This window comes from Streptomyces sp. NPDC127119 (genome assembly GCF_042677425.1).
Lineage (GTDB): Bacteria > Actinomycetota > Actinomycetes > Streptomycetales > Streptomycetaceae > Streptomyces.
This window is the reverse complement of the sequence record NZ_JBHXTO010000074.1, coordinates 1-46049: the sequence shown is the minus strand read 5'-3', so window position 1 is coordinate 46049 and position 46049 is coordinate 1. Positions and strand designations below refer to the sequence as shown.

Below are 46049 nucleotides of genomic sequence, written 5' to 3'. Positions count from 1 at the left end.
GGCTGAGATGTCCGCCGGTCCGGGGACATCTCAGCCCGTCCGGCGTTTGAGGACCGGGGGTTCGGGGGCAGCGCCCCCGAGTCGGTGACGGGAACGGGTAGGGGCGGCGGGGGCGAGGAAAGGCCCGCCGGGGCAGCCGCCCGTCAGTCGTCGGAGCCGTCGTCGTCCGAGTTGTCGTCCGACGACGTGTCCGCGGTGACCGCCGCGGACTTCAGGTCGACCTTCCAGTCCTTCTCGGCGCCGTTCGAGGCGGTCGTCTCCACGTCCCACGCGGACGTACGGGAGTCGTCGTCGAGCTCGACGGCCGTGACCGTGCCCTTCGCGGCGGCGGCCCGCGCGGCCTCCACGGCGGTGACGGACGACCCCTTCAGCGCGGCCCGCGCCTGCGCCGTGTCGTCGGCGTCCTCCTGCTCGGTGTGCGAGCCGAGCACCTTGCCCGTGCCCGGGTCGATCCGGACGCTGTGCCAGGCGCCGCCCGAGGACAGCACGTCCACGTCCCACACCAGGCTGCTGCCCTCGTCGTCCAGTTCGGCCGAGACGGCCGTACCCTGCACGCTCTTGAGCGCCGTCGTGATCGCGTCGGCCGCCGAGACCTTCGCCGCCTTCGCGTCGGCGGCGTCGTCGGCCCGGTCGGCCTTGTCGTCGTCACGGTCGTTGCGGTCGTCGTCGGCGGAGTCGTCCCGGTCGTCCCGGTCGTTGCGGTCGTCGTCCGTGGCCCGCACGCTGGACTGCTTGCCCGGCGCGTTGCCGTCACCCGTGACGGCGAGGGCCGTCGCCGTACCGCCTCCGACGAGAGCGGCGACGGCGACGCTGGCGATGACGATGTTGCGCTTCATGGGGATTCCTCCGGAATCTACTGGTCTGGTGCGTTTCGACGTGTCCCAATCTGGCCGACCGACGCTGAAGCGAACCTGAAGCACCCTGAAGGCTTCTTCAGGTTCGGTTTGCGACTCTTTACGCATGCGCCTGTTGATCGTGGAGGATGAGAAGCGGCTCGCCCTGTCGCTCGCCAAGGGCCTGACGGCCGAGGGGTACGCCGTCGACGTGGTCCACGACGGCCTGGAGGGGCTGCACATGGCCGGCGAGGGCTCGTACGACCTCGTCATCCTCGACATCATGCTGCCCGGCATGAACGGCTACCGGGTGTGCGGCGCCCTGCGCTCCGCCGGGCACGACGTGCCGATCCTGATGCTCACCGCCAAGGACGGCGAGTACGACGAGGCGGAGGGCCTGGACACCGGCGCCGACGACTACCTCACCAAGCCGTTCTCGTACGTCGTCCTGGTCGCCCGGGTGAAGGCGCTGCTGCGCCGGCGCGGGCCCTCGGGCGGGGCGTCGCCCGTGCACGTGCTCGGCGATCTCAAGGTCGACACCGCCGCCCGGCGCGTCCACCTCGGTGAGGACGAGATCGCCCTCACCACCAAGGAGTTCTCGGTCCTCGAACAACTCGTCGTGCGGGCGGGCGAGGTGGTGTCCAAGGCGGAGATCCTCGAACACGTCTGGGACTTCGCGTACGACGGGGACCCGAACATCGTCGAGGTCTACATCAGCACGCTGCGCCGCAAGCTGGGGGCCGCGCTGATCCGGACCGTACGCGGCGCCGGTTACCGCCTGGAGTCGAGGTGAGACGCGTCCTCGGGTCCGTACGGGCCAGGGCCACCCTCGCCGCGAGCGTCGTGGTGGCCGTCGCGCTCGCCGCGGCCGGCGCCGCCGTCCTGCTGTCGCTGTGGACCAATCTGAGCGAACAGGCCGGTACGGAGGCGGAACGCGCCGCCCAGAAGGTCGCCACCGACATCGCGTCCGGGCAGTCCTACGGCGACCTCTCGCTGGACAGCGACGACCAGCCGGTCCAGGTCGTGGACGGGACGGGGAGACTCGTCGCCGTCACCGAGGACCTGGAGCGGATCAGCGGGACGGGCGTCGACCGGGTCAAGCCGCAGGCCCCCGGAGCCGTCAGCGGCGACGACGACGATGACGGCGGCAGCGACGACGATCCGCACGAGGCCGGCGAACTCGGCGAGGCCTCCTTCAGCGACGGCTCCGCGACCATCGACGGCGACACGGCGGACTACCGGTTCGCCGCCGTGCCGGTGGAGGCGGACGGCAAGGGCACGGTCACCGTCCACGCCGGCGCGCCGCTGACTGCCGAACAGGAGGCCGTGAGCACGGCGCTGACCGTCATGCTCATCGGCTTCCCGCTGCTGCTGGCCGTGGTGGCCCTGGTGACCTGGCTGGTCACCCGGCGGGCGCTGCGCCCCGTCGAGGACATCCGCGGCGAGATGGCCGCGATCACGGCCTCCGAGGACCTCACCCGGCGGGTTCCCGTGCCGGACACGCACGACGAGGTCGCCCGGCTCGCCCGGACGACCAACGAGACGCTCGCCGCCCTGGAGCAGTCCGTGGAACGGCAGCGCCGGTTCGTCGCCGACGCCTCGCACGAACTGCGCAGCCCCATCGCCTCACTGCGCACCCAGCTCGAAGTGGGCGCCGCGCACCCGGAGCTGCTCGACGTGGGAGGGGCCGTCGAGGACACCGTACGGCTGCAGCGGCTCGCCGCCGACCTGCTGCTGCTCGCCCGGCTGGACGCGGGGGAGCGGCCGGCGGACGCGCGGTTCGATCTGGTCGCCCTCGTCCGTACGGAGGCCGGACAGCGGACCGGTGACCGGGTCGCGGTGTCCGTGGCCGCGGACACCGCGGACTCCTTGGAGGTGAGCGGGTCCCGCGGGCAGCTGGCGCGGGTGCTCGGCAATCTGCTGGACAACGCCCAGCGGCACACCCGGTCGTCGGTCTCCGTGAGCGTGCGGCGGGTGGGGGAGTGGGTGCTTCTTGAGGTCGCCGACGACGGTGAGGGGGTGCCTGCCGGTGAGCGTGAGCGGGTCTTCGAGCGGTTCGTGCGGCTCGACGAGGCCCGTGCGCGGGATGACGGTGGGGCCGGGCTGGGGCTTGCCATCGCTCGGGATGTGGCCGTGCGGCACGGTGGTTCGCTCACCGTGCGGGAGGCGCCGGCAGGCGGAGCTCTGTTCGAGCTCCGGCTGCCGTGGCCTGAGCGGCCTGCGGGAGGCCGGTGATCAGCCTGCGGGCCGGTGGGGGCTGGTCGCGCCGTTCCCCGCGCCCCTAAAAGCCAAAGACTGCGCCGTTCCCCGCGCCCCTCAAGGGCAAAAGATTGCGCCGTTCCCCGCGCCCCTATCGGGCCCCCTGGTGGGGCGGCCCGGTTACGGGCGGCCTCGTTGGCTTCTCAGGTGTTCGGCGATGGGGGTCAGGGATTTGTGGAGTTCTTCCAGGGCCTCCGGCGAGAGGAGGTCGATGAAGTGGCGGCGTACGGAACCCACGTGATGGGGCGCGACCTTCCGCATCGTCTCCAGGCCGTGGTCGGTGAGCACCGCGAACAGCCCGCGGCGGTCGGACTCGCAGTTCTCGCGCCGGACCAGGTCCGCGTTCTCCATGCGGGTGATCTGGTGCGAGAGGCGGCTCTTGGACTGGAGGGTGGCGGACGCGAGGTCGCTCATCCGCATCCGTACGCCCTCGGACTCCGAGAGGTTCACCAGGATCTCGTAGTCGTTCATCGTCAGGCCGAACGGCTGGAGGTCCCTTTCGAGCTGGTACGTCAACAGCCTGTTGACCTCCAGGTGGGTGCGCCATGCGCACTGCTCCGCATCGGTCAGCCAGCGGGTGGCCGTCTCGGTCTCCATGAATCAAGTCTACCTAAAAGGTTGAAAGGCGAACTAGTGAGGGTGGTGTGACGACGTGCACACGTTCGACGTCACACTCTGCAGACTACCGCTCACAGCCCGAAGCGACGCTGGAGGTCCCCCAGCTGTCCGGGAAGGCGCGGTGCGCCGCCCGGCTGTCCCTGGTGACCTGGCCCCCCGCCGCCGCCGGGCACTCCCGGCTCGTTCGGCAGCGCCCCCGCGGCCTGCTCCGCCATCAGCGCCTCGCTGGACTGCAGCAGCACCGTGCCGGCCCCCACGAACTCGAACTGATGCTCCTCGCCGGAGGCCCCGCCGATGCCCGTCATCGCACGTAGACCGCCCATCAGGCCCGTCATGTACCCGTGGTCGTAGTGATGGCAGGGCGAGGGGCAGTCGGCCCAGCCGACGAGGGCCTGCGGGTCGACCCGGATCGGAGGTTCCATGAACACCACCGGGCCGTTCGAGGCGGCGACGAACTTGCCCGTTCCGATGAGCGTCAGGAAGCCCGGCACGATCGACTGCTTCAGCGCGAGACTTGGCTGAAAAGCGAGGAGGTTGCCCGAGCGAATGGTCAGGTTGCCCTCCTCCAGGTCGAAGGAATTCACATCGAAGGCCCGGTCGGCGAGCAGCATCTTGCCCGAGCCGGACGCCACCACCCAGTCGCTCGCGTGCAACGGCGAATGAAAAGACGTTCGCACGAGGCGGTCGAGGCGGCCGTGCCCGATGCCGTTGAACTCCATCGAGCCGTAGTAGGCGATCATCTTGCCCTTCTGCAGGAACCACTCGCTCCCTTTGAGCTCCACGCAGAAGGTGTACGCGTTCACGTTGTCGTCGACCGGCAGGGTCGCCGGGTCGTGGATCACGGGGCCCGTGCCCGGGTAGGTGGTCACAGCTTCTCCTCCGACGCCTGCACGTACACCGCGCCACTGCCGCTCAGCTCCAGCTGGAAGGCCTCGCCCGAACCGCGGCCGATCAGATCGCGCAGACCGAGCGCGCTGGACAGTTTGTTGCGGACGTCCCCGTGATGGGCGACGTACGCCTGCGGGTCGACGTGCACCGGGCGCTGTGGGGTGATGGGAACCTCGATGACCCCGCCGTGCGCCATGACGGCCACCGAGCCGTGGCCCTTGAGGGTCGTGGTGAACAGGCCCTGCCCCGTCACCTGGCCGCGCACCATGCCCATGACGCCGCCCTGTGAACCCATGAACATCGTGCCCTGCTGGAGGGTGCCGTCGAAGGCCAGCAGCCGGTCCGCCTCCACGTACAGGGTGTCGCCTTCGAGGGTGATCACCTGGATGTGGTGGCCGCCGTGCCCGAACAGGACCGTGCCGGAGCCCTCCACGGTCATCAGGGGCGCCGCCTCGCCGGCCGCCCGGCGGCCGATCATCGACATCACACCGCCCTGGCCGCTCTGCAGGTTCGGGGTGAAGGAGACCTCGCCCTTGTAGGCGAGCATCGCGCCGCGCTGGCTGTACAGCTTCTGGCCCGGTGCGACGGTGGCCTCGATCATCTTCGAGTTGATCTCACGGAAGGGCATGTCACACGTCTCCCGCGATCGAGTTGCGCTCACTGGGCTGGACGTAGACGACGCCGTCACCCTCGAAGCGGATCTGGAAGGCCTCGCCGCCGCCCTCGCCCATGAACGTGCGGAACGTCACGCCGGACTGGAACGACTGCCGCAGATTGCCCTGATGGGCGATGTACGCGCCCGGGTCGACGGTCAGTGGGTACTGCGAACTGACCCGCAGCACCACCGCCGGGCCGTCGGACATGATCGCCGCCTGGCCGTGGCCCTCGATCGTCGTCGTGAAGAGCCCGTTGCCCTGCGAGGCGCCCCGCAGGCCCGTGAAGGACGTGCCCGTACGCAGGCCCGAGTCGGTCGCCAGGAGATTGCTCGACTCGACGAAGAGTTTGTCGCCCTGGAGGCTCACCAGGTTGATCTCGCTGGCCCGGTCGGCGAACCAGCACGTGCCCTGGCCCTTCACCTCCATGAGGGTCATCTGCTCGCCGGTGATCCGGCGCGTCACCATGCCGCGGATGCCTTCGCCGCCGCCGCTGAGTTTCTTGAAGGCCATCTGACCGTCGTACGCGACCATGGAGCCGTTCTTCGCCTTCACGGCGTCGCCGGTCATGTCGACGGCCAGCACCTTGCTGCCTTGCAGTCGGAACATCGCCACGAAGTGAAGGTAGCGGGCGGGCCGTCTCCGCCGACAGGTCCCACGGGTGGAGAACGACCCGGACCGTTCCCCTAGGGGCCTCGTCCCGGGACCCCTGAGGCGGTCCGCCGGCACTCCAATGCCACAATGGGCGGGCGCTTGTGCTCTCATTCACAAACATCGAAGGTGACCCGTGGACATCAAGACCGCCTCCGCCCTCCGCCGCCTCCGCCTGGTCTCCGGCCCGGAAGCCGTCTCGTTCCTGCTGCTGCTCGTCTGCTCGGTACTGAAGCGGACCACGGACTTCAACGCGGTGCCGGTGATGGGCATGATCCACGGCGTCCTCTTCGTGCTGTACGTGATCTTCTGGGCCGACGCGTGGAACCGGGCGAAGTGGGGGCTGAAGACCGCGGCGCTCTACTTCGTGCTGTCCGTACTGCCGACGGGCGGCTTCTTCGCCGAGCGCAAGCTCAAGGGTGAGGCCGAGGCCGCGGTCATCAAGTCCCGCGCGCGCAACGAGGGGATCGTGGGCGCATGATCGTCGCCTTTTCCGTGACGCCGCTCGGGGTCGGCGAGGACGTGGGGGAGTACGTGGCGGACGCGGTACGGGTCGTTCGTGAGTCGGGGCTGCCGAACCGGACGGACGCGATGTTCACGTCGCTGGAAGGGGAGTGGGACGAGGTGATGGACGTCGTCCGGCGGGCGGTCGCCGCGGTGGAGGCGCGGGCGCCTCGGGTGTCGCTGGTCCTGAAGGCGGACATCCGGCCGGGCGTGACGGACGGACTCACGTCCAAGGTGTCCACGGTGGAACACCACTTGTCGAAGTGACACGGCTGTTGTGATCCCGGCGGCGGTGGTGCACGGCACCGCGGATCCACTCCCGGCTGCGGCCCGGTGGGGGTTGCCCGCGCAGTTCCCCGCGCCCCTGAAAGGTGCGTGGCTCCGCGGGTTCATTCCCGGGTGCGGCCCCGGTGGGGGCCGTTCGCGCAGTTCCCCGCGCCCCTGGAGGGTGCGTGCCGCGGCTGCTTTGATCCCGACTGCGGCCCGGTGGGGGTTGCTCGCGCAGTTCCCCGCGCCCCTGAGAGGTGCGTGGCTCCGCGGGTTCATTCCCGGGTGCGGCCCCGGTGGGGGCCGTTCGCGCAGTTCCCCGCGCCCCTTAAAAGCAGGGCGCCGGCGCTGGCCCAATCTTTTAGGGGCGCGAGGAACTGCGCGGCCAGCCACACACGACCCGCACCCGACCACCGCTTTTAGGGGCGCGGGGAACGGCGCGCTCAGCCACGTGCGACCGGCACCCGACCGCCGTCTTCAGGGGCGCGGGGAACTGCGCGAACGGTGCCCGCCGGGGCCGCGCCAGGTGGTTTTCAGGGGCGCGGGGAACGGCGCGCTCAGCCACGTACGACCGGCACCCGGCCGCCGTCTTCAGGGGCGCGGGGAACTGCGCGGGCAGCCGCACGTGACCCGCGCCCGGCGACGTAGCCCCCGTCGAACCGTCGGAGACAACACCCACCTGGACCCCCTCCGTTCGACACGCCGACGTAATGCCACTTTTGTGTGGGTATCGGCTTGTTCGATCACTGGGCACTGGAGGGCGCTGTGCGGCCGGAGGGCTACGACTACGACACCCACAGCAGGTTGGCCGGACCGCTCACGGAGCCGTCCGGCTCGGCCTACCGGGTGCAGTACACCAAGCTCCTGTCGAGCGAGCCGCACCGAATACGAGCCGTCCTGCTCATGACGCTCGCCCCGGTGCTCACAGGACTCCTGCTGGTCTATCTCGTGTGGCCCACCCACTGGGTGGAGCGCGAGGGCGGAGCCCGCTGGCTGGTCGGCCTCGACATCACGATGCTCGTGGCGATCGGCCTGATCGAGCTCTTCATGGTCGTCAACGTCGTGTCGATCGCGCACGCGACGATGGTGGCCAGGGATCCCGTTCCCGTCACCCCCGCGAAGGGCACCCGGGTCGCCTTCCTGACCACGTTCGTCCCCGGCAAGGAACCGCTGTCGATGGTCCGCGCCACCCTCGAAGGGGCCGTCAGGGTCACCCACACGGGCCCGGTCGACGTCTGGCTCCTGGACGAGGGGGACGACGGGCAGGCCAAGGCGCTCTGCGAGGAGCTGGGCGTCCGGCACTTCACCCGGCACGGCGTCCCGGAGTGGAACAGGGCGAAGGGCGTCCACAAGACCCGTACCAAGCACGGCAACTACAACGCGTGGATCGCGATGCACGGCGGCGAGTACGACTTCTTCGCCTCCGTCGACACGGACCACGTCCCGCTTCCGGAGTTCCTGGAACGGATGATGGGCTACTTCCGCGACCCGGACGTCGCCTTCGTCGTCGGCCCGCAGGTGTACGGCAACTACACCACCCCCGTCACCAAGGCGGCCGAGTCCCAGCAGTTCCTCTTCCACGCCCTGATCCAGCGCGCCGGCAACCGCTACCGCGCACCCATGTTCGTCGGCACGAACAACGTCGTACGGATCGCGGCCGTCAAGCAGGTCGGCGGCCTGTACGACTCGATCACCGAGGACATGGCCACCGGTTTCGAGATGCACCGGCACAAGAACCCGAGGACCGGTCACCACTGGCAGTCCGTCTACACCCCTGACGTGCTGGCCGTCGGTGAGGGCCCCGCGTCCTGGACCGACTTCTTCACCCAGCAGATGCGCTGGTCGCGCGGCACCTACGAGACGCTGTTCAAGCAGTACTGGAAGGCACCTTTCACGATGCCACCGGGACGGCTCTTCTCGTACACGCTGATGCTCGTCTACTACCCGATGACGGCCGTCAACTGGCTGCTGGGCATCCTCAGCTGCGTCCTGTTCCTGTGCTTCGGGGCGTCCGGCACGCAGGTCTCGGCCTCCATGTGGCTGATGCTCTACAGCGACGCCGCCGCACTCCAGGTCGGGCTGTATCTGTGGAACCGGCGGCACAACGTCTCCCCGCACGAACCGGAGGGCTCGGGCGGTCTGGCGGGCATGGCGATGTCGGCCCTCTCCGCGCCCATCTACCTGAAGTCCCTGGGCGCGGCCCTGATCCGCCGTCCCAGCCGGTTCGTCATCACCCCCAAGGGCGGCGACACCAGCCCCGACCGCGTCGCGACCTTCCGTATCCATCTCTTCTGGGCGGCGGTCCTGACGTCGTCCCTGGTCGCGTCGTTCGTGCTCGACCACACCCACGCGGCCATGCGCACCTGGGCGGTCCTGGCGCTGGCCATCTCCCTCTCCCCGGTGGCGGTGTGGACCGCGACCCGGGCCAGGGCCCGCAGGGCGGAGCGCCGCCTCGTGCCCTCCGTGCGGATCGGCGAAGCGGCCGAGCCCGCCCCGGCCCTCGCGGGCAGCGCCGCCGGAACGGTCTCCAGCAGTACGACAGGAGGTAGCTAGGCCATGGCCCACCGGCCCTTGAAGAAGGCGTCCGTGAAGAGCGTGTCACTGAAGACGACGCTCTCGAAGAAGACCCAGAAGCGGCTGCTCGGCGTCGGCGGCGTCGCGCTGCTCGCCGGACTCAACGCGCCGGCCGCCATCGGCTTCGCCTCGGAGCAGTACTACGAGTACAAGATCGCTCAGCCCGGCTACCAGGCGAAGTACGGCTCCTGGAAGCAGCTCGACATCCCGAAGGAGTTCCGCACCAACGCCATCCACGCGGCGCTCCTGCACACCGGCAAGGTGCTGATCGTCGCGGGTTCCGGCAACGAGCAGAAGAAGTTCGACAAGGGGTCCTTCGACACGATCCTGTGGGACCCGAAGGCCGACACCTTCAAGAAGATCGCCACTCCGGCCGACTTCTTCTGTGCCGGACACGCCCAACTGCCCAGCGGCCGGATGCTCGTGGCCGGTGGCACGGCCCGCTACGAACTGCTCGACGGGGAGGTCGAGCGGGCCGGCGGCGGTATGCGGGTGAAGAACGAGAACCCGGACAAGACGATCGCCCTCAAGAAGGGCACCCGTTTCCGCTCGCCGTCCGGCGTCGAGTACATCAGCCGTTTCGACGTCACCGTGCCCAAGGCCAAGCGCACCCAGGAGATCACCTACAACAGGGCCGGTGTCATGCAGCCCTGGAAGACGAAGGTCAAGGCGAGCGAGGCCCGGGTCTTCGTCGAGGCCACCGAGGACGGCCCGGCGCCGGTCACGGACAAGCGCGCCCAGTACGAGATCCTCGGTCTCAAGGGCAAGGACGCCGACAACACGTACGGCCTCTCCGAGAAGATCACCATGGAGAAGCAGGACTTCCAGGGGATCAAGGCCGCCTACGAGTTCGACCCGACGGCGGAGAAGTACGTGCCCGTCGAGCCGATGGACAAGGCCCGCTGGTACCCGACGCTCGTCGGACTCCAGGACGGGAAGGTGCTCGCGGTCTCCGGACTCGACGACGTCGGCGTGATCGACCCCGGTGACAACGAGATCTACGACCCGAGGACGAAGAAGTGGACCCCGGGACCCCACCGCTACTTCCCCACCTACCCGGCCCTCTTCCTCACCAAGGGCGGCAAGCTCTTCTACCCGGCCTCGAACGCCGGTTACGGGCCCGCCGAACTCGGCCGCGACGCGGGCCTGTGGGACCTGAAGACCAACAAGTTCCAGAAGGTGCCCGGACTGAGCGACGCGGACGAGACGGAGACCTCGACCTCGCTCCTGCTGCCGCCCGCCCAGGACCAGAAGGTGATGATCCTCGGCGGCGGAGGGGTCGGCGAGTCCAAGAAGTCGACCTCGCGCACGGCCGTCGTCGACCTCAAGAAGGAGAACCCCGCCTTCGAGGACGGCCCCGACCTGCCGCAGGGCACCCGCTATCTGAACAGCGTGATCATGCCGGACGACTCGGTGTTCACGTCCAACGGCGCCAAGGACTACCGCGGGCGCGGCGCCAGCAACATCCACAAGGCGCAGTTCTACGACCCGAAGTCCAACTCGTTCCGCACGGCCGCCTCGCCGAAGGTCGGCCGCAACTACCACTCCGAGGCGCTTCTGCTGCCCGACGGCCGGATCGCCACCTTCGGCTCCGACCCGCTCTTCGACGACCAGCAGAACACCAAGCTCGGCCACTTCGAGCAGCGCATGGAGATCTTCACCCCGCCCGCCCTGCACAAGAACGGCAAGGGCCGCCCCGTCCTCGGCGACGGACCGCAGGAGGTGGACGGCGAGGGCCGCGCCACCTTCGCGACCCGGCACCCGGAGAAGGTCGTGAACGCCCGGCTGATGCGGCCCAGCGCGGTCACGCACACCACGGACGTCGAGCAGCGGTCCATCGCGCTGGAGCTCACCAGGTCGAAGGACTCGGTGACCGTGGCCGTACCGAAGGACCGGACGCTGGTGCCGCCCGGCTGGTACATGCTGTTCGTGTCGGACGCGGACGGGACGCCGTCCGAGGCGAAGTGGGTGCAGGTGAAGTGACGTACCGAAGGGCGGCCCGCGGCGTCCGGGCGACCTACTGGGGCTTGGAGTTGCGGGCCAGGCCCAGCGCGTAGTCCGCCCACCACTGGCCGGCCGCGGGGCCTCCGCGGCACTGTCCGTCCGACTCGCCGGGGCGCTTGATCCACAGGTACGCGTCCACGACCGGGTCGCCGGTGTCGGTGGTGGGCGGGGTGCCGAGCGCCCGGCCCGGCGGGTTGCACCAGGCCTGCGCACGGTCGCCGCGCAGCGGGCCGTTGCCGTTGCGGCTGGTGTCCACCACGAAGTGCTTGCCGCCGAGGGCCTCCGAGAGACGGCGGCCGTACTCCTTGGTGATCGTGTCCGTCTGGAAGTTGGAGACGTTCAGGGCGAAGCCGTCGGCGTTCGCGACCCCGGCCCGGCCGAGGGGTTCGACGAGTTTCTGCGGCTCCTCGATCCAGTCCGGGTTGCCCGCGTCCAGGTACACCTTCGTGTTCGGCTGGGCCTTCAGCCGCACGATCGCCTCGGAGAGCAACCGCTCGCGCTGCGCGTGGTACTCGCCCGGTGTGCAGCCGTCCACGATGTGCGCGACCGCGTCGGGCTCCAGGACGACCAGCGCGGGGCTGTCGGCCAGGGCCCCCGCGAACCGGTCGATCCAGTCCCGGTAGGCCGCCGCGTCCTGCGCCCCGCCCGCCGAGTGCTGACCGCAGTCGCGGTGCGGGATGTCGTACGCGACGAACACGGGTGTACGGCCGTCGCTGGCCGCCGCCGCGGTCGCCTCCCTGATCCTCGGCTCGGGGTGGTCGCCGGCCGGCCACAGTGCCGCGGGCCGGTCCGCGATGCGCTTGAGCAGCTTCGCGTCGTTCCCCCGGCCCTGCCGCTCCCACGCACGGGCCTGCCGTGCGGCGGGGCTCTGCGGGTCGACCCAGAACGCGGAGCCCGCGGCGGGGTTCGCGGCGCGGGTCTCCTGGACGGCGGCGGCCGGGCCGCCCTCGGACGGGGACGAGCAGCCCGTCACGAGTCCCAGCGCGGCGGTCGCGGCGGACGCGACGAGCACGGCGCGCGCCGCGCGGGTACGGGTTCGGGTACGGGTCGGCCGGTACATCCTGCCCCCTTGGGCGAAGGTGACCGTCAGTGACGGTTTTCCGGCCATCGTGACATAACGGGCCTATCGCTCAGGGGTGCGACACTGCGCGGCAGCTACGCCGGGAGGCCGCCACGGCTCGGGGCTGTGACAGTGCGGGGCCGCGAGTCCCCGGCCCCTGTCGGCCCGTCAGGCGCCGCCCGAGGCCAGCGCGATGCCGAGCGGTGTCCTCTCGTACAGCACCTGGTGCCCGTACCGGTGCGCGACGAGCAGGCCCGCGTCCCGCAGCGTCGACAGATGCGCGGAGACGGACGAGGGCGCGAGGCCGAGGCGGTGTGCGAGGGCCGTGGTGGCGGCGGGTTCCGCGAGCGCGGCCAGCACGGCGGCCCGGCCCCGGCCCAGCAGCCGTACGAGGGCTTCGGGCGTGCGGTCGGACGGCTCGGCCCACAGGCCCCCGATGCCGCGCGCCGGATAGACCAGAGCGGGCTGCCAGGGCGGGTCGAAGCCGCTCACCACGTCCGGCCAGGTGAAGACGCTGGGCATCAGCACCAGCCCCTGGCCGCCCAGTTCGCGTACGTGCTCGCCCCGCGAGTCGACCGTGAGCCTGCCCGCGTCCCAGGCGACCCGCCGGTCCAGCTCGGGCAGCAGCCCGGCGAGGCCCACCTCGGCGAGGCGGCGGGAGTGGAAGGCGATGTCGGCCTCCAGGAGGGCCCTGAGCCTCGGCCAGGCGGGTTCCACGAGGGCGTGCCAGGCCGCCTCCGTCGTGTCCGCCAGCTCCCGTACCGCACGGGCCGGGTCGGCGAGCATCGCCCGGCCGGCCGGGGACTCGGTGGCGCCCGGGGTGTCCGCGAGGGAGATCGCGAGTTCGGTCCGCGCCAGCTCGGGGTCCGTGGCGCGCACGGCGGCGATCTCCTCCTCGAACGTGGCCGCCGGTCCGATCGGAGGGGGCATCAGACAGTCCGGGCTGTTCCCGCGCTGCGGCATCAGCAGCCACAGCGGCTCCAGGTCCAGCTCGGCGGCGGCCGAACGGATGCGGCGCAGCCAGGCGGGGTGGTAGCCCTGCCGCTCCGGGCGCCGCAGGGTGCGTACCGCCTCGTGCGTCTCCCACAGGGGCGACAGCGCGAACCGGCAGTTGAGGAAGTCGTCCTCCCCGAAGTGGAGGTGGTACGGCATCACGCCTCCCGGAGGTTCGACTCGAAGATTCAGCCCCACTACTCAGAACCAAGCTTCAGCCCGAAGACTCGTTGCGAAGATTCGGCCTGGGCCGAAACTCTAGGCTGCCCGGCACGGTCACGCGACGCTGCATCCCATGCCAGAAGAAACACAGACCGCGACGGCGGCCCCCGAACCCTCCGTCGACACGCGGGGGAGCGGGTACGGCCGGGCCTTCGCCGTCCGGGAGTTCAGGGCCGTCTTCGCCGCGCACGCCCTGTCCCTGCTGGGCGTCGTCGTCAGCGAGATCGCCCTGACCGTCCTCGTCTACGAGCTGACGGGGTCGCCACTGCTCAGCGCGCTGGCCTTCGCGCTGGGCTTCCTGCCCTACCTCGTGGGCGGGACGCTGCTGTCCGGGGTGGCCGACCGGTTCCCCGCCCGCCGGGTGCTCGTCGTGTGCGACCTCGTGTGCGCCGGATGCGCGGCGCTGATGGCCCTGCCGGCCACCCCCGTCCTCGCGCTGCTCGCCCTGCGGTGCGCCATCGCCGCCGTCTCACCGGTGTTCAGCGGCACCCGGATGGCCACGCTGGCGGAGATCCTCGGGGACGGCGACCTGTTCGTGCTGGGCCGCTCCCTGCTGCGGATCGTGTCGCAGAGCGCCGTGCTCGTGGGCTTCGGCCTGGGCGGTGTCCTGCTGACGTTCGTGTCCCCGCGCGGGGCCCTGGGCATCACGTTCGGCACCTTCCTCGCCTCCGCGCTGCTGCTGCGCGTCGGCACCCGGCGCAGGCCCGCGCGGACCGGCGCCGGACCGCTGATGCGGTACTCGCTCGCGGGCACCCGGCAGGTCCTGGCCGACCGCCGCATCCGGGCGCTGCTCCTGCTGCTCTGGGTGCCGCCGATGTTCGTCGTCGCGCCGGAGGCACTGGCCGCCGCCTACGCCGACGAGATCGGGGTGGGCACGGCCTGGATCGGCCTGCTGATGTGCGCGATGCCGATCGGCACGATCGCGGGGGAGCTGTACGCGGGCTCCGCCCTCTCCCCGGCGACCCGCTCCCGGATCGTGCTGCCCCTCGCGGGCTGCGGCCTGCTGCCGCTCCTCGCCTACCCCTTCCATCCGGACCTCGGCTGGATCCTGCTCGCGCTGCTGGTCGCCGGGTCGACGGGCGCGTACACGCTGGGGCTCGACCGCTGGTTCGTGGACGCCGTGCCGGAGGAACTGCGCGGCCGGGCGATGACCGTGCACACGGCCGGACTCATGACCATCCAGGGCGTGGGCATGGCGCTGGCCGGGGCGGCGGCCGAGTTCTGGCCGGTCAGCACGGTGGTGGGCGGGGTCGGCGTGCTCGGGACGGTGTGCTGCCTGCTCCTGGCGGCGGAGGTGCGGCGCACGGGGAGAGCGGGGGGCGAGGCCGCCCGGAAGGGGTGAAGGCGAAGAGCGGGGAAGAACGGTGCGGAAGCGGGTGAATACCGAAAGGCGAGACGGGGCTGACCGCGATATGACCGGCCGGTAGGGTTTTGCCGTGCCGAAGCCGCTCAGCCTTGCCTTCGATCCCATCGCCCGAGCCGACGAACTCTGGAAACAGCGCTGGGGGTCCGTGCCGTCCATGGGCGCGATCACCTCGATCATGCGCGCGCACCAGATCCTCCTCGCCGAGGTCGACGCGGTCGTCAAGCCGTACGGACTGACGTTCGCCCGCTACGAGGCGCTGGTGCTGCTCACCTTCTCCAAAGCGGGTGAACTGCCGATGTCCAAGATCGGCGAGCGGCTGATGGTCCACCCGACGTCCGTGACGAACACGGTGGACCGGCTCGTACGGTCCGGGCTCGTCGACAAACGGCCCAACCCCAACGACGGCCGCGGCACCCTCGCCTCCATCACCGACAAGGGCCGCGAGGTCTGCGACGCGGCCACCCGCGATCTGATGGCGATGGACTTCGGGCTCGGCGCGTACGACGCCGAGGAGTGCCGGGAGATCTTCGCGATGCTGCGACCGCTGAGGGTGGCTGCGCACGACTTCGACGAGGAGTAGGGCCCGCGCGAAGATCGTGGCAAACCGGTGGTTAGGCTCGTAGCCATGAAAAAGAGCGTGCTGACCCGCTACCGCGTCATGGCCTACGTCACCGGTGTCCTGCTGGTCCTGCTGGTCCTCGGCATGATCGGCAAGTACGTGCTCGACCTGGACGGCGCCGCGGACTTCACGCGTGTCGTCAGCGTCGCGCACGGCTGGCTGTACGTCGTCTACCTGGTCTTCGCCTTCGACTTGGGCTCCAAGGCGAAGTGGCCGGTGCCGAAGCTGCTGTGGGTGCTGCTCGCGGGCACGGTCCCGACGGCCGCGTTCTTCGTGGAGCGCAAGGTCAGCCGCGAGCTGGAGTCGAAGGTCGTCGACGACCCGTCCGCGATCGCGAAGGCCTGACCGGCGAGCGGCCCGCTTTCAACGCCTGGACGAGGTGGCCCAGGCGGGCGGGTGTGGTGGCGACGACTTCGGCGGGGGCGTCGCTCTCGCGGAGGAGGACCCCTGCGGGGGTGGCGGCGAGGTAGAGGCAGCTGTTGTTCTCGTCGCCGCTGTAGGACGACTTCTGCCAGGTGAGTTGGGGCACTTCGGGCCTCTCCGGAAGTCGTACAGGGGGTGCTGGTCGTGTGTCCTGTCGACTGGACGCTGCGTTCCGCGGTGTCATCGGACGTCGAGGTGGTCGCGGAACTGCGCGCCACGGTGATGCGTGCGGATCTGGAACGCCTTGGACGTTACGACGAGCACCGGGTGCGGCAGCGGCTGCGGGATTCCTTCTCCCTGTGGCACACGTCGATCATCGAGATCGACCGCGAACTCGTGGGCTGCGTCACGGTCCGGCCCTCCGAAGGCAGGCAGTGGTTGGAGCACTTCTACCTCGCTCCCCACCAGCAGGGCCGAGGACTCGGATCCGCCGTCCTGCGCACGGTGCTGGAGCGGACCGACGCACAGGACGCGACCGTGAGTCTGAACGTCCTGCAGGGCAGTGCCGCCCGTCGCCTCTACGAGCGCCACGGGTTCGTCGTCGAGGACCAGGATCCGATCGACGTCTTCATGGCGCGTCCGCCGGGCGGTCCGCTTTCAGCGCCTGGACGAGGTGGCGCAGGCGGGCGGGTGTGGTGGTGATTATTTCGGCGGGGGTGTCGCTCTCGCGGAGGAGGACCCCTGCGGGGGTGGCGGCGAGGTAGAGGCAGTTGCCGGACTCGTCGCCGCTGAACGACGATTTCTGCCACGTGAGTTGGGGCCTTTCGGGGCCCTCTTCGGAAGTCGGCCTTGCCTGACAGGGGGCCTGCTGGTCAGCCATTGGTCGTATCGCATGGCGGGCGGCCTGCTTTGACCGCCCGTATGAGGTGGCCCAGGCCTGTGGGTGTGGTGGCGATGGTCTCGTCGGGGGTGTCGCTCTCGCGTAGGCGGAGAACTCCGTCGGGGGTGGCGGCGAGGTAGAGGCAGTCGTTGGACTCGTCGCTGCTGTACGAGGACTTCTGCCAGGTGAGGCGGGGCACTTCGGGCCTCTCTAGAGGTCATGCAGGAGGTGCTGGATCAGCGTCAGCGAATCGGGCACCGCGTACGACTCGGGCGGGGTCAGAGGGTTGATCGGGGCGAGCGCGGAGTCCCTCAACCGCCCGAAGAGGCAACGGAATTGGGACAAGTGTTCCTGTGTGTCACGGTAGATCGGCTTGGCGGGATGGTCCAGCACCACAGTCGCCAGTTCCTGGATGTGGGGAGTCGCCAGCAGGAACGGGCTGCTGACCCCCGGGTACGTCCGTGCGCGAAACGGGAAGACCTGGATGCTCACGTTGGGCAGCTTTGCCAGCTCGATGAGGTGGAGGAGCTGTGAGCGCATGACCTCGGGTCCGCCGTAGTGCATGCGCAGGGCGGCTTCGTGGATCACGGCGCGCACGGTGGGGGCGTCCTCTGCCGTGAGGATCCTCTGCCGCTCCATGCGGAAGGCGGCGGCATCCTCAGCCGTGGCGTGCCGTGGCTGTACGTCGCCGAAGAGGGCCCGGATGTACGCCTCGGTCTGCAGCAGGCCAGGAACGAGCAGGGGCTGGTACGAGCAAATGTCCGCCGAGCCGGCTTCCAGCTCGGCGAGGTTGAGCGCGTACGGGGTGACGCGGTCCCGGTAGGCCGTCCACCAGCCCTTTCCGTTGGACTCGGCCAGCCCGACCAGAGCCTCTACGTAGGGCGCAGACGTGACCCCGTAGTGCGCGCAGAGCGTACGGAGGCGATCGGTGGTGACAGCCGTGCGGGCGGCCTCGATGTTGCTGAGGAAAGGGGCGCTGAAGCCGGCGACGGCGGCAGCCTCGGATGTGGTGACGGCGCCTTGTTCGCGGAGTCTGCGCAGTTCGGAACCCAGTCGTCGCTGCCGCTCGCTGATGTGCGTTCGTAGGGCCAAGGCGCTCTTCCTGCCTGAGAGTTGGTTGTCACTCATTAGAGGAGGCAGGTTGAAATCGTAACCCCCGCATCCCTACTCTCAGTATCGCAACCAACACACGCCGTGTGCATCCGAGTTGCGAATCTTCCCTGGGACGGACGGAGACCTCATGAGCCACGCGGACGACTGGGAGTACAGCATCAACCTCCCCCACAACCCCCTCGCCGTCGGCGTCGCGCGCGGTGCCCTGCGGTTGATGCTCCGTGCGCACGGGCTCGGGGAACTCGTCGTCACGGCCGAGCTGCTGGTCTCCGAGCTGGTCACCAACGCGCATGTGCACGCCCCGGGGCCGTCCTGCCTTCGGGTGAAGCGTTCGGAGAAATGGCTGCGGCTCTCGGTGTGGGACACCAGTGGTGCGCCGCCCCGCCCACGCGTGACCGGCGCGTGCGCCGAGGGCGGGCGGGGGCTGGGGATCGTGGCGGAGCTGGCCGACCAGTGGGGGCACTACTCGATGGGGCTGTCCCGTACGGGCGGAAAGCTCGTCTGGTGCGAGCTGACGAGCTGAGCCGTTGCCGACCGGTCAGGCCGGTGAGATCGCGGTCAGCCCGCTCAGCAGGAGCTGGGTGAAGTCGCGGGCCCAGTCCGTGTCGACGGGCTTCGAGCTCACCAGGCAGCGGTGCACGACCGAGCCGGCGATCACGTCGAAGATCAGGTCCGAGCCGCGGGCCGCGGTCTCCGGGTCGCTCTCCGGTGGCAGTTCCCCCCGGGCCTGGGCGCGGGCGCGCCCCTCCAGGACGAGACGCTTCTGGCGGTCGACGATGGACGAGCGGATGCGGTCGCGCAGAACGGCGTCGCTGGTCGACTCCGCGACCACCGCCATCAGCGCGGTCTTGGTCTCCGGGCGCTCCAATAGACCGGCGAACTGCAGGACCACGCCCTCCACATCGGCGGCGAGGCTGCCCCGGTCGGGCAGCTCCAGTTCGTCGAAGAGCACGGCCACCGCGTCGACGACCAGTTCGTTCTTGCCCGCCCAGCGCCGGTAGAGGGTCGTTTTCGCGACACCCGCGCGGGTGGCCACGTCGCCCAGTGTCAGGCCGGACCAGCCCAGTTCCACGAGAGCCTCACGCGTCGCCGCCAGGATCGCCTCGTCGGCCTCGGCGCTGCGCGGACGTCCCGTACGGCCCGTACGGGGTGCGGAACTGCGACTTTGCATGTCGGCGACCATATCCGGGCGTTCCGCCGAGGGGGATCCTGTGGACGGGTGAGGGAGATCACCGGAACGGGCTTCCCCCGGCCGTACCGGGACAGTTACGCTACGGGCCGTAGCGAAAGCGCGACGACCACGCGGCGCCGAGTGGGGACCCGGCGTCAGAAACACGTATCAGGACTGGCTTTCACAGCGCTTTTCACACAGGCGCGCGGAGGGGGGAGGATAGACGCATGCAGCCACGGAACATGTCCATGAGCGGAGTCGTCGACCTCGCCGCGGTGAAAGCGGCCCAGGAGGCCAAGGCGAAGGCGGAGCAGGCGCGCGCCGAAGCGGTACGACAGGGGGGCGGGGCCGTTCCCGCCGTGTCCGCGTCGAGTCTCGTCATCGATGTCGACGAGGCGGGTTTTGAGCGGGACGTCCTGCAGCGCTCCACCGAGGTGCCGGTCGTCATCGACTTCTGGGCCGAGTGGTGCGAGCCGTGCAAGCAGCTCAGCCCGCTCCTTGAGCGGCTCACCGTCGAGTACAACGGCCGGTTCGTCCTCGCCAAGATCGACGTCGACGCCAATCAGATGCTGATGCAGCAGTTCGGGATCCAGGGCATCCCGGCCGTCTTCGCGGTGGTGGCCGGCCAGGCCCTGCCGCTCTTCCAGGGCGCGGCTCCCGAGGCGCAGATCCGGGGCACTCTGGACCAGCTCGTCCAGGTCGCCGAGGAGCGGTTCGGGCTCACGGGCGTGACCGTGGACCAGAGTGCGGACAGTGCCGGACAGGACGGGGCCGCCGCGGCTCCCGAGGTCCCGGTCGGCCCGTACGACGCGCTGCTCGAAGCCGCCGTGCAGGCGCTGGACGCGGGGGACCTGGGCGGCGCGGTCCAGGCGTACCGGAACGTGCTGAGCGACGACCCGGGGAACACGGAGGCCAAGCTGGGCCTCGCGCAGGCCGAGTTGCTCCAGCGGGTGCAGGGCGCGGACCCCCAGCTGGTGCGCAAGGAGGCCGCGGACAAGCCCGGTGACGTACCGGCGCAGATCGCCGCGGCCGACCTCGATCTGGTGGGCGGTCATGTGGAGGACGCGCTGGGGCGGCTCGTCGACACCGTGGCGCGTACGGCGGGTGACGACCGCGAGGCGGCGCGCGTACGGCTGCTGGAGCTGTTCGAGGTCGTCGGCGGCGACGATCCGCGTGTGACGGCCGCGCGCAGGGCGCTGGCGCGCGCTCTGTTCTGACCAGTCGCTAAACGCCGCGACCCGTGATGCCCGGGTGAAGGATTTGCCGACACGGCTACATAGTGGCCGCGTTTTACCAAAACTTGGTAAACGCGGCCGCTGTTACTGGGAGTAAGCCCAGGGCGGTGATCTGTCGGATTCCGTCCAATCTTCGATCGCTTTGTCACCTCCTTCGGGGCCACCCTCGGTGGTCGGTCGACACCGACGGGTCGTTGTTCGGTTATCCGGCCGTTACTAGCCAGTAACGAACCCCCTTGTGCGGGCGGCGAGAATGCACCACGATCGGCGACGCTCGGTCCATTACCCTCCCCCGACAGCCACTCGGGTCAGCGGGTTTTCTTGGGTCCCCACCGAGTAGGGGCGGCGGCAGTGGCGCCGGTCCTTGGACAGGGGGGTCTTCGCCGTTCGGCGGAGCCTGTCCGGCAGGTTGTGCGTGAAGTGTTCAGGCGCGACCAGTGGTTGTCGCTCGGGGGTGATCGCCGGTGATTCGGGTGCGTTGCGCGCCTCCGGGTTCGGGCGCTCTCCTTCCCGAGGACGTAGCACTTCTCCCATCCCTGCCCGGCTGAGTCGCTGTCTGGCGACGGCCAGGGCCGGAGATGTACGTCCGAGAAGGAGGAAATATGGAGTCCCAGGTGCGTGGCGGGACCAGATGGAAGCGGTTCGCCGTCGTCATGGTGCCCAGCGTGGCTGCCACGGCGTGCATAGGCATCGCCCTGGCACAAGGCGCTCTCGCCGCGTCGTTCAGCGTGTCGGGTCAGTCGTTCAAGGTGACGGCTGACGAATTGGTCGGCACCGGCTTCTCGCAGTACGGAGCCATCGACCAGGGGTACACGCTCAAGGGCGACAAGACGGCGCACCCGGTCGCGGTGTCGGCGTTCAAGTCCGCCTCGATCACGAACATGTGCCAGTCCGTGGTCACCCCGGACATCCCGCTGCTCGGGTCGGTCAGCCTGACCCTCAAGGCGGGCGGCGGCAGCAAGCCCGTAGAGGCCGAGAACCTCTACATCGACGTCGAGGACCTCTCGGCCAACGCGACCTTCACCAACATCGACATCGGTGTTGCGGCCAAGGACGCGAGCAAGGGTCCGGGAATCGCCAAGGGTGACCAGGCGAACCCCTACGGCTTCGCGCAGCAGGCCGAGAAGGCCGTGCTGACCGACGTGAAGCAGACGGCGTGGGCGACCACCGCCGGCACCTTCAAGCTCAGCGGTCTGAAGATGTCGCTGTCCAAGGGTGTCAAGGAGTGCTACTAAGCACTCCCTGGGCGGGTGAGGGAGCCTGTGCTGCCTCGCCCGCCCGTCCCCTGCTCAGTTGGTACTACTGAGCAGTACCTTGCTCACTCCTTCTGAGCAGTACGTGAACCTCTCACAGCAACGCCGTTCCAGGGAGCTGTTTTCCATGAGCGCCGAGACTCCTGCAGGGAATCCTGCCGCGCGCGGTCAATTCGACTACTGGCGGCTGCGGTTCCGTGTCTGGCGTGGTGGCCGCCCGTTCTGGGCCGGCCTGTTCATCCTGCTCGCCGGATTCCCGATCGCGTACTTCCCTTATGCGAACCTTCAGATCGGGCATCTCACGCTGGCCATGGCGACGACCGCGGGTGCCGGTTCGCTCATCATCGGAGTGCTCCTGGGCGTTCTCGGAATCAGCCTCTGGTACCAGAAGCACGTGCGGGTCTTCGCCGGTGTCGCGGCGATCCTGCTGGGACTGGTCTCCATCCCCGTGTCGAACCTCGGCGGCTTCCTGATCGGCTTCCTGCTGGCCCTGGTGGGCGGCGGGATGGCGGTCGCGTGGGTGCCCGGCGACGAGACGGCGGGAGCCCGGACCGGGACGGACCGTACGGACAAGGGAGGCGTTCCGCAGGCCGCGCCGGCCGACGGGGCGAGCGGGCCGAACGATCTGTCAGGAACGAGCCCCGACGACGGGGCGAACGGGAGGCACAGTGCCGGCTGACGAGGTCCACTACGCGGACTCCGCGGGCGAGTCCCGTGCGAGAACCGGGCCGCGGCACGCAGCCCCCAGGAAGCCGCTGTTCACCAGGCTGCACGTGCCCGCGGGCAAGGCGATAGCCATAGCGTCGATGCCGACCGCGATCCTCATGGGCATGGGGTTCACACCGACCCTCGCCCAGGCCGACGACAAGCCGTCGGCGAAGAACCTCACGATCGACGAGTACAAGGACTGTGTCGAGGCGCTGGACGACAGCGCCAAGGACGACAAGGCCGACGAGGAGAAGGACGCGACGGCCACCCCGTCGCCCTCCGCCTCGACGAGCGCTCCCGCCGGCGACGAGGACTCCTCGGACGACGACTCCGCGGGCGACGGTTCGACGGGCGACGGCTCTTCCTCGGATTCAGGTTCCGAGGACAAGCCCGACCCCACGCCGTCCGCCTCGACGAGCAAGCCGGCCGAGTCCGGGGGCGGCGCGTCCACACCGACGCCCACCCCCTCGCAGAGCAGCGGCAACGTCCTGGACGAGATCGGCGACGCGCTTGAGGACATCCTCACGCCCGGCGGGAAGGAGACCGCGACCCCCACCGCGGAGCCGTCCGCCACGCCCAGCCCCTCGGCCACGAAGGGCGCGTCCGACGCGGTCGACGACGTCGAGGACACCGTCAAGGACACGGCCGGCAAGGCCGAGGACACGGTCAAGGACGCCACCGACAAGGCGTCCGAGGCCGCGAAGGACGCCAAGGACGAGGCGGAGGACGCGGCCGACGAGGCCACCGCCTCCCCGACGCCCAGTCCGTCCGCGAGCTCCACCACGGACCCCGACGACTGCCCGGCCGCCACGGACGACGAGAGCGGTGTCGAGCAGGGCATCCCCGCCCTCGCCGACGACCCGTGGATGCTGGAGGCCAGCTCCCTGACCCTCAAGGGCGCCGACTACCAGGGCATCGTCAAGGTGAAGACCGCCAACGGCTCGGTCAAGAAGGTCCTGAAGTACGTGATCTCCAACGGCACCGACATCGGCGACCTGCACCAGACGGTCGACGACAAGGACGCCGGCGTGCGCTACCACGTCCAGGCGGGCAGCGGCACGACGTCCACCATCAAGGACGGCAAGACGGTCATGTACACGGAGAGCATCTCCGGGAACCTGCTCGGGCTGATCCCGATCACGTTCGACCCGGAGAACCCTCCGCCGCTGAACATCCCGCTGATCTACTTCACAAAGGTGAAGGTCGTCCAGGCCGCCCAGTTCGGCGGAGACCTGACGATCCCCGGAATGAGGCAGTACAACACCCCGCTCGGCTAGAGGCCGGGACGCGGTAGGCGGAACGGCAGAACGCACCGAGGGCGCCCCCTGTGAACCAGGGAGCGCCCTCAGCTGCGTACGGAAGCGGTCAGCCGCCCAGGTGGTGGACTCGGACCATGTTCGTGGTGCCCGTGACGCCGGGGGGCGAGCCGGCGGTCATCACGACGATGTCGCCTTCGCTGAAGCTCTTGAGCTTGCGCAGCTCGCTGTCGACCAGTTCGACCATCTCGTCGGTGCTGTGCACGAACGGCACGACGTGCGACTCGACGCCCCAGCTCAGCGAGAGCTGGTTGCGGGTGCCCTCGTCCGTGGTGAACGCCTGGATCGGCTGGGCCGCGCGGTAGCGGGAGAGACGGCGGGCGGTGTCACCGGACTTGGTGAACGCCACCAGGCCCTTGCCGCCGAGGAAGTCCGCGATCTCGCACGCGGCACGGGCCACCGAACCACCCTGCGTACGGGGCTTCTTGCCCGGCACGAGCGGCTGCAGACCCTTGGAGAGCAGCTCCTCCTCGGCCGCGACGACGATCTTCGACATCGTCTTCACGGTCTCGATCGGGTACGCGCCGACGCTGGACTCGGCCGACAGCATGACCGCGTCCGCCCCGTCCAGGATCGCGTTGGCGACGTCGGACGCCTCGGCGCGCGTCGGGCGGGAGTTGGTGATCATCGACTCCATCATCTGGGTCGCGACGATCACCGGCTTGGCGTTGCGCCGGCACAGCTCCACGAGGCGCTTCTGCACCATCGGGACCCGCTCCAGCGGGTACTCGACGGCCAGGTCGCCACGGGCCACCATGACACCGTCGAAGGCCGCGACGACGGCCTCCATGTTCTCCACCGCCTGGGGCTTCTCCACCTTGGCGATGACGGGGACCCGGCGGCCCTCCTCGTCCATGATCTTGTGGACGTCGTTCACGTCGTGGGCGTCGCGCACGAAGGACAGCGCGACCAGGTCGCAGCCCATCTGCAGGGCGAAGCGCAGGTCGTCGACGTCCTTCTCGGACAGCGCCGGCACGTTCACGGCCGTACCGGGCAGGTTGATGCCCTTGTGGTCCGAGATGACGCCGCCCTCGATGACGATCGTCTTCACGTTCGGGCCGTCGACCTCGACGACCCGCAGCTCGACGTTGCCGTCGTTGATCAGGACCTGGTCGCCCTTGGAGACATCGCCCGGCAGACCCTTGTAGGTGGTGCCGCAGATCGACTTGTCGCCCGGGACGTCCTCGGTCGTGATGGTGAACTCGTCACCGCGCTCCAGCTCGACGGGGCCCTCGGCGAAGGTCTCCAGCCGGATCTTCGGGCCCTGGAGGTCGGCCAGGACGCCGATGGCGCGGCCGGTCTCCCGGGCGGCGGAGCGGACCCGCTCGTAGCGGCCCTGGTGCTCGGCGTGGGAGCCGTGGCTGAAGTTGAAACGGGCCACGTTCATGCCGGCCTCGATCAGCGAGACGAGCTGTTCGTGGGAGTCGACGGCGGGACCGAGTGTGCAGACGATTTTGGAACGGCGCATGGGGGCGATCCTATCGGTTTGTTTCGCTTCGGAATATTCCGTCTGGTGGAAGATACAAATGGGCGGGTGCGCGCTCAGGCGTGGACCTGACCGGCTGTTTTCCCGTCGTTCTCCCGGCAGACTTTTTAATGTCTTCGAGGCTTTTTCAGGCGGCCCCGGCGTTCCCGTCCGCCACGAGCGCGTACGTCTGGTGCGCGATCTCCAGTTCCTCGTCGGTCGGCACGACGGCCACCGCGACCCGCGCGCCCTCGGGCGAGATCAGCCGCGCCTCGCCGGACCGTACGGCGTTCAGCTCGCCGTCGACGGCCAGGCCCAGCGAGTCCAGGCCCGCGATCGCGGCCTCGCGCACCGGGGCCGCGTTCTCCCCGACACCGGCCGTGAAGACGACCGCGTCGACCCGGCCCAGTACCGCGTAATACGCGCCGATGTACTTCTTCAGTCGGTGTATGTAGATGTCGAAGGCGAGCCGCGCCGGGGCGGCGTCCTCGCCGCCCTCGTCGATACGGCGGCGGATCTCCCGCATGTCGTTGTCACCGCACAGTCCGAGCAGTCCGCTCTTCTTGTTGAGCAGAGTGTCGATCTCGTCCGTGGACATTTCGCCAACGCGCATCAAATGGAAGATGACCGCGGGATCCACGTCTCCCGAGCGCGTACCCATCACGAGCCCCTCCAAAGGCGTCAGCCCCATGGAGGTGTCCACGCACCGGCCGCCCTCGACCGCCGACGCCGACGCGCCGTTGCCCAGGTGCAGCACGATGACGTTCACGTCCTCGGGGGCCCGCCCGAGCAGTTCGGCGGCCTTGCGGGACACGTACGCGTGCGAGGTGCCGTGGAAGCCGTACCGGCGGATGCGGTGCTTGTCGGCGGTCTCCACGTCGATCGCGTAGCGGGCCGCGGACTCCGGCATCGTCGTGTGGAACGCCGTGTCGAAGACGGCGACCTGGGGGAGGTCCGGGCGCAGTGCCTGTGCGGTACGGATGCCGGTGAGGTTGGCCGGGTTGTGCAGCGGTGCCACCGGGATGAGGCGCTCGATCTCGGCGAGGACCGCGTCGTCGACGACGGTCGGCTGCGTGAACTTCCGGCCGCCGTGGACCACCCGGTGGCCGACCGCGGCCAGCTCGGGGGAGTCCAGGCCGAGTCCGTCGCGGGACAGCTCCCCGGCGACGGCCTTCAGCGCGGCCTCGTGGTCGGCGATCGGCCCGTCGCTCTCGCGGGTCCCGCCGCCCGTGGCCAGCGGGGAGTGCTTGAGCCGGGAGGTCTCCTCGCCGATGCGCTCGACGAGCCCCGCGGCCAGCCGGCTGCCGTCGCTCATGTCGAGCAGCTGGTACTTCACCGAGGACGAACCGGAGTTGAGGACGAGGACGCGGGTGGCGCTCACTGGACGGGAACCTTCGGGGTCGGGGGCGCGGTGGGGGTGGCGTCGGGGGCGGGGGCCTCGTGCGCCGGGGCGGCCGGGGGCTGCGCCTGCGCCTGGATCGCGGTGATGGCGACCGTGTTCACGATGTCCCCGACGAGCGCGCCCCTGGACAGGTCGTTGACCGGCTTGCGCAGACCCTGGAGGACCGGCCCGACGGCGATCGCGCCGGCCGACCGCTGCACGGCCTTGTACGTGTTGTTGCCGGTGTTGAGGTCCGGGAAGATCAGCACGGACGCCTGCCCGGCGACCTTCGACCCCGGCAGCTTGGTCGCCGCGACGGACGGCTCGACGGCCGCGTCGTACTGGATCGGTCCCTCGATGCTCAGATCGGTTCGCCGCGAGCGGACCAGCTCGGTGGCCGTGCGCACCTTGTCGACGTCCGCGCCCGAGCCGGACGTGCCGGTCGAGTACGAGAGCATCGCGATCCGCGGCTCGACACCGAACTGCTCGGCGGTGGCGGCGGCCTGGATGGCGATGTCGGCCAGCTGCTCCGCGTCCGGGTCGGGGTTGACCGCGCAGTCGCCGTACACGAGGACCTTGTCGGCGAGGCACATGAAGAAGACCGAGGAGACGATCGACGCCTCCGGCTTGGTCTTGATGATCTCGAAGGCCGGGCGGATGGTGGCCGCCGTGGAGTGCACCGACCCCGAGACCATGCCGTCGGCGAGGCCCTCCTGGACCATCAGCGTGCCGAAGTAGTTCACGTCCGAGACGACGTCGTACGCCAGCTCGACGGACACGCCCTTGTGGGAACGGAGTTCGGCGTACCGCTCGGCGAACCGGTCGCGCAGTCCGGAGGTCTGCGGGTCGATCAGCTGGGCGGCGCCGAGGTCGATACCGAGGTCGGCGGCCTTCTTGCGGATCTGGTCGACGGGACCGAGCAGGGTGAGGTCGCAGACACCGCGGCGCAGCAGCACCTCGGCGGCGTGCAGGACGCGCGGCTCGGTGCCCTCGGGCAGGACGACGCGCCGCTTGTCGGAGCGGGCCTGCTCCAGGAGCTTGTGCTCGAACATCATCGGCGTGACACGGCCGCTGCTGGGCGCCGAGACGCGCTTGAGGAGGTCGCCGGTGTCCACGTACCGCTCGAAGAGGCCCAGTGCCGTCTCCGCCTTGCGGGGCGTGGCCGCGTTCAGCTTGCCCTCCATGGCGAAGAGTTCGGACGCCGTGAGGAAGGATCCCGTCTCGACCGCCACCACCGGGGTGCCGGGGGCGAGGCGGGCGGCCAGGGTGAGGACGAGATCGCTCGGGCGCTCGTTCAGGGTGAGCACCACGCCCGCTATCGGCGGGGTGCCCGCGCTGTGCGCGGCGAGGGCGCCCACCACGAGGTCGGCGCGGTCGCCAGGGGTGACGACCATGCAGCCCGGGGTCAGCGCGCCCAGGAAGTTCGGCAGCATCGCGCCGCCGAACACGAAGTTCAGGGCGTCGCGGGCGAGTCCCGCGTCGTCGCCGAGGAGCACCTTGCCGCCGAGGGCGTGGGTGATCTGGGCGACCGTCGGCGCGGAGAGCGCGGGCTCGTCCGGCAGGACGTAGCAGGGCACGGGGAGGCGGTTGTCGAGCAGGTCGTGGATGTCCCCGCGGTCGGCGGGGGCGACCCTGTTCACCACCATCGCGAGGACGTCGCAGCCCAGGCCGTCGTAGGCGCGGAACGCGTTGCGGGTCTCCGCGAGCACCGACTCCACGGTCTGCTTGCGGCCGCCCACCACGGGGATCACGGACGCGCCGAACTCGTTCGCCAGCCGGGCGTTGAGCGCCAGCTCGTCCGGGAACTGGGTGTCGGCGTAGTCCGTACCGAGGACGAGGACCACGTCGTAGTCGCGGGCCACCGCGTGGAAACGGTCGACGAGCTGCGAGACCAGTTCGTCCGTGCCCTGGTCGGCCTGGAGCGCGGACGCCTCGTGGTAGTCCATGCCGTAGACCGTCGCCGGGTCCTGCGCGAGGCGGTAACGGGCGCGCAGCAACTCGAAGAGCCGGTCGGGTCCGTCGTGGACGAGGGGGCGGAACACCCCCACCCGGTCCACCTGGCGGGTCAGGAGTTCCATGACTCCCAGCTCGATGACCTGGCGGCCGTCACCTCGGTCGATCCCGGTCACGTACACGCTGCGCGTCACGTGCTCTCCGTTTCCTCCGGTAGCGGTAAAAACGCAGCCGGTATCGTCCGGCTGAGCCCTCTTGACAATACCTCCGGACATGGCTAAGGCGCCCGTCAGTCCAAGGGCGGACAGGCGCTCCGGAGGGGCGGGGGAGAGGCTCGGGGGGCTTGACGGGGGCTTGACGGGGGCGTGAGAGGGGCGTGCCGGCTGTCACGGGGGCGCGAAGGGTGCGGACAGCGGCCCCCTGTGGCCCATGAAACAATCGGACTGGCTCTCAGGCACCCCAGGAGACACGGCCCCACAGCGAGCAGGAGACACAGCACGATGCGTATCGGAGTTCTTACCGCAGGCGGCGACTGTCCGGGACTGAACGCCGTCATCCGGTCGGTCGTGCACCGAGCCGTCACCAACTACGACGCCGAGGTCGTCGGTTTCGAGGACGGCTACGCGGGACTGCTCGAAGGCCGCTACCGCTCCCTCGACCTGGACGCCGTCAGCGGCATCCTCGCCCGCGGCGGCACCATCCTCGGCTCCTCCCGGCTCCAGCGCGACCGCCTCCGCGAGGCCTGCGAGAACGCGCAGGACATGGCGCGCGAGTTCGGTATCGACGTACTCATCCCGATCGGCGGCGAGGGCACGCTGACCGCGGCGCGGATGCTGTCGGACGCGGGCCTGCCCGTCGTCGGCGTCCCCAAGACGATCGACAACGACATCTCGTCGACGGACCGCACCTTCGGCTTCGACACCGCCGTCGGGGTCGCCACGGAGGCGATGGACCGCCTCAAGACGACCGCCGAGTCCCACCAGCGGGTGATGGTCGTCGAGGTCATGGGCCGCCACGCCGGCTGGATCGCCCTGGAGTCCGGCATGGCCGCCGGCGCCCACGGCATCTGCCTGCCCGAGCGCCCCTTCGACCCGGCCGACCTCATCAAGATGGTCGAGGAGCGCTTCGCGCGCGGCAAGAAGTTCGCGGTCATCTGCGTGGCCGAGGGCGCGCACCCCGCCGCGGGCAGCATGGACTACGGCCACGGCGAGATCGACCAGTTCGGTCACGAGCGCTTCCAGGGCATCGGCACGGCACTGGCGTACGAGCTGGAGCGCCGCCTCGGCAAGGAGGCCAAGCCGGTCATCCTCGGCCACATCCAGCGCGGCGGCACGCCGACCGCGTACGACCGGGTGCTCGCCACGCGCTTCGGCTGGCACGCGGTGGAGGCGGCGCACCGCGGCGAGTTCGGCCGGATGACCGCGCTGCGCGGCACGGACGTCGTGATGGTCCCCCTGGCCGAGGCGGTCACGGAACTGAAGACGGTCCCGAAGGACCGCATGGACGAGGCGGAGTCGGTCTTCTAGCCGACGGCCGGCTTCCCTCCGGCCGGCAGCGGGCCTCACCCGTCGCTGTACCTCTCGGCGTCGTGGCGGATCGTCGACCAGAAGCGGTCGACGATCCGGTCCAGGAAGTCCCGGCCCGCGTCGTCGGCCTCGGCCGCCGCCGCGCCGCCGCCCCAGCTCAGGGTCGGCACCATCCGGCCCTGGTACTCGGTGTGCAGGGCCCGCAGCGCGTGCCCGACGATCCGCCGTTCCAGCGTCAGCAGTTTGCCCACCGGGCGGACGTACGCCTGCCAGCGGGTCGTCACCGCGCCGCGCAGCATCATCGCCAGTTTCGGCTCACGGCCGGTGACCGTGACGAGGTCGGCGAGCGAGAGGTCCAGCACCTGGGCGAGCGCCGCCGACTGGCGTTCGCTGCCGCGCCATTCGTCCGCCTCCTCCATCCGTACGTACGCGAGGAGTTCGAGCCCCACGGAGCGCGCGACGTCCTCGGCGGGCAGGCCGCGTGCGATCCGGTGCTCGCGCAACGTCCTCGGCGCGCCGATGAGTTCGCCCGGCGAGCACCACAACACGCCCGCGAGGGCTGTCAGTTCACCGTTGCCGGGGCTGGCCAGGCCTCGCTCCCAGGCGTCGACCAGGTCGGGTGTCACATGGGGCAGTCCGAACGAGGTCCGTATCCCGTAGGCGACATGTTCGGGACCCATGCCGAGGGCGATACGCAGTTTCCGGGCGGCCGGGGCGTCGAAGGGCGGGGTGGGCTGCGGGGCCGACTGTTGGTGCACGGGCACAACGTATGGCCGCGGGGCTGCGGTGACTACGGTCTGTTCGGCCAGGCTCACGGATTGTGTGAACCTACTATTTCGGACAGTTGTCCAGTGAACGCGTGCATAGGCCGATGTGCCGGAACCGCGGCGACGGCGCGGGCGGTCAGCGGTGGTGTCCGGCCGCCGGGCCGCCGCGGCACGCGCCATGAGCAGCGTCGAAGGGCATATGCGGGAAGCAAGCCGCGGTGGCGGAGCGTGCGCTTCCGGCGGGTGCGACGCCGGGCGGGGAACGGCGGGTGCCGCCCGTCCTGGTACCGCCCGGCGCGTGCGGTGCACCGGTGGGGGAGCGCAAACGCACGGCGCGAACCGTTCGGTGCGTACGGCGCCCGGGGGAGGGCGCCGCAGGGGGCGTCATCCTCCGCCGGAGTCGGAGTCCCGGTCCCGCACGGACAGGTGGCGCATGCCTCTGATGGCGGCGTCCACGCCGTCCCCGCGCAGGCTGGAGGAGCCGCCCGCGCCGTTGTGGGAGCTCCACCCGTCCGCGTCCAGGGTCAACTGCCCCATCCTGCTGGTGAGCTCGTCCGTCGGGCCGGCGTCTCTCGTCGACAGGTGACTCATGCGACTGGTGATGTCCTCGACGGGGTTCTGAGGCATGAACTTGCGGAACTTGCCCTCGATGATGTCGCTGTCGCCGCCGTTGACGTGCATGACCATGGCCGTGGAGCCGTGCACCGGGGTCCGCAGGATGTTCGCGATGTTCTGGGCGGGCGCGGCGTGGGCGTCCACCGGCCGGCGCCCGGCGTTGCAGACCACCAGCCGCACTTCTCTGCCACCGCCCGGACGGAATCCGGCCCGGCGGACCTCGTTCGCCGACGCGGTGCCGTCGCCGATCTCCGAACCGTGTCCGATGATCCAGAGGATCTCGCCGGGTTTGACGCTCTTCGGGTCCGTGCTCAGCCCGTGGCGTTCCTTGAGCTTGTCCGCGAGTGTCTGGGATTCCCTGCTGCCGGTCGCGACATAGGCGCTGGCGCGCTGGACGGGCAGTGCGGCCATGGACGCCGCGGCGGCGGCGTTGCCCGCGGAGCGCTGCACCGACCGCAGGGCGTCGGCCGACGGGCGTCCGGCGGCCAGCAGGGCCGCCGACCGGTGCGCCGGTCCCGGCCGTGGGGCCCCGCGTCGCGCGTGACCCGCGCTGTTGCCCACTTCGGCTGCTTGCGAGCGGTCCTGTCCGTGCATCACGTTCCTCTGGGTTTTCTCCGAGCCGATTGTCGGGCCGGCGACGGCGGACGGGAAGAGGCGTCGGGGAAGAGCGAGGGGTGACGGAGGCTGCCCTTTCGGGCATCCGTCCGATGCGGCGGGCGTGTGGGGTCGTACGGGGGCACAGCGGCAGCACAGGCCCCGCACAGGCCCACTGAGGGTCACAGAGGGATAACCCTCGGATCATCCGCCGGGGACTGACATGTATAGGTCAACGGTGCCATCCTTCCCCCAGCCACGGCCCGGTTTCCCCCACAGCCTGCCCGCGGTGACGGTCCCGCACCCCCTGCTCAGCTCGTCCCGGGCAGCACATCCCGTCTGTCCGGGCTGTCACCGGCCGCCGATCCGCGGCCGTCGCAGTAGGAGTACGAGTGAGACGAATCCCCCGCCAGGCGGCCGCAGCCGGAGCCCTGGTGGCCACCGCAGCCCTCCTCGCCGTCGGCGTACAGACGGTCCCCGCAGCCGCCGAGCCCGCCGCCCCCCACCCCAGCCCCGTGCGCAGCGGAGGCCTCACGGCCGAGCTGACCCCGGCCCAGCACACCGCGCTGATCAGGAGCGCGGCGAAGAAGACCGGCACGACGGCCGACTCCCTGGGCCTCGGCGCCAAGGAGAAGCTGCTCGTCAAGGACGTCGTCAAGGACAACGACGGCACGCTCCACACCCGCTACGAGCGCACCTACGCCGGGCTCCCCGTCCTCGGCGGCGACCTCGTCGTGCACACCCCGCCCGCCTCCGTGGCCAAGGGAACGGTGAGCACCACCTTCGCCGGGAAGCGCACCCTCAAGGTCTCCTCCACCACCGCGACCTACACCAAGGCGGCGGCCGAGACCAAGGCCCTCAAGGCGGCCAGGGCGCTCGACGCGCAAAAGCCCACCGCCGACAGCGCCCGCAAGGTGATCTGGGCGGGCGACGGCACCCCCAAGCTCGCCTGGGAGACGGTCGTCGGCGGCCTCCAGGACGACGGCACCCCCAGCAGGCTGCACGTCATCACCGACGCGGGCACGGGGGCGAAGCTCCACGAGTTCCAGGACGTCAAGACCGGCACCGGCAACAGCCAGTACAGCGGCACGGTCACGCTGAACACCACGCTGTCCGGTTCGACGTACCAGCTGTACGACACCACCCGCGGCGGCCACAAGACGTACTCGCTCAACAACGGCACCTCGGGCACCGGCACCCTGATGACCGACGCGGACGACGTGTGGGGCACCGGATCGGGCTCCAACACCCAGACCGCCGGCGTGGACGCCGCCTACGGCGCCCAGACGACCTGGGACTTCTACAAGAACACGTTCGGGCGCAGCGGCATCAAGAACGACGGTGTCGCCGCCTACTCCCGCGTCCACTACAGCTCGGCGTACGTCAACGCCTTCTGGGACGACGACTGCTTCTGCATGACGTACGGCGACGGCTCGGGCGGCACCCACGCGCTGACCTCGCTCGACGTGGCCGGCCACGAGATGAGCCACGGTGTCACCTCCAACACCGCGAACCTCAACTACACCGGTGAGTCCGGCGGGTTGAACGAGGCGACCTCCGACATCTTCGGCACCGGCGTCGAGTTCTACGCCGCCAACTCCAACGACGTCGGCGACTACCTCATCGGCGAAGAGATCGACATCAACGGCGACGGCAGCCCGCTGCGCTACATGGACGAGCCCGACAAGGACGGCGGCTCCTCCGACAGCTGGTACTCCGGCATCGGCAACCTCGACGTCCACTACTCCTCGGGCCCCGCGAACCACATGTTCTACCTGCTCTCCGAGGGCAGCGGCAGCAAGGTCATCAACGGCGTCTCCTACAACAGCCCGACCTCCGACGGTGTCGCCGTCGCGGGCATCGGCCGCGCCGCCGCCCTGCAGATCTGGTACAAGGCGCTGACGACGTACATGACGTCGACGACGAACTACGCGGGCGCCCGCACCGCCGCCCTGAACGCGGCGACCTCCCTGTACGGGGCGAGCTCCACGCAGTACGCGGGCGTCGCGAACGCCTTCGCCGGGATCAACGTGGGCAGCCATGTCACCCCGCCGACCGGCGGCGTCACCGTCACCAACCCGGGCAGCCAGTCCTCCGTCGTCGGCACCGCGGTCAGCCTGCAGATCTCGGCCAGCAGCAGCAACAGCGGCTCGCTGACCTACGCGGCCACCGGCCTGCCCACCGGCCTGTCGATCAGCTCCTCCACCGGCGCGATCACCGGGACGCCCACGGCCGCCGGTAGTTACAGCACCACGGTCACCGTCACCGACAGCACCGGCGCGACCGGCACGGCGTCCTTCACCTGGACCGTCAGTTCCACCGGCGGCGGCACCTGCACCTCGGCGCAGCTGCTCGGCAACGCGGGCTTCGAGTCGGGCAACACCACCTGGACCGCGACCAGCGGTGTCATCACCAGCGACACCGACCAGGCGGCCCACGGCGGCTCGTACAAGGCGTGGCTCGACGGGTACGGGTCCACGCACACCGACACGCTGTCCCAGTCGGTGACCATCCCCGCCGGCTGCAAGGCCAGCTTCACCTTCTGGCTGCACATCGACACCGCGGAGACGTCCACGAGCACCGCCTACGACAAGCTCACCGTCACCGCGGGCTCGACCACCCTGGCCACCTACTCCAACCTCAACAAGGCCACGGGGTACGTCCAGAAGACCTTCGACCTGTCCTCCTACGCGGGTTCCACCGTCGCCCTGAAGTTCAGCGGCGTGGAGGACACCTCACTGCAGACCAGCTTCGTCGTCGACGACACGGCCGTCACGACCAGCTGACCCCGTAGGAACCCCTGTCCTGGGCGGGGCGGTCATCCCTTGACCGCCCCGCCCAGCGCGAACCCCCCGCCCAGCTTCCGCGCCACCAGCACGTACAGCAGGATCACCGGCGTCGAGTAGATGATCGAGAACGCGGCCAGCTGTCCGTAGACCACCGTGCCGCGGTTGCCGAAGAAGTCGTTGATGCTCACCGACGCCGGCATCTGCTCCGGCGAGAGCAGCAGCATGAAGGGGACGAAGAAGTTCCCCCACATGGCCACGAACGAGAAGACGGTCACCACCGCGATCCCCGGGCCCATCAGCGGCAGCACGACCCGCAGCAGCGACTGGAACGACGACGCCCCGTCCGTCCAGGCCGCCTCCTCCAGCTCCTTCGGCACGCCGTCCATGAAGTTCTTCATCAGCCAGATGGCGAACGGCAGTTGGGACGCGGTGAAGAAGAGGATCGTGCCCTGCATGGTGTCGATCAGGTTCACCTGCACGAACAGCGCGTACACCGGAACCATGATCGCCGTGATCGGCAGACTCGTCGCGAAGATGATCGTGAGGAGGAACGGGCGGTTCAGCCGGGACCGGAACCGCGAGAGCGGATACGCGGCCAGCGCCGCGCAGACCACCGTCAGCAGCGTCGCGAAGCCGCACAGGATCAGGCTGTTGAGCATCGGCGTGTAGGTGATGTCCGGCTTCAGGACCGCGTCGAAGTTGTCGAGCGTCACCCCGTCCGGCAGCTTCACCTTCAGCCCGGCGTGCGGGTCCAGGGCGGACAGGACCACCCAGGCCAGCGGCAGCACGAAGGCCGCCGCCACGAACAGGAGACTCGCGTCGGCCGCGTAACGGCGGTTGGCCCGCCGGGAGTGGAGAGTCGTACGCGCGGCCATCTCAGACCTCCGTCCGCAGCAGGCGCATATAGACCAGGGAGAAAAGCGAGCCGACCACCAGCAGGAGGAGGGCGACGGCGGTCCCGTAGCCGATCATGCTCTTCTGGAAGGCCTGCTCGTACATGAAGAGCGGGAGGGTCTGGCTGCGGTTTCCCGGGCCGCCCCTCGTCATCACCCAGATCAGCCCGAACACCGACAGGGTCTGCAGGGTGTTGAGCATCAGGTTCGTGCCGATGGACCGGCGGATCATGGGCAGCGTGATGTGCCACATCCGGCGCCAGCCGCCCGCGCCGTCCACCTCCGCCGCCTCGGTGATCTCCTTGGGGATCTCGTTCAGGGCGGCCGAGTAGACCAGCATCGAGAAGGCCGTGCCGCGCCACACGTTCGCGAACGACACCGCCAGGATCGGCAGCGTGAACAGCCAGTTCTGGGACGGCAGATGCAGCCAGTCGAGGATCGCGTTCAGCGTGCCCTCGCGGCGGAAGAAGGCGTACAGGAGGAAGCCGGCCACGACCTCGGGGAGCACCCAGGCCGTGACGACGATCCCGCCGGTGAGCGTACGGACCGGCTTCGACGCGCGCTGCATCAGCGCGGCCAGGGCCAGGCCCAGCGTGTTCTGGCCGACGATCGAGCTGAGGAACGTGAAGACGAGCGTCAGCCATACGGCGTTGAGGAACGCGTCGTCCTTGAAGGCCGTACGGAAGTTGTCGAACCCGGTGAAGGACGACTCGGCCTGGCCGGTGAGCTGCAGATCGGTGAAGGCGATGTAGGCGCAGTACGCGATCGGCCCGGCCAGGAACAGGACGAGGATGACGAGGGCGGGGGTGACGGGGAGGGCCCGGGTGAGGGTGCGAAGCCGCGGAGCGCGGGTGTTCCCGCCCTCCTTGACGACCACCGTGCGCTCACCGGGACCGGCTCCCCGCTGACTTACGACCACACTGTGCTCACTTCTTGATGACCTGGTTGTCCGTGACCGACTTCAGTTCCTCGTCGTAGCCCTTGGCCGCCTCCGCGACCGAGCTGTCGCCCGTCGTCACGCCCTCCATCGCCTCCTGGATGGCCGTGGAGACCTTCGGGTACGCGGGGTAGGCCGGGCGGTAGTGCGTGTTCGCCACCAGACCGGTGAAGAAGTCGATGCCGGGCTGCGCCTTCACGTACGCCGGGTCCTCGGCCACGTCCGTGCGCACCGCGATACCGGAGTTGGCGATGTACCACTTCTGGGCGTTCGCCTTCGTCTGCATGGTCTTGATGAACTCGAAGGCCAGGTCGGGGTTGGCCGCCTTGCTCGGCACGGCCCAGGTCCAGCCGCCCGACATGCTCACCTTGCCGGGCGACTGGCCGGCCTGCGTGGGCATGTAGGCGAGGCCCAGCTTCTTCGACCACTCCGGCCACTCGTGGCCGCTGCCCTTCAGCCAGTCCTGCGGGAGCCAGGAGCCGTCGAGGTTGATGCCGAGCTTGCCCTCGGGGAGGAGTTCACCGCGGACACTGGTCGCGAAGTTCGGGTCGAGGGCGTCCGAGACGTCCGGGCCCAGCTTCTCCTTGAAGACCGTCTCGACGAACTGCAGCGAGTCCTTGAACCCCTGGCTGCCGGTGATCCACTTCTTGGACGCCGTGTCGTACAGCGGGCTCTCGGTGGCGCCGGTGGCCGTCCCGTACAGGAGCATCTCGAAGCCCTGCATGGTGGCCGCCTCGCCCGCGGGCTTGCCCGTGTACACGTTCATGGGCGTGACGTCCGGGACCTTCTCCTTGATCGTGCGGGCCGCGTCGAGGATGTCGTCCCAGGTCTTCGGCTGCCAGTCGGCGGGCAGGCCCGCCTTCGCGAAGATGCCCTTGTCGAACCAGAGGCCCCGGGTGTCCGTGCCGTCCGGGACGCCGTACGTCTTCCCGTCCTCCGCCTGCGCCGCCGACTTCGCCGTGTCGATGAACTGGCCCCAGTCGTCCCACTTGTCGAGGTACGGGTCCAGGGGCTTGAGGTAGCCGCTCGTGATGTCGGAGTTGATGAGGAAGGTGTCCTCGTAGACCAGGTCGGGCGCGGTCTTGGGGGAGCGGAGCATCTGCTGGAGCTTCGTGTAGTACTCCGAGTCCGGGGCCTTGATCGGGACGAGCTTGACCTCCTTGCCCGGGTTGGCCTTCTCGAACTCCGTCTTGATGTCCGCGAGATACGTGTCCATGACACGCACGGAGTTGTCCGTCGACTGTTTGTAGGAGATCTCCACGGTGTCCGGATCGCTGCCGGAGCCGCAGGCGGTGAGTGCGGAGGCGGCGAGCAGGGTCGCGAGAAGGAACGGAGTGGGGGTGGGGCGCACGGGTACGACCTCCTGCCGGCCGACGTCTTTGTGGCCGTTGTTCGATGGCCCGAACGTAAGAGGAGTGGTCGCGTCAGGTCAATGACCTTGCGCGACTGCTCCGTTACGGTCGTGTCTCATCGCGTCCATTCGCGCCCGGTCGCGGCCCGTAGGTGTCCCGTAGCTCCGCGTAGTCCCGCATATGGCCCGATTGTTCGACCCCCTGAACCGGTTACCCCTTCACCCACCGGTACTGCAGCTCGGGCCGGCCCACCTGTCCGTACTGCGGGCTCCGCCCGGCGCGTCCCGCGTCCACCAGATGCTCCAGATACCGCCGGGCCGTGATCCGCGAGATGCCGACGGCCTCCGCGACGCCCGTCGCGGTCAGCCCCTCCGCGTGGTCGCGCAGCGCGCGCGTGACCTTCTCCAGGGTGGGCGCGCTCAGCCCCTTCGGCAGGGCGGCAGGACCCGGCGCCCTGAGCGTGGCGAGGGCCCGGTCGACCTCGTCCTGACCGCTGGCCTCGCCGGCGGCGGCGTGGAACTCGGCGTAGCGGATGAGGCGGTCGCGGAGGGTGGCGAAGGTGAACGGCTTCAGTACGTACTGCACGACCCCGAGTGACACGCCCTCCCGTACGACCGTGAGGTCGCGCGCGGACGTCACCGCGATCACGTCCGCGTGGTAGCCGGCGGCGCGCAGCGAGCGGGCCAGTTGCAGGCCGTGCACGTCCGGGAGGTGGAGGTCGAGGAGGAGGAGGTCCACGGGTGTGCGGTCCAGCGCGCGTCTCGCCTCCGCGCCGGTGTGGGCCTTGCCGACGGCGACGAATCCGGGCACGCGGCCCACGTACAGGACGTGCGCGTCCGCCGCGACGGGGTCGTCCTCTACTACCAGGACGCGGATGTCCTGGCCGGGGGAGGGCGTGCTCATGGGGTGCCTCCGTGTTGCGTGGGCGGGGCTTGGGTCTTCGCGTCGGCGCCGGCGCCGGCCGCTGATTCGGAGGCGGGGTCGGTTTTCGGGTGCGGGTCGGTGGTGGTTGGTCGCGCAGTTCTCCGCGCCCCTGGGGGGTGGAGGGGGTCGGGGTTGGGTTCGGGGTGCGGGTCGGTGGGGGTTGGCCGAGCAGTTCCCCGCGCCCCTTTGGGGCGGAGGGGGGTGGCGTCGGGTTCTGGGTGCGGCGTTTCTCGTGGCCCTTCCGGGGGGTGGGGTGGTAGGGGGAGGCGGGCCTCGAAGGATGCGCCGCCTCCTGGGGCCTGCGTCACCGTCAGGGTGCCGTCGTGGCGGGACACCGCCTGGCGGACCAGGGCCAGGCCCAGCCCGCGTCCGCCGGGGCCCGACGGCTTCGTGGACCAGCCGCGCTGGAAGACCTCCTCCGCGTGCGCCGGGTCCACCCCCGCCCCGGTGTCGGTGACCCGCAGGACGAGGCCCGTCGTGTCCGCGAGCGCGGTGACGGTGACCCGGGCGCCCACCGAGCCCTGCGCCGCGTCCACGGCGTTGTCGATCAGATTGCCCAGGACCGTCACCAGGTCACGGGCGGTGAGGGAGGCCGGGAGCAGACCGTCGTCGATGCTGCTGTCCTCGGAGACGACCAGTTCCACACCGCGCTCGTTCGCCTGGGCCGTCTTGCCCAGCAGCAGCGCGGCGAGCACCGGCTCGCTGACCGCCGCCACGACCTGGTCGGTCAGGGCCTGCGCCAGCTCCAGCTCGGCCGTGGCGAAGTCGACCGCCTCCTCGGCCCGCCCCAGCTCGATCAGCGAGACGACGGTGTGGAGCCGGTTCGCCGCCTCGTGCGCCTGCGAGCGCAACGCCGTCGTGAAGCCCCGCTCGGAGTCCAGCTCACCCATCAGGGACTGCAGCTCGGTGACATCGCGCAGGGTCACGACCGTGCCCCGGCGCTCACCGCCCGACACCGGCGAGGTGTTCATGACGAGCACCCGCGACTCCGTGAGATACACCTCGTCCACCCGCGGCTCGCCCGACAGCAGCGCCCCCGTCAGCGGAGCGGGCAGTTCCAGCTCCGCCACCGAGTGGCCCACCACGTCACCGCCCACCCCCAGCAGCTCGCGCCCGCCGTCGTTGATCAGCGCCACCCGGTACTGCCCGTCCAGCATCAGCAGCCCCTCGCGCACCGCGTGCAGCGCGGCCTCGTGGTAGTCGTGCATCCGGCTCAGCTCGGCCGCGTTCATCCCGTGGGTGGAGCGCCGCAGCCGGGCGTTTATGACGTACGTACCGATGGCGCCCAGCGCCAGCGCCGCGGCGGCCACCCCGAACAAGGCCTTGACCTGGCCCTCGACCCGCGCGCTGATCTCGTCGACCTTGATCCCCGCACTGACCAGACCGACGATCCTGTCGTCGTCGCCCACCCCGTCACGGATCGGCGTGACCGCCCGCACGGACTCGCCGAGCGTCCCCGTGTACGTCTCGGTGAAGGACTGGCCCAGCAGCGCACGGTCCGTGTGCCCCAGGAAGTGCTTGCCGATCAGCTCCTCGTTGGGGTGGGTCCAGCGGATGCCCTCGGGATTCATGATCGTGACGAAGTCGACCTGCGCGTGCCGCTGCACCGCCAGCGCGTACGGCTGGAGCGTCCTCGTCGGGTCCTCCGTACGGACGGCCTCCCGTACCGAAGGGGAGTCCGCGACCGAACGGGCCACCCCCATCGCCTGGCGGCCCGCCGCGTCCTCGGCCTGGCTGCGGTCGCTGATGTACGTGAAGAGCGCGCAGCCCGCGACCACGACGGCGACGAGCACGGCCTGCATGGCGAAGAGCTGCCCGGCCAGGCTGCGAGGACGTGGGGCTCTGGGGAGGCGCATGGCAACAGTGTGCCCGCCAGGAAATGTGTGAACGAAATGAACGGAAGGGTGACCGCCCTCACACGCCGGGAGATAGTCACCGACAACCCCCGGACGTGAGCCGCACGCCGGATGATGCCGACGACGTCGTCAAGGAGGGCAGCCGTGACCAGCACACCCGATACGGCACCTGCCGCTCCCGCAGCCAAGCGGGACCGCACGCACTATCTGTACATCGCGGTGATCATCGCCGTGGCCGCCGGTATCGCGGTGGGTCTGATCGCCCCCGATTTCGCGGTGAAGCTGAAGCCGATCGGTACCGGCTTCGTGAACCTGATCAAGATGATGATCTCGCCGATCATCTTCTGCACGATCGTCCTGGGCATCGGCTCGGTGCGCAAGGCCGCCAAGGTCGGCGCGGTGGGCGGCATCGCGCTCGGCTACTTCGTGGTCATGTCGTTCGTCGCGCTCGCCATCGGCCTGGTCGTCGGCAACATCCTGGAGCCCGGGACGGGCCTCGCGGTGACCGACGCGATCAAGGACGCCGGCCAGGGACAGGTCGTCGAGGCCAAGAACACCGAGGAGTTCCTGCTCGGGATCATTCCCACGACGATCGTCTCCGCGTTCACCGGCGGCGAGGTCCTCCAGACCCTGCTCGTCGCGCTGCTCACCGGCTTCGCGCTGCAGGCCATGGGCTCCTCCGGTGCGCCGATCCTGCGCGGCATCGAGCACATCCAGCGCCTGGTCTTCCGCATCCTCGCCATGGTGATGTGGGCGGCGCCCATCGGTGCGTTCGGCGCGATCGCGGCGGTCACCGGCTCGGCGGGTGTGGACGCCCTCAAGAGCCTCGCCGTCCTGATGCTCGGCTTCTACGTCACCTGTTTCCTCTTCGTCTTCATCGTGCTCGGCACGCTGCTTCGGGTGGTCGCGGGCCTCAACATCTTCCTGCTGCTCAAGTACCTGGGCCGGGAGTTCCTGCTCATCCTCTCCACCTCCTCCTCCGAGTCCGCGCTGCCGCGGCTCATCGCGAAGATGGAGCACCTGGGGGTCAGCAAGCCGGTGGTCGGCATCACCGTTCCGACCGGCTACTCCTTCAACCTCGACGGCACCATGATCTACATGACCATGGCCTCGCTGTTCATCGCCGACGCCATGGGTACGCCGATGGCGATCAGCGAGCAGATCCCGCTGCTCCTGTTCCTGCTGGTCGCCTCCAAGGGCGCGGCGGGTGTCACTGGCGCGGGTCTGGCCACCCTGGCGGGCGGTCTCTCCTCCCACAAGCCGGCGCTGGTGGACGGCATCGGCCTGATCGTCGGCATCGACCGCTTCATGAGCGAGGCGCGCGCTCTGACGAACTTCGCGGGCAACGCGGTGGCGACGGTCCTGATCGGTACGTGGACCAAGGAGATCGACCGGCCCCGGGTGGACGAGGTGCTCGCGGGGCGGATTCCGTTCGACGAGACGACGTTGCTGGACGACGGCCACGGGGGTCCTGCGGACGGCTCCGCCGGTGTGCCGGATCAGCCTGAGGCGGGCGACAAGGAGCTGGCGAAGGCGTAGCGCTCCGCTGCCCGCACCAAGCCATTCCCCTCCCCGGCCGTCGGCGGCCCGCCCAGGTACCCCCCACCTGGCCGGCCGCCGACGGCTTTTTGGCGCGACGGAGGGGTGCGGCTGCGCGTACGGGTGCGGGCCGGTGGGGGCGGGCCGCGCAGTTCCCCGCGCCCCTGAAGACGAAAGACTGCGTCGTTCCCCGCGCCCCTGATGGGGCGCAGCCCCGCTTTCAGGGGCGCGGGGAACGGTGCGGGTGACCCCCACCGGGCCGCAGGTGCAGGGCGGTCGGTGGAGGGTTTCGGTCACGGCGTGGGGCAGCCAGGTTCGGATGTCGCCGAAGGTGAACCCGAGGCGTGTGGCACGCGCGCTGTCCCTGGCCGGATCAGGCTCAGCGAGCTGGGCCGCCGGGTCCGGCTGTCCCCGGCGGCCGTCGCCGAACGCGTCCGGCGGCTGGAGTCGGCCGGTGCCGTCACCGGCTACGGCGCCCCTGTGTCGCCGCCGCACCTCGGCTACGGCGTCCAGGCCTTCATCCGGGTCGACCCGCACGGCCCCGCCTGCCTCACTCCTGACCTGGGCTTCTTGCCTTGACGTGGGCGTCAAGGATTACCGTCGCGGCATGCGAATCGGCGAGCTGGCGGAGCGGGCCGGGACCACCACGCGCACGCTCAGGTACTACGAGTCGCGGGGGCTGCTGCCCGCGCGGCGCGGGAGCAACGGCTACCGCGCGTACGACGAGGGCGATCTGAAGCTGCTGCGGCAGATCAGGACGCTGCAGGACTTCGGGTTCGACCTGGAGGAGACGCGGCCCTTCGTGGAGTGTCTGCGGGCCGGTCACCCGGAGGGCGACGCCTGTCCGGCCTCGCTCGCGGTGTACCGGCGCAAGCTGGGCGAGCTCGACGAGCTGATCGGTGAGCTGCGGTCGGTACGCGATCAGGTCGGCGGGCAGTTGGCGCGCGCCGAGCGGGCCATGGACGAGCTGGCGTCCGAGGCGGCGGTTCCGGGCGGTCCGGAACCCGTGTGCGAACTGGGAGGGCGGACGGGTTGATCAAGGCAGTGGGTGTGGCCGAGGTGACGGACGACAGCTTCGAGGCGGAGGTGATCGGGGCGGAGCTGCCGGTGCTGGTGGAGTTCACCGCGGACTGGTGCCCGCCGTGCCGGCAGATCGCGCCGGTGCTGAGCGCGGTCGCCGCCGAGGAGGGCGACCGCCTCAAGGTGGTGCAGCTGGACGTGGACACGAACCCGGAGACCACGAACGCGTACGGGGTGCTGTCGATGCCCACGCTCATCGTGTTCCGCGGCGGCCTGCCGGTGAAGTCGATGGTGGGCGCCCGCCCCAAGCGGCGGCTCCTGGAGGAACTGGCGGACGTGCTCTGAGGGGCGCCGACGGACTCCGGCCGACGGAATAGAGAAATCCCCCGCAGGCAATTGCCTGCGGGGGATTTCTCTGCGTATATTGAATGGTTCGCGACTTGCATAAAAGAAGTCACGGAGAAGTTCACTGTGCACAGTATATCCGGCCGGGAGCGGAATTGTCAAACAGGACCTCGAACACGACCAATGGATTGCCGGACGATGAATTGCGCCGCGAGCAGGAATTCATCGACGGCCTGTACGCGCGGGTCGACGCGCTGCGCGGCGGCACCGAGGCCGCGGTGACCGACGCCCTCGCACAGGGCAGCACCCCCATGCAGGCCCGCCTCGAACGGGACGTCCTCGTCGCCGAGCGCTCCGGCCTGCTCGCCGCGCTGAACGCGGTGGACGGCTCGCTCTGCTTCGGCCGAATCGACCTCTCGGACCTCTCGGACCTCTCCGACCTCTCAGGCCACTCCGCCGGCTCCTCCGGGCCCACCCACCACATCGGTCGCATCGGCATCCGCGCCGACAACGCCGAACACACCCCGATCCTGATCGACTGGCGGGCCCCGGTCGCCCGCCCCTTCTACCTCGCCACCGGCCACACCCCCATGGGCCTGCGCCGCCGCCGGCACATCACCACCGAGGGACGTACCGTCACCGCGCTGCACGACGAGATCCTCGACCTGGGGGACCGGCTGCGCACGGGCCACGAGGACCCGACCGGCGACGCCGTACTGCTCTCCGCGCTCAACTCCGCGCGCACCGGCCGTATGAGCGACATCGTGCAGACCATCCAGGCCGAGCAGGACCGCATCATCCGCGCCCCGCACCGCGGCATCCTCGTCGTGGAGGGCGGCCCCGGCACCGGCAAGACGGCCGTCGCGCTGCACCGGGCGGCGTACCTCCTCTACGAACACCGGGAGCTGCTCGCCAAGCGGGCCGTCCTCATCGTCGGCCCGAACCCCGCCTTCCTCGGCTACATCGGCGAGGTGCTGCCCTCGCTCGGCGAGACGGGCGTCCTGCTGGCGACCGTCGGTGAACTGTTCCCCGGCGTACGGGCGACCGCCTCCGACACTCCCGGGGCCGCCGCCGTGAAGGGCCGCGCCGACATGGCCGACGTCCTCGCCGCCGTCGTACGCGACCGGCAGGCGCTGCCCGACCCGGTGATCGCCATCGAGCACGACCGGGACATCCTGATGCTCGACGCCGGTCTCGTGGGCGTCGCGCGCGACCGCACCCGTGAGGCGCGGCTGCCGCACAACGTGGCCCGCGAACACTTCGAGGGCCACATCTTCAACACCCTCACCGACATGGTGGCCGAACGGATCGGCACGGACCCCTTCGACGGCACGAATCTGCTCGACCCCAGCGACATCACGCAGATCCGCGACGACCTCGCCGAGAACCCCGAGGTCTGGGCCGCGATCGACCAGCTGTGGCCGCGCGTCACCCCGCGGCGTCTCGTCGCGGACTTCCTCGCCGAGCCCGACGCGTACCTCACCGTGGCGGACGCGGAGGCGGTACGCCGTACGGTGACCCGGGCCTGGACGACCTCCGACGTCCCCCTCCTCGACGAGGCAGCCGAACTCCTCGGCGAGGACGACCGCATGACCCGCGCCGCCGCCGAGCAGGAAAGGGACCGGCAGGTCGCCTACGCACAGGGCGTGCTCGACGTCTCCTACGCGTCCAGGACGTACGAATTCGAGGACATCGACGCCGAGGACGCGGAGGTCCTGTCGGCGCACGACATCATCGACGCCGAGCGGATGGCCGAGCGCCACGAGGAGGACGACCACCGCAGTGCCGCCGAACGGGCCGCGGCCGACCGGACCTGGGCGTTCGGGCACATCATCGTCGACGAGGCGCAGGAGCTGTCCCCGATGGCGTGGCGGCTGCTGATGCGGCGCAGCCCGACGCGGTCGATGACGCTGGTCGGGGACCCGGCGCAGACGGCCGAGGCGGCGGGGGTCGGCTCCTGGTCGGAGATCCTCCACCCCTATGTCGAGGACCGCTGGGAGCACACCCGTCTCGCGGTCAACTACCGGACGCCGTCAGAGATCATGGACGTCGCCGCGGCGGTACTCCGTGCGGAGCACGCGGATTTCGAGCCGCCGAGTTCCGTGCGGTCCACGGGGGTGCGGCCCTGGGCCCGGCGGACGTCCGATCTCGCCGGGGCGGTGGAGAAGGCCGTCGCCGATCTCGCTCCCGTCGAGGGGCGGCTCGCGGTGATCGCGCCGCGATCCCTGCACGGGGTGCTGGCCGCGCGGCTGGACGGGGTCGTGGCGGGGGAGTCGCCGGATCTCACGCTCGGGGTCGTGCTGCTTGATCCGCGTCAGGCCAAGGGGTTGGAGTTCGATGCGGTGTTGGTGGTGGAGCCGGGGGAATTCGGGACGAGTGATTTGTACGTGGCGCTGACCCGTGCGACCCAGTCACTGGGCATCGTCCACACGACCCCACTCCCGAAGCCCTTGGCAGAGTCCTTCTAGCATCTTCCTCGCCCCCGCCGCCCCTACCCTTCCCGTCACTGTGTCCTCAAACGCCGGACGGGCTGAAAGATGTCC

43 protein-coding genes and 1 pseudogene are annotated in these 46049 nt (G+C 70.0%); 22 read left to right on the top strand and 22 right to left on the bottom strand.

The features are described 5' to 3' along the window. Positions 1–143: 143 nt before the first annotated feature. Entirely contained in the window at positions 144–836 is a 693-nt protein-coding gene (locus ACFVH5_RS27115; protein ID WP_385836356.1) for a PepSY domain-containing protein, read from the bottom strand. A 124-nt stretch (positions 837–960) separates the two neighbouring features. Here ACFVH5_RS27115 and ACFVH5_RS27110 point away from each other — a divergent pair, with 124 nt between their 5' ends. Together ACFVH5_RS27110 and ACFVH5_RS27105 are read left to right on the top strand one after the other, a co-directional pair. Beyond that, the gene (locus ACFVH5_RS27110; RefSeq protein WP_210889765.1) at positions 961–1626 is read left to right on the top strand and encodes a response regulator transcription factor; all 666 of its coding nucleotides are present in this window, start codon (positions 961–963) and stop codon (positions 1624–1626) included. Further along, positions 1623–3068 carry a sensor histidine kinase gene (locus ACFVH5_RS27105; RefSeq protein WP_385836355.1) on the top strand — a complete coding sequence of 482 codons (1446 nt, stop codon included), beginning with the start codon at positions 1623–1625 and terminating at the stop codon, positions 3066–3068. The genes ACFVH5_RS27110 and ACFVH5_RS27105 overlap by 4 nt, the downstream gene beginning before the upstream one ends. 144 nt (positions 3069–3212) lie before the next feature. On the opposite strand, the gene ACFVH5_RS27100 is transcribed toward ACFVH5_RS27105, so the two are convergent. The 4 genes from ACFVH5_RS27100 to ACFVH5_RS27085 form a co-directional block, all read right to left on the bottom strand. After that, a complete protein-coding gene (locus ACFVH5_RS27100) occupies positions 3213–3689 on the bottom strand; it encodes a MarR family winged helix-turn-helix transcriptional regulator (protein ID WP_385836354.1) in 477 nt (158 codons plus the stop codon). A gap of 92 nt (positions 3690–3781) precedes the next feature. After that, entirely contained in the window at positions 3782–4579 is a 798-nt protein-coding gene (locus ACFVH5_RS27095) for an AIM24 family protein (RefSeq protein ID WP_385836353.1), read from the bottom strand. After that, positions 4576–5226, bottom strand: coding sequence for an AIM24 family protein (locus ACFVH5_RS27090; RefSeq protein WP_384816554.1), 651 nt, complete (start codon positions 5224–5226; stop codon positions 4576–4578). Before ACFVH5_RS27090 ends, ACFVH5_RS27095 begins: the two co-directional genes overlap by 4 nt. Before the next feature lies 1 nt (position 5227). Further along, entirely contained in the window at positions 5228–5860 is a 633-nt protein-coding gene (locus tag ACFVH5_RS27085; RefSeq protein WP_210890576.1) for an AIM24 family protein, read from the bottom strand. A 178-nt stretch (positions 5861–6038) separates the two neighbouring features. On the opposite strand from ACFVH5_RS27085, the gene ACFVH5_RS27080 reads away from it, so the two are divergent. From ACFVH5_RS27080 to ACFVH5_RS27065, 4 genes are all read left to right on the top strand, one after another. Next, positions 6039–6383, top strand: coding sequence for a DUF3817 domain-containing protein (locus tag ACFVH5_RS27080; protein ID WP_107021265.1), 345 nt, complete (start codon positions 6039–6041; stop codon positions 6381–6383). Beyond that, complete coding sequence (locus ACFVH5_RS27075) at positions 6380–6673, top strand: MTH1187 family thiamine-binding protein (RefSeq protein ID WP_384816548.1); 294 nt, start codon at positions 6380–6382, stop codon at positions 6671–6673. The genes ACFVH5_RS27080 and ACFVH5_RS27075 overlap by 4 nt, the downstream gene beginning before the upstream one ends. Before the next feature lie 765 nt (positions 6674–7438). Beyond that, on the top strand, positions 7439–9226 hold the full coding sequence (locus ACFVH5_RS27070; protein WP_385836358.1) for a glycosyltransferase family 2 protein: 1788 nt from the start codon (positions 7439–7441) through the stop codon (positions 9224–9226). Positions 9227–9229: 3 nt separating this feature from the next. Then, on the top strand, positions 9230–11230 hold the full coding sequence (locus tag ACFVH5_RS27065) for a galactose oxidase-like domain-containing protein (protein ID WP_385836352.1): 2001 nt from the start codon (positions 9230–9232) through the stop codon (positions 11228–11230). A gap of 34 nt (positions 11231–11264) precedes the next feature. On the opposite strand, the gene ACFVH5_RS27060 is transcribed toward ACFVH5_RS27065, so the two are convergent. Both ACFVH5_RS27060 and ACFVH5_RS27055 read right to left on the bottom strand, forming a co-directional pair. Beyond that, the gene (locus ACFVH5_RS27060; protein WP_385836351.1) at positions 11265–12311 is read right to left on the bottom strand and encodes a glycoside hydrolase family 6 protein; all 1047 of its coding nucleotides are present in this window, start codon (positions 12309–12311) and stop codon (positions 11265–11267) included. Positions 12312–12479: 168 nt separating this feature from the next. Further along, a complete protein-coding gene (locus ACFVH5_RS27055; RefSeq protein ID WP_385836350.1) occupies positions 12480–13463 on the bottom strand; it encodes a DUF5937 family protein in 984 nt (327 codons plus the stop codon). Positions 13464–13599: 136 nt separating this feature from the next. Here ACFVH5_RS27055 and ACFVH5_RS27050 point away from each other — a divergent pair, with 136 nt between their 5' ends. The 3 genes from ACFVH5_RS27050 (at position 13600) to ACFVH5_RS27040 (ending at position 15856) form a co-directional block, all read left to right on the top strand. Continuing rightward, entirely contained in the window at positions 13600–14868 is a 1269-nt protein-coding gene (locus ACFVH5_RS27050) for an MFS transporter (RefSeq protein ID WP_385836349.1), read from the top strand. 94 nt (positions 14869–14962) lie between these two features. Next, positions 14963–15472 carry a MarR family winged helix-turn-helix transcriptional regulator gene (locus tag ACFVH5_RS27045; RefSeq protein ID WP_189773407.1) on the top strand — a complete coding sequence of 170 codons (510 nt, stop codon included), beginning with the start codon at positions 14963–14965 and terminating at the stop codon, positions 15470–15472. Between the two features lie 45 nt (positions 15473–15517). Next, a complete protein-coding gene (locus tag ACFVH5_RS27040) occupies positions 15518–15856 on the top strand; it encodes a DUF3817 domain-containing protein (protein ID WP_385836348.1) in 339 nt (112 codons plus the stop codon). Here the strand turns inward: ACFVH5_RS27040 and ACFVH5_RS27035 are convergent. Continuing rightward, complete coding sequence (locus tag ACFVH5_RS27035) at positions 15798–16118, bottom strand: DUF397 domain-containing protein (RefSeq protein ID WP_385836347.1); 321 nt, start codon at positions 16116–16118, stop codon at positions 15798–15800. The genes ACFVH5_RS27040 and ACFVH5_RS27035 overlap by 59 nt on opposite strands. Here ACFVH5_RS27035 and ACFVH5_RS27030 point away from each other — a divergent pair. Then, positions 16079–16576 (top strand): GNAT family N-acetyltransferase, encoded by a 498-nt coding sequence (locus ACFVH5_RS27030; RefSeq protein ID WP_385836346.1) that lies wholly within the window; start codon positions 16079–16081, stop codon positions 16574–16576. The genes ACFVH5_RS27035 and ACFVH5_RS27030 overlap by 40 nt on opposite strands. Here ACFVH5_RS27030 and ACFVH5_RS27025 read toward each other — a convergent pair. From ACFVH5_RS27025 to ACFVH5_RS27015, 3 genes are read right to left on the bottom strand one after another with little or no spacing between them, the layout of a single operon-like run. Then, positions 16503–16754: a DUF397 domain-containing protein gene (locus ACFVH5_RS27025; RefSeq protein WP_385836345.1), complete on the bottom strand. Its 252-nt coding sequence runs from the start codon at positions 16752–16754 to the stop codon at positions 16503–16505. The two genes, ACFVH5_RS27030 and ACFVH5_RS27025, sit on opposite strands and share 74 nt — an antisense overlap. Beyond that, positions 16747–16953 carry a DUF397 domain-containing protein gene (locus ACFVH5_RS27020; protein ID WP_385836344.1) on the bottom strand — a complete coding sequence of 69 codons (207 nt, stop codon included), beginning with the start codon at positions 16951–16953 and terminating at the stop codon, positions 16747–16749. The genes ACFVH5_RS27025 and ACFVH5_RS27020 overlap by 8 nt, the downstream gene beginning before the upstream one ends. 11 nt (positions 16954–16964) lie before the next feature. Continuing rightward, positions 16965–17846 carry a helix-turn-helix domain-containing protein gene (locus ACFVH5_RS27015; protein WP_385836343.1) on the bottom strand — a complete coding sequence of 294 codons (882 nt, stop codon included), beginning with the start codon at positions 17844–17846 and terminating at the stop codon, positions 16965–16967. A gap of 148 nt (positions 17847–17994) precedes the next feature. Between ACFVH5_RS27015 and ACFVH5_RS27010 the strand changes: the two genes are divergently transcribed. Next, complete coding sequence (locus tag ACFVH5_RS27010) at positions 17995–18390, top strand: ATP-binding protein (RefSeq protein WP_385836342.1); 396 nt, start codon at positions 17995–17997, stop codon at positions 18388–18390. Between the two features lie 15 nt (positions 18391–18405). Here the strand turns inward: ACFVH5_RS27010 and ACFVH5_RS27005 are convergent, their stop codons facing one another. Then, entirely contained in the window at positions 18406–19038 is a 633-nt protein-coding gene (locus ACFVH5_RS27005) for a TetR/AcrR family transcriptional regulator (RefSeq protein ID WP_384813511.1), read from the bottom strand. A gap of 227 nt (positions 19039–19265) precedes the next feature. Here ACFVH5_RS27005 and ACFVH5_RS27000 point away from each other — a divergent pair, with 227 nt between their 5' ends. The 4 genes from ACFVH5_RS27000 (at position 19266) to ACFVH5_RS26985 (ending at position 23511) form a co-directional block, all read left to right on the top strand. Next, positions 19266–20255, top strand: coding sequence for a tetratricopeptide repeat protein (locus tag ACFVH5_RS27000; protein ID WP_385836341.1), 990 nt, complete (start codon positions 19266–19268; stop codon positions 20253–20255). Between the two features lie 620 nt (positions 20256–20875). After that, positions 20876–21508 carry a DUF6230 family protein gene (locus tag ACFVH5_RS26995; protein WP_384813516.1) on the top strand — a complete coding sequence of 211 codons (633 nt, stop codon included), beginning with the start codon at positions 20876–20878 and terminating at the stop codon, positions 21506–21508. Between the two features lie 145 nt (positions 21509–21653). Further along, positions 21654–22205, top strand: a complete 552-nt coding sequence (locus tag ACFVH5_RS26990) for a DUF6114 domain-containing protein (RefSeq protein ID WP_385836340.1) — start codon at positions 21654–21656, stop codon at positions 22203–22205. Then, positions 22195–23511 carry a hypothetical protein gene (locus ACFVH5_RS26985; RefSeq protein WP_385836339.1) on the top strand — a complete coding sequence of 439 codons (1317 nt, stop codon included), beginning with the start codon at positions 22195–22197 and terminating at the stop codon, positions 23509–23511. The genes ACFVH5_RS26990 and ACFVH5_RS26985 overlap by 11 nt, the downstream gene beginning before the upstream one ends. Positions 23512–23599: 88 nt before the next feature. Here the strand turns inward: ACFVH5_RS26985 and pyk are convergent, their stop codons facing one another. The 3 genes from pyk to pta all read right to left on the bottom strand — a co-directional run bounded on the left by pyk (position 23600) and on the right by pta (position 28543). After that, a complete protein-coding gene (pyk, locus tag ACFVH5_RS26980) occupies positions 23600–25018 on the bottom strand; it encodes a pyruvate kinase (RefSeq protein ID WP_107021248.1) in 1419 nt (472 codons plus the stop codon). A 145-nt stretch (positions 25019–25163) separates the two neighbouring features. Then, positions 25164–26396 (bottom strand): acetate kinase, encoded by a 1233-nt coding sequence (locus ACFVH5_RS26975; protein WP_385836338.1) that lies wholly within the window; start codon positions 26394–26396, stop codon positions 25164–25166. Continuing rightward, entirely contained in the window at positions 26393–28543 is a 2151-nt protein-coding gene (gene pta, locus ACFVH5_RS26970; protein WP_385836337.1) for a phosphate acetyltransferase, read from the bottom strand. The genes ACFVH5_RS26975 and pta overlap by 4 nt, the downstream gene beginning before the upstream one ends. 306 nt (positions 28544–28849) lie before the next feature. On the opposite strand from pta, the gene ACFVH5_RS26965 reads away from it, so the two are divergent. Then, complete coding sequence (locus ACFVH5_RS26965; protein WP_189773386.1) at positions 28850–29875, top strand: ATP-dependent 6-phosphofructokinase; 1026 nt, start codon at positions 28850–28852, stop codon at positions 29873–29875. Positions 29876–29910: 35 nt separating this feature from the next. On the opposite strand, the gene ACFVH5_RS26960 is transcribed toward ACFVH5_RS26965, so the two are convergent. Both ACFVH5_RS26960 and ACFVH5_RS26955 read right to left on the bottom strand, forming a co-directional pair. Continuing rightward, on the bottom strand, positions 29911–30639 hold the full coding sequence (locus ACFVH5_RS26960; RefSeq protein WP_385836336.1) for a helix-turn-helix domain-containing protein: 729 nt from the start codon (positions 30637–30639) through the stop codon (positions 29911–29913). 387 nt (positions 30640–31026) lie between these two features. Next, on the bottom strand, positions 31027–31851 hold the full coding sequence (locus ACFVH5_RS26955) for a hypothetical protein (protein WP_385836335.1): 825 nt from the start codon (positions 31849–31851) through the stop codon (positions 31027–31029). A gap of 392 nt (positions 31852–32243) precedes the next feature. Between ACFVH5_RS26955 and ACFVH5_RS26950 the strand changes: the two genes are divergently transcribed. After that, positions 32244–34637, top strand: coding sequence for a M4 family metallopeptidase (locus tag ACFVH5_RS26950; RefSeq protein ID WP_385836334.1), 2394 nt, complete (start codon positions 32244–32246; stop codon positions 34635–34637). Between the two features lie 32 nt (positions 34638–34669). Here the strand turns inward: ACFVH5_RS26950 and ACFVH5_RS26945 are convergent, their stop codons facing one another. The 5 genes from ACFVH5_RS26945 to ACFVH5_RS26925 form a co-directional block, all read right to left on the bottom strand. Continuing rightward, positions 34670–35515, bottom strand: a complete 846-nt coding sequence (locus ACFVH5_RS26945; protein WP_385836333.1) for a carbohydrate ABC transporter permease — start codon at positions 35513–35515, stop codon at positions 34670–34672. A gap of 1 nt (position 35516) precedes the next feature. Continuing rightward, on the bottom strand, positions 35517–36410 hold the full coding sequence (locus ACFVH5_RS26940; protein ID WP_384813549.1) for a carbohydrate ABC transporter permease: 894 nt from the start codon (positions 36408–36410) through the stop codon (positions 35517–35519). Between the two features lie 49 nt (positions 36411–36459). After that, the gene (locus tag ACFVH5_RS26935; RefSeq protein WP_385836332.1) at positions 36460–37821 is read right to left on the bottom strand and encodes an extracellular solute-binding protein; all 1362 of its coding nucleotides are present in this window, start codon (positions 37819–37821) and stop codon (positions 36460–36462) included. Between the two features lie 211 nt (positions 37822–38032). After that, positions 38033–38725: a response regulator gene (locus ACFVH5_RS26930; RefSeq protein WP_384813539.1), complete on the bottom strand. Its 693-nt coding sequence runs from the start codon at positions 38723–38725 to the stop codon at positions 38033–38035. Further along, the gene (locus tag ACFVH5_RS26925; protein WP_385836331.1) at positions 38722–40602 is read right to left on the bottom strand and encodes an ATP-binding protein; all 1881 of its coding nucleotides are present in this window, start codon (positions 40600–40602) and stop codon (positions 38722–38724) included. Before ACFVH5_RS26925 ends, ACFVH5_RS26930 begins: the two co-directional genes overlap by 4 nt. Before the next feature lie 144 nt (positions 40603–40746). Between ACFVH5_RS26925 and ACFVH5_RS26920 the strand changes: the two genes are divergently transcribed. From ACFVH5_RS26920 to ACFVH5_RS26900, 5 genes and pseudogenes are all read left to right on the top strand, one after another. Then, the gene (locus ACFVH5_RS26920) at positions 40747–42141 is read left to right on the top strand and encodes a cation:dicarboxylate symporter family transporter (RefSeq protein WP_385836330.1); all 1395 of its coding nucleotides are present in this window, start codon (positions 40747–40749) and stop codon (positions 42139–42141) included. A 372-nt stretch (positions 42142–42513) separates the two neighbouring features. After that, positions 42514–42681 (top strand): annotated as a pseudogene (locus tag ACFVH5_RS26915) (Lrp/AsnC family transcriptional regulator); the annotation flags it as partial. Between the two features lie 67 nt (positions 42682–42748). Beyond that, complete coding sequence (locus tag ACFVH5_RS26910) at positions 42749–43177, top strand: MerR family transcriptional regulator (RefSeq protein WP_385836329.1); 429 nt, start codon at positions 42749–42751, stop codon at positions 43175–43177. Beyond that, on the top strand, positions 43174–43506 hold the full coding sequence (locus ACFVH5_RS26905; protein ID WP_385836328.1) for a thioredoxin family protein: 333 nt from the start codon (positions 43174–43176) through the stop codon (positions 43504–43506). Before ACFVH5_RS26910 ends, ACFVH5_RS26905 begins: the two co-directional genes overlap by 4 nt. A 203-nt stretch (positions 43507–43709) precedes the next feature. Then, positions 43710–45974 carry a HelD family protein gene (locus tag ACFVH5_RS26900; RefSeq protein ID WP_385836357.1) on the top strand — a complete coding sequence of 755 codons (2265 nt, stop codon included), beginning with the start codon at positions 43710–43712 and terminating at the stop codon, positions 45972–45974. The last annotated feature ends 75 nt before the right edge of the window (positions 45975–46049 follow it).

Bases quoted from the DNA above. Each gene is read 5' to 3' on its own strand.
- ACFVH5_RS27115 (WP_385836356.1), bottom strand. From the start codon at position 836: ATGAAGCGCAACATCGTCATCGCCAGCGTCGCCGTCGCCGCTCTCGTC.
- ACFVH5_RS26995 (WP_384813516.1), top strand. From the start codon at position 20,876: ATGGAGTCCCAGGTGCGTGGCGGGACCAGATGGAAGCGGTTCGCCGTC.
- ACFVH5_RS27060 (WP_385836351.1), bottom strand. From the start codon at position 12,311: ATGTACCGGCCGACCCGTACCCGAACCCGTACCCGCGCGGCGCGCGCC.
- ACFVH5_RS27075 (WP_384816548.1), top strand. From the start codon at position 6,380: ATGATCGTCGCCTTTTCCGTGACGCCGCTCGGGGTCGGCGAGGACGTG.
- ACFVH5_RS26910 (WP_385836329.1), top strand. From the start codon at position 42,749: ATGCGAATCGGCGAGCTGGCGGAGCGGGCCGGGACCACCACGCGCACG.
- ACFVH5_RS27100 (WP_385836354.1), bottom strand. From the start codon at position 3,689: ATGGAGACCGAGACGGCCACCCGCTGGCTGACCGATGCGGAGCAGTGC.
- ACFVH5_RS27010 (WP_385836342.1), top strand. From the start codon at position 17,995: ATGAGCCACGCGGACGACTGGGAGTACAGCATCAACCTCCCCCACAAC.
- ACFVH5_RS27025 (WP_385836345.1), bottom strand. From the start codon at position 16,754: ATGGCTGACCAGCAGGCCCCCTGTCAGGCAAGGCCGACTTCCGAAGAG.
- ACFVH5_RS26925 (WP_385836331.1), bottom strand. From the start codon at position 40,602: ATGCGCCTCCCCAGAGCCCCACGTCCTCGCAGCCTGGCCGGGCAGCTC.
- ACFVH5_RS27085 (WP_210890576.1), bottom strand. From the start codon at position 5,860: ATGTTCCGACTGCAAGGCAGCAAGGTGCTGGCCGTCGACATGACCGGC.
- ACFVH5_RS26990 (WP_385836340.1), top strand. From the start codon at position 21,654: ATGAGCGCCGAGACTCCTGCAGGGAATCCTGCCGCGCGCGGTCAATTC.
- pyk (WP_107021248.1), bottom strand. From the start codon at position 25,018: ATGCGCCGTTCCAAAATCGTCTGCACACTCGGTCCCGCCGTCGACTCC.
- ACFVH5_RS27050 (WP_385836349.1), top strand. From the start codon at position 13,600: ATGCCAGAAGAAACACAGACCGCGACGGCGGCCCCCGAACCCTCCGTC.
- ACFVH5_RS27055 (WP_385836350.1), bottom strand. From the start codon at position 13,463: ATGCCGTACCACCTCCACTTCGGGGAGGACGACTTCCTCAACTGCCGG.
- ACFVH5_RS27110 (WP_210889765.1), top strand. From the start codon at position 961: ATGCGCCTGTTGATCGTGGAGGATGAGAAGCGGCTCGCCCTGTCGCTC.
- ACFVH5_RS27000 (WP_385836341.1), top strand. From the start codon at position 19,266: ATGCAGCCACGGAACATGTCCATGAGCGGAGTCGTCGACCTCGCCGCG.
- ACFVH5_RS26965 (WP_189773386.1), top strand. From the start codon at position 28,850: ATGCGTATCGGAGTTCTTACCGCAGGCGGCGACTGTCCGGGACTGAAC.
- ACFVH5_RS26955 (WP_385836335.1), bottom strand. From the start codon at position 31,851: ATGCACGGACAGGACCGCTCGCAAGCAGCCGAAGTGGGCAACAGCGCG.
- ACFVH5_RS27035 (WP_385836347.1), bottom strand. From the start codon at position 16,118: ATGACACCGCGGAACGCAGCGTCCAGTCGACAGGACACACGACCAGCA.
- ACFVH5_RS27040 (WP_385836348.1), top strand. From the start codon at position 15,518: ATGAAAAAGAGCGTGCTGACCCGCTACCGCGTCATGGCCTACGTCACC.
- ACFVH5_RS26945 (WP_385836333.1), bottom strand. From the start codon at position 35,515: ATGGCCGCGCGTACGACTCTCCACTCCCGGCGGGCCAACCGCCGTTAC.
- ACFVH5_RS27005 (WP_384813511.1), bottom strand. From the start codon at position 19,038: ATGCAAAGTCGCAGTTCCGCACCCCGTACGGGCCGTACGGGACGTCCG.
- ACFVH5_RS27065 (WP_385836352.1), top strand. From the start codon at position 9,230: ATGGCCCACCGGCCCTTGAAGAAGGCGTCCGTGAAGAGCGTGTCACTG.
- ACFVH5_RS26930 (WP_384813539.1), bottom strand. From the start codon at position 38,725: ATGAGCACGCCCTCCCCCGGCCAGGACATCCGCGTCCTGGTAGTAGAG.
- ACFVH5_RS27090 (WP_384816554.1), bottom strand. From the start codon at position 5,226: ATGCCCTTCCGTGAGATCAACTCGAAGATGATCGAGGCCACCGTCGCA.